Origin of the sequence: Pseudomonas berkeleyensis (genome assembly GCF_014109765.1) — a bacterium.
Lineage (GTDB): Bacteria > Pseudomonadota > Gammaproteobacteria > Pseudomonadales > Pseudomonadaceae > Aquipseudomonas > Aquipseudomonas berkeleyensis.
This window is the reverse complement of the sequence record NZ_CP059139.1, coordinates 3,440,900-3,497,493: the sequence shown is the minus strand read 5'-3', so window position 1 is coordinate 3,497,493 and position 56,594 is coordinate 3,440,900. Positions and strand designations below refer to the sequence as shown.

Below are 56,594 nucleotides of genomic sequence, written 5' to 3'. Positions count from 1 at the left end.
CCCAGGCTGCGCTCGACTATCGGCTCGAACCCCGGCAGATTGCCGATGGCGTGTGGCTGGTGGAAGGCAGCACCGACAATTTCGCAGCGGACAACGGCGGCAACATCGTCAACGTGGGCTTTATCGAAACCGCTGACGGCGTGGTGGTGATCGATACCGGCCCGTCGCGCCGTTACGGCGAGGCACTGCGTCAGAGCATCGAGAAAGCCACTGGAAAACCGGTGGTACGCGTGCTGCTGACTCACCATCATCCAGATCACGTACTGGGCAACCAGGCCTTCGCTGGCGTGCCTATCGCCGCGCTGCCGGGCACCACCAAGCTGCTGGCCGAGCAGGGCGATGCCATGGCGGAGAACATGTACCGTCTGGTGGGCGACTGGATGCGCGGTACCGAGGTGGTGTTGCCCACGGAAGAGCTGCACGAAGGTGCGCTGGAGATTGGCGGCCGGCGCCTGCAGTTGCTGGCGCTACGTGGTCACACTGGCGCCGACCTGGCGATTCTCGATGAGCGCACGGGCGTACTGTTTGCCGGCGACATCCTGTTCTACCAGAGGGCGCTGACCACACCGAACAGCCCGGGGCTGGATGTGTGGTTGGCCGATCTGGATCGCCTCGAAGCGATGCCGTGGAAGCAGATCGTGCCTGGCCATGGCCCGGTGACCACGGATGCTGCGCCTTTCGCGCAGATGCGTGATTACCTGGGCTGGCTCGATGGGCTGCTGCGCCAGGGCGCGGAGCAGGGGGCGGAGATGAACGAGCTGATCCGCGCGCCGATTCCCGAGCGGTTCGCCCAGGTCAATTTGTCGCGTTATGAGTTGATCCGCAGCGTCAGCCATCTCTACCCGAGCTACGAGCGCAGCGCGATGGGGCGGGTGGATCGTTAACCTTCGAGGCTTGAGGGGGGGCCGGTGCGCACGGCGCACCCTACGACGAGTGATCGCCGGCCCGTAGGGTGCGCCGCGCGCACCGAATGTGACGTGATGGCTTGATTTGCTGCGTCAGCCGAGTAGGGCGTACCGGGCTGCGATCCGTTCGCGAAGCAGTACGCCGGGATCTGTGAGCCCCCGAAAATTGGTGGACTGTTCGCTGCGCTCCTGAGTCCACCCTACAGCCTGCATTACGAGCGGTCGGCGTTCCGATCCACCCTACAACCTAGAACTCTTCATCGTCACGAATCAGCACGTAATGGCGGCCGTGCTCGGTTTCTTCGTGGTCGTAGACGTAATACATCACCACTTCGCCCGGGCTCGCCTGCACGGCCACGTAGTCACCGCTGTCGGCCATGAAGAATGCCTTTGTCGCAGGTTTGGCCTCGCACTCGATATGCGCGGTGACGAAATGCTTGGGATCCTCTTCGCCGAAGTAGTCTTCACGCTGGTGCGCATCCCAGTCGATGGGCGGCTCGAAGGCGCCGGTGAAGAGAACCTTGGCGTCACCCAGATCCTGCTCTTCGGCGTCCGGATCCTGCTCGTCGGGGCGATAGACCGTGCAGTCCAGCGCATCGGGATGATTGAGGGTTTCCTGGCGAGGATGGGGCACGGGCGTCTCCGATCAATGTGTACGAGCGGCCAAGTTTCGGGCAAAGCGCTGGCCGCCGCAATCGCCGTAGCATCTGCCCGGCATGGCTGCTGGCGAAGGCTTACCAGGCCGTTGAAAAACTACCTACGTTGCCATCGCGGCGTTAAAAACAGGCTCGTGCGCGAGTCCGATCAAAATGCTCATTTAGAACACCTAAACTGCGCTTTTTCGCCTGTTTTTGCGGGGCCGCCATCGGTATTGCGCTGGCTGCCTCGCCTACGTTTTTCAACGGCCTGCTACTGCAGGCTGAGGACTTCGCCTCTTTCCTGAATCCACTCGTCATGGCTCGGTGCGGCCTGTTCGCCGCTCATGCGGTGGATGATCTCGAAGTAATGTTGCTTGAGCGTGTCACGCATGATCTGTTCGCGCTTGCGCACGCGTACGGCGTAGATGCTCTGCAGGTTCTGGTGGTCGAAGCCGCGCCATTGCTGTTCGTCCTTGAGCAACTGGTAACGGTGATCTTCGAGGGCCGCGATAAGGGCTTCGCTGTCGGTGCTGGCGCTGCGTCGTACGGCATCGGCCCACTGTTGAACGACGGTGTAGGCGGAGGCGGCGGTGGCACCTGGGTATTCCTTGTGCGCGTCGAGGTAACGCTCGACGAATTGCTGGCCTTCGCTGCTGTTTTCCAGTTTGGGCGTATCCCATGTCCAGGTTTCGGTGCCGATCACGTCTTCCATCACTTGCGGGCCGACCTGTTGTACCAGGCTCTTGGTCAGGTTCGGCACGATGATCTGCATGCGCTGCTTGAGGCCCATGTTGTGGGCCATGCGCATGCTGCGCTGCAGGTTGTCGCCGAGCAGGGCCAAGACCAGCACGTCGGCGCCGCTGGCGGCAGCCTTGTCCAGGGCTGCTCGGTATTGCTCGCGGCGCACTGGGCCTTGGGGCAGGGCGCTGCGGCCATGGCGCGCGCGATCAGCGCTGCCGGTGGCCAGGCGCAGGGTCTGCTCGATGCTGCAGCCCCAGGCATCGTCGATGAGGATGTAGTGATAGCGCTGGCGTGGCAGGTGCCAGGACAGGTATTCGCCGAGCACCCGCGCGCTCATCCAGGCACTGCTGGACTCGCGAAACAGATAGCGTTGCCCGGCCTGGCCGGTGACCTCGTTGGCGTAACCCAGCGTGGCGAAGTACAGCAGACCTAGCTCGCGGGCACGTTGCCCGGCAGCGATGGCTTCTTCGCTGGTGGCGCCGCCGAAGACCATGCGTGCGCCCTGGCTGGCGAAGTGCTCGACGTTGCGTGTGGCTTGGGCTGCGTCGGAGTCGGTGTTCTCGCTGAGCAGATCCAGCGGCTGGCCGAGCAGGCCGCCTTGCTGGTTGATCATTTCTACGGCGAGCAGGGCGCCGCGGCGCAGCTCCAGGCCTTCATCCTTGTAGTTGCCGGTACGTGGGTAGTTGAGGCCGATCTTCAGACTTTCGGCTTGCGCCTGGCCCCATAGCGCTGCCAGCAGCAAGGCGATCAGAACACGTCCCATGGGCATTCTCCTTGTAGGTTGGGAGGTGCCTTTCTACGGGGCGGGATGCCCGTTAACCATGGGCTTTTGGTGCCGTCCGGCTGCTACTTGCGGTGCCTGTTCAAGGCTGTTGGGCCGTCGGCAGCAGTGCAGGTATTGCTACCAAGGAACGAGAAAAATCGGCTGGGGGTGCAATTGTTGACGTGACGGGGTGAGCCAAGAATTTGCGGCAGACCGGGAAATTTTCCCGGCAATAACAATGAACCCGCAGAGGTAGCCGCAATGAAACACACCGGTCTTCGCCAGCCCTTATTCCTCACCGCGCTGTGCGCGGCAATGCTGATGCCATCCGCCGCCGCGCTGGCGGTCACCGATGCCGAGATTCTCAAGGACGCCACCACCACCGACCAGATCGTCACCAACGGCCTGGGTCTGCAGGGCCAGCGCTACAGCCCGCTGAGCATCCTCAACGACAAGAACGTCAAGGAGTTGCGCCCGGTCTGGACCATGTCCTTCGGTGGCGAGAAGCAGCGCGGCCAGCAGGCCCAGCCGATGATCAAGGACGGCGTGATGTACGTCACCGCCTCCTACTCGCGGGTGTTCGCCGTCGATGCGCGTACCGGTCGTGAACTGTGGCAGTACGAAGCGCGCCTGCCGGATGACATCCGTCCCTGCTGCGACGTGATCAACCGTGGCGTTGCGCTGTACGACGATCTGGTGATCTTCGGCACCCTCGATGCCAAGCTGGTGGCGCTGAACAAGGACACCGGCAAGGTGGTCTGGCGCAAGAACGTCGCCGACCACAAGGCGGGTTACTCCATCACCGCAGCGCCGCTGGTGGTCAACGGCAAGCTGATCACCGGGGTCTCCGGTGGCGAGTTCGGCGTGGTCGGTAAGGTCGAGGCCTATGATCCGAAGAACGGTGAGCTGCTGTGGAGTCGCCCGACCGTCGAAGGTCACATGGGCTACGTCTACAAGGACGGCAAGGCCATCGAGAACGGCATAAGTGGTGGCGAGGCCGGCAAAACCTGGCCGGGCGACCTGTGGAAGACCGGTGGCGCCGCGCCCTGGCTGGGCGGTTACTACGACGCCGACACCAATCTGCTGTTCTTCGGCACCGGTAACCCGGCACCGTGGAACTCACACCTGCGCCCTGGCGACAACCTCTATTCGTCCTCGCGCCTGGCGCTCAACCCGGATGACGGCACCATCAAGTGGCACTTCCAGACCACGCCGCACGACGGTTGGGACTTCGACGGCGTCAACGAGCTGATCTCCTTCGACTACCAGGAAGGCGGCAAGACCGTGAAGGCGGCGGCCACCGCTGACCGTAACGGCTTCTTCTATGTACTCGATCGCACCAACGGCAAGTTCATTCGTGGCTTCCCCTTCGTCGACAAGATCACCTGGGCCAAGGGCCTGGACAAGAATGGCCGTCCGATCTATGACGACAGCAACCGTCCTGGCTCGCCAAGCGCGGCGGAGAAGGGCAAGAGCGTGTTCTCCGCGCCGGCCTTCCTCGGTGCGAAGAACTGGATGCCGATGGCCTACAGCCAGGACACTGGTCTGTTCTACGTGCCGTCCAACGAGTGGGGCATGGACATCTGGAACGAGGACATCGCCTACAAGAAAGGTGCGGCCTACCTCGGTGCTGGTTTCACCATCAAGCCGCTGAACGAGGAGTACATCGGCGTGCTGCGCGCCATCGATCCGAAGACCGGCAAGGAAGTCTGGCGCCATAAGAACTACGCGCCGCTGTGGGGCGGGGTACTGACCACCAAGGGCAACCTGGTGTTCACCGGCAACCCGGAAGGCTACCTGCAAGCCTTCAACGCCAAGACTGGCGAGAAGGTCTGGGAATTCCAGACCGGTTCCGGTGTGATCGGCTCGCCCGTGACCTGGGAAATGGATGGCGAGCAGTACGTTTCGGTGCTGTCCGGCTGGGGTGGTGCGGTACCGCTGTGGGGTGGCGAAGTGGCCAAGCGCGTCAAGCACCTGAACCAGGGCGGCATGCTGTGGACCTTCAAGCTGCCGAAGGAGCTGGTGGCCAAGCACTGATTGGCTGATGCATCAGACGATGGCCGGACTCTGTCCGGCCATCGTCGTTTCCGGCGCCCGCCAACCTGCAGTGAGCTGCTGCGAAATGCCACGGCGGAAATTTCGTGATTGGGAACGCAAGACGGGACGAACGGGTCTAGCCTTTAGCGTCCATAGCCTCTTATCTCGCTGCCAAAGGCCCGTGCCAGACCGCTCGCCGCTCTACTACCAAATGACGAGACGTTTTGTGCCATGGGCGCATACCGAGGTCGCCAGGGGCTTTCTAAGATCGAACCATGACTCGTTCCACCTATTGGGGGCGGGCTCCGACAACAAGAGAGGTCAGCATCATGATTTACGCGAATCCGGGTTCTGCAGGCGCCGTCATTACCCTCAAGCCGCGCTACGGCAACTACATCGGTGGCGAGTTCGTCGCCCCGCTCAGTGGCCAGTACTTCACCAACACCAGCCCGGTCGACGGCTCGGTGATCGCCGAATTCCCTCGCTCCAACGCCGCCGACATCGACAAGGCGCTGGACGCCGCGCATGCCGCCGCCGATGCCTGGGGCAAGACCTCGGTGCAGGAGCGTTCGCACATCCTGCTGAAGATCGCTGACCGCATCGAAGCCAACCTCGAACTGCTGGCCGTGGCCGAAACCTGGGACAACGGCAAGGCCGTGCGTGAGACGCTGAACGCTGACGTGCCGCTGGCCGCTGACCATTTCCGCTACTTCGCTGGCTGCATCCGCGCCCAGGAAGGCAGCACCGCCGAGATCAACGAAGGCACCGTGGCCTATCACTTCCACGAGCCGCTGGGCGTGGTCGGGCAGATCATCCCGTGGAACTTCCCGCTGCTGATGGCCGCCTGGAAACTGGCTCCGGCCCTGGCTGCCGGCAACGCTATCGTCCTCAAACCGGCCGAGCAGACGCCGCTGTCGATCACGCTCTTCGTCGAGCTGATCGGCGACCTGCTGCCGCCGGGCGTGCTCAACATCGTTCAGGGCTTCGGCCGCGAAGCCGGTGAGTCGCTGGCTACCAGCAAGCGCATCGCCAAGATCGCCTTCACCGGTTCGACTCCGGTGGGCTCGCACATCATGAAGTGCGCCGCCGAGAACATCATCCCGAGCACTGTCGAGCTGGGTGGCAAATCGCCGAACATCTTCTTCGCCGACATCATGAACGCCGAGCCGGCCTTCATCGAGAAAGCGGCCGAAGGCCTGGTGCTGGGCTTCTTCAACCAGGGTGAGGTGTGCACCTGCCCGTCGCGCGCATTGGTGCAGGAGTCGATCTACGATGCCTTCATGGTCGAAGTGCTGAAGAAGGTCAAACAGATCAAGCGTGGCAACCCGCTGGACACCGAGACCATGGTCGGCGCCCAGGCTTCGCAACAGCAGTACGACAAGATCCTCAGCTACCTCGAAATCGCTCAGCAGGAAGGCGCTCAGGTGCTCACCGGCGGTGCTGCCGAGCAGCTGCAAGGTGACCTGGCCAGCGGTTATTACATCCAGCCGACGCTGCTCAAGGGCACCAACAAGATGCGCGTGTTCCAGGAAGAAATCTTCGGCCCGGTGATCGGTGTGACCACCTTCAAGGACGAAGCCGAAGCCCTGGCGATTGCCAACGACACCGAGTTCGGCCTGGGCGCCGGCGTGTGGAGCCGCGACATGAACGTCGCCTACCGCATGGGCCGTGCGATCAAGGCTGGCCGCGTATGGACCAACTGCTACCACCTGTACCCGGCGCACGCCGCGTTCGGTGGCTACAAGAAATCAGGCGTTGGCCGCGAAACCCACAAGATGATGCTCGACCACTACCAGCAGACCAAGAACCTGCTGGTGAGCTACGACATCAATCCGCTGGGCTTCTTCTGATAGCCAGCACACGATCTGCTGCGCGTCGGCCCTACTGCGTTAGAAACAGGCTCGAAATGCTCATGTACAAAAGTACACTCCGCTTTCTCACCTGTTTCTGCCTTGTAGGTCTCTAGCTCGCAAGATCGTGAGCAGGCTCCGTATTAACCGCGGTGCGCTTGCTCCGGCGCGCCGCCTTTTGCCAGGCGAAGAACCCTACTTGGGTGGATCTGTGGGCAGCCATGGGCCTGAACGGCAGCAGATCCTTATCGCGACGCGGCTTCGGCCGCGTTTTTTATTGGTCGCTATCTTTGCTCGCTGGATTCACTCAATCGTTGCTGGAAATGTCATCCGAACCTTTCCGCTTGGTCATGTCCCAATACTAGGGAGGCGTTGCTGCTAGTAGGGTTTCGCGTGGCCGCCCAGGCTCATGCGCTACCTACCAATGCCAGCCAAATCTCCTCCCAAAGTACCATTTGGCCGCCTGCCTGGCGGGGGCTTAATGGAGTTGCCGGAATGCCCCGGCTCAATAAAAAGAGGATCGCACCATGTGGACTAAACCCGCCTACACCGATCTGCGTATTGGCTTCGAAGTGACGATGTATTTCGCCAATCGTTGATCGCTCCTGGCCCCGGCTCGTCCGGGGCATCCCGCTGGTGACTCCCATGCATATCCAGATTCTCGGCTCCGCCGCCGGTGGTGGTTTTCCGCAGTGGAACTGCAACTGCCGCAACTGTCGGGGCGTGCGAGCCGGCACCCTGCGCGCGCAGCCGCGTACGCAATCATCCATTGCCATTTCCGATGACGGTGAGCAGTGGATCCTGTGCAACGCCTCGCCGGACATTCGTGCGCAGATCGAGGCCTTCCCGGCACTGCAACCGGCACGCAAGCTACGCGATACGGCGATTGCCGGCATCGTCCTGCTCGATAGCCAGATCGACCACTGCACCGGCTTGCTGACCCTTCGTGAAGGCTGTCCGCACCAGGTCTGGTGTACTGAGATGGTGCATCAGGATCTGACTACCGGCTTTCCGCTGTTCAACATGCTCAGCCACTGGAATGGTGGCCTGCAGCATCAATTGATCGAACTCGCCGCCGAGCCGTTCAGCATTCCGGCCTGTCCGGCGCTGAGCATCACCGCCATCGCCCTGCGCAGCAGCGCGCCGCCTTATTCGCCACACCGTGGCAATCCGCATCCGGGCGACAACATCGGTCTGTTCATCGAGGATCGGCGCAGCGGCCGCAGCCTGTTCTACGCCCCCGGCCTCGGCCAGGTGGACGAGCACCTGCTGAGCTGGATGCGTCGCGCCGATTGCCTGCTGGTGGACGGCACGCTGTGGCGTGACGATGAGATGCGCGTGTGCGAGGTGGGCGACAAGCTCGGCAGCGAGATGGGGCATCTATGCCAGAGCGGCCCGGGCGGCATGATCGAGGTGCTCGACGCTCTACCGTCGGCACGCAAGATCCTCATTCATATCAACAACACCAACCCGATTCTCGACCTGGATTCGCCCGAGCGCGCCGAGCTGGACGCGCACGGCATCGAGGTCGCGTTCGATGGCATGAGCATCGTTTTGTAGGGTGTGCTGTGCGCACCGGGGAGTCTTGATGAGCCAACCTGCCATGAGCCCTGCCGAATTCGAGCAGGCACTGCGCGCCAAGGGCGCGCTGTACCACATTCATCATCCCTTCCATCGTGCCATGTACGAAGGGCGCGCCACCCGCGAGCAGATCCAGGGCTGGGTGGCCAATCGTTTCTACTACCAGGTCAACATCCCACTGAAGGATGCGGCGATCATGGCCAACTGCCCGGATCGCGAGACGCGCCGCGAGTGGATTCAACGCATCCTCGACCACGACGGTGCGCCAGGTGAGGAGGGCGGTATCGAGGCCTGGCTGCGCCTGGCCGAGTCGGTTGGCCTCAAGCGCGAGCAGGTGATGTCGCAGGAGCTGGTGCTGCCCGGCGTGCGCTTCGCTGTCGACGCCTACGTCAACTTCGCTCGCCGTGCCAGTTGGCAGGAAGCGGCCAGCAGTTCGCTGACCGAACTGTTCGCCCCGCAAATCCACCAGTCGCGCCTGGATGCCTGGCCGCAGCACTATCCGTGGATCGATGCCACCGGCTACGACTACTTCCGCAAGCGTCTGAAAGAAGCGCGCCGCGATGTCGAGCACGGCCTGCGCATCACCCTCGAGCACTACCGCACGCGCGAGTCACAGGAACGCATGCTGCAGATTCTGCAGTTCAAGCTGGACATCCTGTGGAGCATGCTCGACGCGATGAGCATGGCCTACGAGCTGCAACGCCCGCCGTATCACACGGTGACCGCCGAGCGTGTCTGGCATCGGGGGATCGCGCTATGAACCGCGATGTGTCGGTGCGCACGGCGCACCCTACAAAGGGCTCAACCCTAGGGTGCGCCGCGCGCACCAGTTTGGAGTCAGAAGCATGACCGCCGCTATCCTGCCCCATATTCCCGCCATCCGCCGCGGCTTCCGCCTGCAGTTCGAGCCGGCCCAGGGCTGCCACGTACTGCTCTACCCGGAGGGGATGATCAAGCTCAACGACAGTGCCAGCGAGATTCTCCAGCAGGTCGACGGCAAGCGTTCGGTGGCCGAGATCATCGGCAATCTGCACCAGCGCTTCCCTGATGTGCCCGGTATCGACGAAGACATCCTCGCCTTCATGGAGGTGGCCCATGCTCAGTTCTGGATCGAGCTTCGCTAAGGCCGGCCATGAAGCTGGGCCGCCGTTATGGCTCTTGGCTGAGCTGACTTACCGCTGCCCGCTGCAGTGCCCGTACTGCTCCAACCCGCTGGATTTCGCCCAGCAGGGCGCCGAGCTGTCGACCGCCGAGTGGATCGAGGTGTTTCGCCAGGCCCGTGAGCTGGGGGCAGCGCAGCTGGGCTTTTCCGGTGGCGAGCCGCTGGTACGCCAAGATCTGGCCGAGCTGATCGCCGCCGCGCGCGGGCTGGGCTACTACACCAATCTGATCACCTCCGGCATCGGCCTGACCGAGGCGCGTATCGCCGAGTTCGCCGATGCCGGGCTCGATCATATCCAGATCAGCTTCCAGGCCGCCGACGAGGAGGTGAACAACCTGCTGGCCGGTTCGAAGAAGGCCTTCGCGCAGAAGCTGGCCATGGCCCGTGCAGTCAAGGCACACGGTTACCCGATGGTGCTCAACTTCGTCACCCACCGGCATAACATCGACAATATCGAACGCATCATCGAGCTGTGCCTGGAGCTGGAAGCGGACTTCGTCGAGCTCGCCACCTGCCAGTTCTATGGCTGGGCCGAGCTCAACCGCGCAGGGCTCTTGCCGACCCGCGCGCAACTGGAGCGTGCCGAGCGCATCACCAACCAGTGGCGCGACAAGCTGGCGGCCGAGAACCACCCGTGCAAGCTGATCTTCGTCACCCCGGACTACTACGAGGAGCGCCCCAAGGCCTGCATGAACGGCTGGGGCAACCTGTTCCTCGACATCACCCCGGACGGCACGGCGTTACCATGCCACAGCGCGCGACAGCTGCCGGTGCAGTTTCCCAATGTGCGCGAGCACAGCATCGAGCATATCTGGCGGCATTCCTTCGGTTTCAACCGCTTCCGTGGTGACGACTGGATGCCCGAACCGTGCCGCTCCTGCGACGAGAAGCACAAGGACTTTGGCGGCTGCCGCTGCCAGGCCTTCATGCTCACCGGGGATGCCAGCGCGGCTGACCCGGTGTGTAGCAAATCGGCCCATCACGGTGTGATTATCGCGGCACGCCAGCAGGCTGACGACGCTCCGCTGGGCATGGACGCACTGCAATACCGCAACGAGAAGGCCTCACGAATCATATGCAAGGCCTGACCGATCCCGACGCGATCTGGAGTGCCGAGCAGGCTGCCGCGGCCAGCGCCGACTTCGCCGAACTGCACGCTGCCCATGGCGGCGTACTATGGGTAGCGTTCGATCCTGCTCTGGCGCGTTGCGGGCTGTTCTTCTGCCGTGACGGTATTGTCAGTGAACTAACGCCGTCGGGCTTCTCCGTGCGTAGCCGTGTCTATGAGTACGGTGGCGGCGCCTGCTGCGCCACGGAGCAGGGCGTGGCGTTCGTCAATGAGCGTGATCAGCAGGTCTATTGCACCGATATCGGCTTGGACGGCGGTGCGCACGGCGCACCCTACCTGCTCACCAGTCAGTCCCACTGCCGCTATAGCGACCTGGCATTCGTACTCGCCTGGCAGGCATTGCTGGCGGTGGAGGAAAGCCATGAGGGCGGCGCGGTGGTGCATCGTCTGGTGCGCATCGGCCTTACCGGTAAGCGCGATGTTCTGGTGGAGGGGGCCGATTTCTATGCGGCGCCGGTAGCCGACCCAAGCGGCCAGCGTCTGGCTTGGATCGAGTGGGATCGTCCGCATCAACCCTGGGTCGCCACGCGTCTTTGTCAGCGCGAGTCTGGCGAGCGTAGCTGGGTGTTGTCGGGTGAGGCGGGAGATCGATCCCTGCAGCAGCCGCGCTTCGATGCCCAGGGCCGGCTGTGGGTGTTGAGCGACAAGGCTGGTTGGTGGCAACCCGAGTGCGTCGATGGCGACACAACGCTGCACGTCGCGCCCTATGATCACGCGCCGGCGCCCTGGCAGCTGGGCAGTCGAACCTTTCTGCCGCTGGAAAACGGTGAACTGTTGCTGATCCGTTTCGAGGAGGGAGTAGGCCGTCTCGTAGGGTGCGCTGTGCGCACCGATGCTGCTGTCGGAATCAGTGGTGCGCCCAGCCTGGGCGGCCCCGTGACACCCTACTCAAAGGCAGAGCAGCGTTTGGCCGAAGGGTTTACGCGTTTCCGTAGCCTGGCTGCCGACAACGAGCATTTCTACTGCATCGCTGCCGCTCCTGATCGTCTGCCGGCGGTGCTCTCCATTCGCCGCAGCGATGGCGCATTGCAGGTGCTGGCAGGGGGTGAGCAGCCGCTGGCTGAAGCACAGCTATCACGGCCTCAGCCATTCAGCTGCACGGTGGGTGAGGACGAACATTGTCACGGCTTTTTCTACGCCCCCGTGTCGTCCGCAGAGCGCCCACCGCTGGTGATCTTCCTGCACGGCGGCCCGACCTCGGCCTGCTACCCGGTGTTCGATCCGCGTATCGCTTTCTGGACGTTACGCGGCTACGCCGTGCTCGATCTCAACTATCGCGGCAGCAGCGGCTATGGCCGTGCCTATCGTCTGCGCCTGGCAGGGCAGTGGGGCGAGCTGGAAGTGGAAGATATTCGCGCTGCCATCGACTCGCTCGCCAGCAATGGCTGTATCGACCCGCAGCGTGTATTCGTACGCGGTGGCAGCGCGGGTGGCTTCAGCGCGCTACGTGCACTGGTCGAGCTGCCGCAGCTACGCGGTGGTGCAAGCCTCTACGGTGTCAGCGACCCGCTGGCGCTGCGCCGGCTGACCCACAAGTTCGAGGCGGATTATCTCGACTGGTTGATCGGCGACCCCGAGCAGGATGCCGAGCGCTATCGAGAGCGCACGCCCTTGTTGCAGGCCGAACGGATCAAGGTACCGGTGATTTTTTTCCAGGGCGCGCTGGATGCCGTGGTGGTGCCTAGCCAGACCGAGGCCATGGTCGTGGCGCTGCGTCAGCGCGGTTTGCCGGTGGAATATCACCTGTTCGCCGAAGAACGCCATGGTTTCCGTCAAGCCGCCAATCTGGCCGAAGCGTTACGCGCCGAACATGCCTTTTATCAGTGTCTGCGCTGATCTCAGGTCGCATTGCATTAACCGGGTAATGCAGTAGGCTGATCGCCATTCCATAACAAGAAATTTCAGGCCGTTGTATGAGCCACGATTTGAATCAGCTACGCAAATTCGTTTCCCCCGAGATCATCTTCGGCGCCGGCTCCCGGCATAACGTCGGCAACTACGCCAAGACCTTCGGTGCACGCAAGGTGCTGATAGTTTCCGATCCCGGTGTGGTCGCGGCCGGCTGGGCTGGCGATGTCGAGGCCAGCCTGCAGGCTCAGGGCATCGCCTACTGCCTGTACACCAGGGTATCGCCCAACCCGCGCGTGGAAGAGGTGATGGAAGGCGCCGAGCTGTATCGCAGCGAGGGTTGCAACGTCATCGTTGCGGTCGGCGGCGGTAGCCCGATGGACTGCGCCAAGGGTATCGGCATCGTGGTTGCTCACGGCCGCAGCATTCTCGAATTCGAAGGCGTGGACACCATCCGTGTGCCGAGCCCGCCGCTGATTCTGATCCCGACCACCGCCGGCACCTCGGCCGACGTGTCGCAGTTCGTGATCATCTCCAACCAGCAGGAGCGGATGAAGTTCTCCATCGTCAGCAAGGCCGTGGTGCCGGACGTGTCGCTGATCGATCCGGAAACCACCCTGAGCATGGATCCGTTCCTGTCGGCCTGCACCGGTATCGACGCCATGGTGCATGCCATCGAGGCGTTCGTCTCCACCGGTCATGGCCCGCTGACCGACCCGCACGCGCTGGAAGCCATGCGCCTGATCAACGGCAACCTGGTACAGATGATCGCCAACCCAGGTGATATCGCTCTGCGCGAGAAAATCATGCTCGGCAGCATGCAGGCCGGCCTGGCGTTCTCCAACGCGATTCTCGGTGCGGTGCACGCCATGAGCCACAGCCTCGGTGGCTTCCTCGACCTGCCGCACGGCCTGTGCAATGCCGTGCTGGTCGAGCACGTGGTGGCGTTCAACTACAGCGCCGCACCGGAGCGTTTCAAGGTCATTGCCGAGACCCTCGGCATCGACTGCCGCGGGCTCAATCACACGCAAATTCGCCAGCGCCTGGTCGAGCATCTGATCGCCTTCAAACATGCCATGGGGTTCCGCGAGACGCTTGGCCTGCATGGCGTCAGCACCTCGGACATTCCGTTCCTCTCCAGCCACGCGATGGATGATCCATGCATCCTCACCAACCCGCGTGAATCGACCCAGCGTGACGTCGAGGTGGTCTATGGCGAGGCGCTCTGACGAAGCGCTGGCCGGGCTGCTGGGGCTCGGCAGCCAATCGGCGCGCAAGAGCCACTATCCCGAACTGCTGGCGCGTCTGGAGGAGCTGGAAACCGAGCGCAACCGCTATAAATGGCTGTTCGAACACGCCGTGCACGGCATCATCCAGGCCAGCCTGCAGGACGGTGTACTGGCGGCCAATCCGGCGATGGCGCGCATGCTCGGTTACGACGACCCGCAACAGGTGCTGTGGTCGCTGGGCGATCTGGCCCGGCACCTGTTCGTTGGCGGTTTCGACGAACTGGAAGTAATTCGCCAGCGACTGAGCCAGGGCCAGGCATTGCTTGGCTACGAGACGCGTTTGCGCCGGCGTGACGGCAGCACTATCGACGTGCTGATGAACCTGCTGCTCAAGCCCGAAGGCGAGGGCGTCTTCGAAGGCTTCGTCGCCGACATCACCGAGCGCAAGCAGGCGCAGCAGCGCCTGCAACAACTCAATGACGAACTGGAGCGCCGCGTTGCCGCGCGCACCTTCGAGTTGCTCGAGTCCAATCGCAACCTGCAACGACAGATCGAAGAGCGCGAGCGTATCGAGTTGGCTCTGCGCGAAGCACGCGACGCCGCCGAGGCGGCCAACCGCAGCAAGGACAAGTACCTGGCAGCGGCCAGTCACGATCTGCTGCAACCACTCAATGCCGCACGTTTGCTGATTTCCACTTTGCGTGAGCGTGAATTGCCGAGTGCCGAGCAGAACCTGGTCGAGCGCAGTCACCTGGCGCTGGAAGGCGCCGAGGATCTGCTGGCCGACCTGCTGGATATTTCCAAGCTGGATCAGGCCGCGATCAAGCCGGATCTCGATGTCTATCGCCTTGAAGAGCTGCTCGCGCCGCTGGCGTCCGAGTTCGAAAGCGTAGCCTCGGCCAGTGGCTTGCGCCTACGGGCGCGAATTGCCGGTTATGCGGTGCATACCGATTTCCGCCTGCTGACGCGCATCTTGCGCAACTTCCTCAGTAATGCCTGCCGTTACACCGAGCGTGGCGGGGTGCTGTTCGGCGCGCGGCGGCGTGGCGCTTTCGTCGAACTGCAGGTGTGGGATAGCGGGCGAGGGATCGCGGCGGATCAGCTCGACACGATCTTCCTTGAATTCAGCCAACTGGAGGTCGGGCGGGCGGCCGAGCGCAAGGGCGTTGGCCTGGGCCTGGCCATCGTCGAGCGTATCGCGCGCATGCTGGGCTACCCGGTACAGGTGCGCTCGCTGCCGGGGCGCGGTTCGGTCTTCAGCATTCGTGTGCCGTTGGCGCAGGAGGCACCACGACGCCAGGTGCAATCCGTGGCGCAGCCGCTGCTGGGGAATCCCTTGCCGGGTCGGCGCTTGCTGGTGGTCGATAACGAAGTGGACATCCTGCACAGCATGGCCGCACTGCTCGGCCAATGGGGCTGCGAAGTGATCACGGCAGTCGATCTGCCCGAGGCCTTGCAGCGGCTGGAGGGCAGGGCGCCGGAGGTGATCCTGGCCGATTTCCACCTCGACCATGGCGTGCTCGGTTGTCAGGTGATCCAGCAACTGCGTGACGAATTCTCCAGACCGATCCCGGCACTGATCATCAGCGCTGATCGCAGCGATGCCTGCCGTCGTGATCTGCAGGCTTTGGGTGCGACGCTGCTGAACAAGCCGGTCAAGCCAGGCAAGCTGCGTGCGGTGCTCAGCCAGCTTTTGATGGAAACGTGAACGGCTGCGGATCGGTGGAGTGAACCTGAGCGATTTTGATGCTGTCTATCGGCTACCTCGTCCCTCAGGAGATAACCACAATGACAATTTCCATGAACCCCGTTATGCGTCGTCTGGCCGCGATTACCGCGCTGTTTCACCTGTTGCTGGTGGTGCAGATTCCTGCTGCGAATGCGGCGATGGTCGGCACTCACGAGGTGATCGCCGAGCAGCAACACAAGGTGGATCAGGAGCAGTTGATGGCTATGCTCGATGACGAGCAGGTGAAGGAGAAACTGGTATCGATGGGCGTTGACCGTGATCAGGTCGAATCGCGTATCGCCAGCCTGACCCCGGCCGAACTGGCGCAGTTCAACCAGCAACTGGATCAGGCACCAGCCGGTGCGGGTGTGGTCGGCATTATCGTGTTGTTTCTGGTGATCTTCATCATCACTGATATGCTGTGCGCCACCAACATTTTCAGTTTCGTTAAATGCATAAATCGCTGATTCGCCTCTGCTGCATCGCATCGATCGTTCTACTCACAGCCTGCGCTCGCTCTCCGGTGTTATCACCGGTGGGCGAGCGTTTGCCTGAGCGGGTGGAGCTCACCGACGTTCCCTTCTTTCCCCAGGATGCCTACCAGTGCGGACCGGCGGCCTTGGCTACCATGCTCAACCAGCGTGGTGTGCTGACCACGCCTGGTGCGCTCAAGGACAAGGTCTACATCCCCAGCCGTGAAGGCAGTTTGCAGGTGGAGATGGTCGCCGCCGCGCGCAATCACGAAATGCTGGTGTACCCGTTGCAGCCGCGTCTGGAGGCTGTATTGGCCGAAGTGGCCGCCGGCAATCCGGTGCTGGTGCTGCAGAACCTGGCGTTCGACTTCTACCCGCAGTGGCACTTCGCGGTAGTGGTCGGTTACGACCGCCGTGAGCGCACGTTGATTCTGCGTTCGGCGACTACGCGCCGGCTCGAAGACAGCTTCAACAGTTTCGACAGAACCTGGGCGCGCGGTGGGCGCTGGGCGGTGGTGACCCTGCCGCCGGAGCGCCTGCCGGCACAGGCCGACCTGCATGTCTGGATGAAGGCTGCCAACGACCTTGAGCAAACCGGTAATACCCAGCCGGCGCGACGGGCCTATCGCCGTGCCGCCGAGGCCTGGCCGGAGCAGGCGTTGCCCTGGTTCGCCCTGAGCAATAGCCGTTATGCCGATGGTGATCGCAAGGGCGCCGAGCAAGCGTTGCGTGAGAGCCTCAAGCGTGAGCCGGGTTTTGCTGCGGGTTGGTTCAACCTGTCGCAAGTACTGGGTGAGCAGGGTTGTGCTTCTGAGGCGCAGCAGGCGCAGGCCTGTGCGCAACGTCTGGCACCGGAGGATTCACGATTCGCTGAGCCGCTCAAGGCCGGCGGTTCTGGTGGGCAATGTCAGGCCTTGCCGGCCTGTCCGTGATGCAAATGAAAACGGCGCCCTTGGGCGCCGTTTTCATTTAATGCGTCGCGTTAGAGCCTGTTCAAAGTCTCGCGAGCTAGAGCCAGGCAAGGCGAAATCGAGCGAAGACGCGCAGTTTACGAGCTGTAAATGAGCATTCTGAGCTTGATTTCAACGCTGCATGGCCGACGCGCAGCAGACTTTGAACACGCTCTTAGACACCCAGCTTGTCGCGCAGCGTGTAGTACCAGGCGCCAATGGCGCTGAACGGTACCTGGAACAGGCGACCACCAGGGAAGGGGTAGTGCGGCAACCCGGCAAAGGCATCGAAGCGCTCGGCCTGACCGCGTAGCGCTTCGGCCAGCACCTTGCCGGCCAGGTGGGTGTAGGTCACGCCGTGGCCGCTGCAACCCTGGGAGTAGTAGATGTTGTCGCCGATACGGCCCACTTGCGGCAGGCGCGACAGTGTCAGCAGGAAGTTGCCGGTCCAGGCGAAATCGATCTTCACGTCCTTCAACTGCGGGAAGGTCTTGAGCATTTTCGGCCGGATGATCGCCTCGATATTGGCTGGATCGCGCGCGCCGTAGACCACGCCACCGCCGTAGATCAGGCGCTTGTCGCCGGTGAGACGGTAGTAGTCGAGCAGGTAGTTGCAGTCCTCCACGCAGTAGTCCTGCGGCAGCAGGCTGGCTGCGACCTCATCGGACAGCGGCTCGGTGGTGATCACCTGAGTGCCGCATGGCATCGATTTGGACGCCAGCTCCGGTACCAGGTTGCCCAGGTAGGCATTGCCGGCGACCACGACGAACTTGGCCTTGATGCGACCTTCAGGGGTGTGCACCACCGGGTTGGCGCCGCGCTCGATACGAGTTGCCGGGGACTGTTCGTAGATCACGCCACCTAGCGACTCGACAGCGGCGGCTTCACCGAGCGCCAGGTTCAGCGGGTGGATATGGCCGCCGCTCATGTCCAGCATGCCGCCGACATAGTTGTCGGTGGCGACGACTTCACGAATTCGCTTGCTGTCCAGCAGTTCCAGTTGGGTGTGGCCGTAGCGCTCCCACAGTTTTTTCTGCGATTCCAGATGGCCCATCTGCTTGCTGGTCAGTGCGGCGAATACGCCACCGTCCTTCAGGTCGCACTGGATGTCGTACTTGGCGATGCGCTCACGGATGATGCGGCCGCCCTCGAAAGCCATCTGCCCGAGCAATTGCGCCTGCTTGGGGCCGACCGTGCGTTCGATCACGTCGATATCGCGGCTGTAGCTGTTGACGATCTGGCCGCCGTTGCGGCCCGATGCGCCAAACCCGACCTTGGCCGCCTCGACGATGCTGACCTTGAAACCGTTCTCCAGCAGGAACAGTGCAGTGGACAGGCCGGTGTAGCCCGCACCGATGATGCACACATCGGTTTCCACCTCACCTTGCAGGGCAGGGCGTTGCGGGACGGGGTTGGCTGAGGCGGCGTAATAGGATTGTGGATATGCCGTGTGCGCCATCTTGAACCTCTGTTCTTTATTTTTTACGAATGATTCGATGCTACCTGAGTTGAAAATGGCCGGCTAGTGTCCGTGCAAAATATTCAACGATCCGATTTCGATAAAAAATTGGCCTATTTCAGTGAGTTAGCGAAAAAACCTGTTGACGGCCAAAAAGATCTGCGTAGAATGCGCACCCATCGAAGGCACATAGCTCAGTTGGTTAGAGCACCACCTTGACATGGTGGGGGTCGTTGGTTCGAGTCCAATTGTGCCTACCAAATCGATAAAAAGGGGTCGCTGAGCGACCCCTTTTTTATTGCCCGGTTTTGTCGGGTGATGGTTAAGGTTTTTCGTGATTGTTTGTGCGGCCGCTTGTCAGGACTCAGGCTTTCTGAAAGCATCCGCACTCTTTACTTCCAGTGACTCTGGTTCGGACGGGTTGGCCCTCGGGCTCCTGCCATCGTTAGGTGGGTATACCGCTGAATCGCTTCCTGGCTCATCCCAACCCACGTGACCTTTGGTAGGGGTCACCACTAGGAGAGGAGGCGCCATGCCCATCATTACTCTTCCCGACGGCAGTCAACGTTCGTTCGATCATCCGGTATCCGTACTGGAGGTCGCTCAATCCATTGGTGCGGGTCTGGCCAAGGCCACCCTGGCTGGCAAGGTAAACGGCAAGCAGGTCGATGCCTGTGACGTGATCGATACCGATGCCACCTTGCAGATCATCACGCCGAAAGACGAAGAGGGGCTGGAGATCATCCGCCACTCCTGTGCTCACCTAGTTGGGCATGCGGTCAAGCAGTTGTACCCGAACGCCAAGATGGTGATCGGTCCGGTCATTGACGAAGGCTTCTATTACGACATCGCCATCGATCGCCCCTTCACTCCGGAAGACATGGCGGCCATCGAAAAGCGCATGGCTGAGCTGATCGACAAGGACTACGACGTCATCAAGAAGATGACGCCGCGTGCTGAGGTCATCGAGCTGTTCAAGTCGCGTGGCGAGGAATACAAACTGCGCCTGATCGACGACATGCCGGATGAGCAGGCTATGGGTCTGTATTTCCATGAAGAGTACGTCGACATGTGCCGCGGCCCGCACGTGCCGAACACGCGCTTTCTCAAGGCGTTCAAACTCACCCGTATTTCCGGCGCCTACTGGCGCGGGGACTCGAAGAGCGAGCAGCTGCAGCGGGTTTATGGCACTGCCTGGGCTGACAAGAAGCAACTGGCTGCCTATATCCAGCGCATCGAAGAAGCTGAAAAGCGCGATCACCGTCGCATCGGCAAGCAGTTGGATCTCTTCCACCTGCAGGAAGAAGCGCCGGGCATGGTGTTCTGGCACCCCAATGGCTGGACTGTCTATCAGGTGCTGGAGCAATACATGCGCCAGGTGCAGCGTGAGCACGGTTATGTGGAGGTGCGTACGCCGCAGGTGGTCGATCGCATTCTGTGGGAGCGCTCCGGTCACTGGTCCAACTACGCCGAGAACATGTTCACCACGGCCTCGGAGAATCGCGACTACGCCGTCAAGCCGATGAACTGCCCGTGCCACGTACAGATCTTCAATCAGGGCCTGAAGTCCTACCGCGACTTGCCGCTGCGCCTGGCTGAGTTCGGTGCCTGTCACCGTAACGAGCCGTCCGGTGCGCTGCACGGCATCATGCGCGTGCGTGGCTTCGTGCAGGACGACGCGCACATCTTCTGCACCGAAGAGCAGGTGAAGAAGGAGGCGGCCGACTTTATCAGGCTGACCTTGCAGGTATATGCAGACTTCGGTTTCACCGATATCGCCATGAAACTGTCGACTCGCCCGGTCAAGCGTGTGGGTTCCGACGAGTTGTGGGATCGTGCCGAGGGGGCGTTGGCTGAAGCGCTGAACGAATCCGGTTTGGCCTGGGAATATCAGCCGGGCGAGGGTGCCTTCTACGGCCCGAAGATCGAGTTCACCCTGCGCGATTGCCTGGGGCGTAACTGGCAGTGCGGTACGCTGCAGTACGATCCGAACCTGCCTGAGCGTCTGGATGCCAGCTATATCGCCGAAGACAACAACCGCAAGCGCCCGGTCATGCTTCATCGCGCGATCCTCGGTTCCTTCGAGCGCTTCATCGGTATGCTGATCGAGCACTACGCCGGATCTTTCCCGGCTTGGCTCGCTCCGACCCAGGCGGTGATCATGAATATCACCGACAAACAGGCCGATTTTGCTCGTGAAGTCGAGAAAACTCTCAATCAAAGCGGTTTTCGTGCCAAGGTTGACTTGAGAAACGAAAAGATCGGCTTTAAAATCCGCGAGCATACCTTGCTCAAGGTTCCCTATCTCTTGGTTATTGGAGATCGGGAGGTCGAGACTCGATCCGTTGCTGTCCGTACCCGTGAAGGCGTCGATCTGGGCTCTCTGCCCATCGAGCAGTTCGCCGCACAGTTGCAGCAAGCGGTTTCCCGGCGTGGTCGCCAAGATTTGGAGTAATAACTATTAAGCGTGAAATGAGACAGGACAAGCGGGCCGCCCCTAAGGCGCCGATCAACGAGAACATCACCGCTCGTGAAGTCCGCCTAATCGGCGCAGACGGCGAGCAGGTTGGTATTGTTTCGATCGATGAGGCATTGCGCGTGGCTGAAGAAGCCAAGCTGGATCTGGTAGAGATCTCTGCTGATGCGCTGCCACCCGTTTGCCGCATCATGGACTACGGCAAGCACCTGTTCGAAAAGAAAAAGCAGGCTGCTATCGCCAAGAAGAATCAGCACCAGCAGCAGATTAAAGAAATCAAGTTTCGTCCAGGGACGGAAGAAGGAGATTACCAGGTAAAACTACGCAACCTGGTACGTTTCCTTGAAGATGGGGACAAGGCCAAGGTATCGCTTCGATTCCGTGGCCGTGAGATGGCTCACCAGGAGCTGGGTATGGAGCTGTTGAAGCGGGTCGAAGCTGACCTCGCCGAACTCGGCACCGTTGAACAGCATCCTAAGCTGGAAGGACGCCAGCTGATGATGGTCATCGCTCCCAAGAAGCGTAAATAACCTCCCGGGCACTGGCAGGCCTGATGGTTATCAGTTGTTAATGAATGCGGAGTACTAAACATGCCAAAAATGAAAACCAAGAGCGGTGCTGCAAAGCGCTTCCTGAAGACTGCTACAGGCTTCAAGCACAAGCACGCTTTCAAGAGCCACATCCTGACCAAAATGTCCACCAAGCGTAAGCGCCAGCTGCGTGGCAGCTCGCTGATCGGCCCGTCGGACAAAGCTAAAGTCGAGCGCATGCTGCGCGTTCGTTAATCGGTCAAGATACTTAGAGGTAATTACTCATGGCTCGTGTTAAGCGTGGCGTTATCGCTCGTGCTCGTCACAAAAAAATCCTGAAGCTCGCCAAGGGCTACTACGGTGCGCGTTCGCGCGTGTTCCGCGTCGCCAAGCAGGCGGTGATCAAGGCAGGCCAATACGCCTACCGTGACCGTCGTCAGCGCAAGCGTCAGTTCCGTGCACTGTGGATCGCTCGTATCAACGCCGGTGCTCGCGTCAACGGTCTGTCCTACAGCCGTCTGATCGCTGGCCTGAAGAAAGCGTCGATCGAAATCGACCGTAAGGTTCTGGCTGATCTGGCAGTGAACGAAAAAGCGGCGTTTGCTGCGATTGTCGAGAAAGCTAAGGCCGTTCTGGCTTAAGTCCCCCGACAATCACCGGGTTCGCCCGGTGGCAACGTCAAAGATAGGGGAAGAGCCTTAACAGCTCTTCCCCTATTTCGTATCTGGAGTCTGTAAATGGAAAATCTGGATGCATTGGTCTCCCAAGCGCTTGAGGCCGTGCAACAAAGCGAAGATGTCAATGCCCTGGAACAGCTCCGGGTTCAGTACCTTGGCAAGAAAGGCGAACTGACCGCCCTGATGCAGACTCTGGGCAAGCTGTCGGCCGAAGAGCGTCCGCAAGCTGGCGCCCTGATCAACACTGCCAAGAACCAGGTGCAAGACGCACTGAATGCCCGCAAATCCGTGCTTGAGCAGGCCCTGCTCGCCGAGAAGCTGGCCTCCGAGCGCATCGATGTGACTCTGCCGGGCCGTGGCCAGGCCTCTGGTGGTCTGCACCCGGTTACCCGCACGCTGGAGCGTGTCGAGCAATTCTTCACTCATATTGGTTACAGTGTCGCCGAGGGCCCGGAAGTCGAAGACGACTACCACAACTTCGAAGCGCTCAACATCCCCGGCCACCACCCGGCGCGGGCGATGCACGATACCTTCTATTTCAACGCGAACATGTTGCTGCGCACCCACACCTCACCGGTGCAGGTGCGTACCATGGAGTCGCAGCAGCCGCCGATCCGCATCGTTTGCCCTGGCCGTGTCTATCGTTGCGACTCCGATATCACCCACTCGCCGATGTTCCACCAGGTCGAAGGCCTGCTGGTCGACGAGGACATCAGCTTCGCCGACCTCAAGGGCACCATCGAGGAATTCCTGCGGGTGTTCTTCGAGAAGCCCCTGGGCGTGCGCTTCCGTCCGTCCTTCTTCCCGTTCACCGAGCCGTCGGCCGAAGTCGACATGCAGTGCGTGATGTGTAGCGGCAAAGGCTGCCGCGTGTGCAAGCAGACCGGCTGGCTGGAAGTGATGGGCTGCGGCATGGTGCACCCGAACGTGCTGCGCATGAGCGGCATCGATCCGGAAAAATACTCCGGCTTCGCCTTCGGCATGGGCGTCGAACGCCTGGCCATGTTGCGTTATGGCGTCAATGACTTGCGCCTGTTCTTCGATAACGACCTGCGGTTCCTGGCGCAATTTCGCTAGCAACAGCCCCCTCGTGATCGAATTCGTTTAAGGAGAACAGACAACATGAAATTCAGTGAACAGTGGCTGCGCAGCTGGGTGAACCCCGACGTATCTCGCGAGGATCTGGTCGCGCGCCTGTCCATGGTCGGCCTCGAGGTTGATGCAGTGCAGCCGGTTGCCGGCGCCTTCAGTGGCGTGGTGGTCGGTGAGATTGTCAGTGCCGAGCAACATCCGGACGCCGACAAGCTGCGCGTGTGCCAGGTGAGCAATGGTGCCGAGACCCTCCAGGTCGTTTGCGGTGCGCCCAATGCCCGTGTCGGCATCAAGATTCCGTTTGCCATGATCGGTGCCGAGCTGCCGGGCGATTTCAAGATCAAGAAGGCCAAGCTGCGTGGCGTGGAATCCCAGGGCATGCTGTGCTCGGCCTCCGAGCTGCAGATCAGCGAAGACAACAGTGGCCTGATGGAGCTGGCGGCCGATGCGCCAGTGGGCAGCGACATTCGCGCTTACCTGCAACTTGATGACGCCAGCATCGAGATCGGCCTGACCCCTAACCGTGGTGACTGCCTGTCGCTCGCCGGTCTGGCCCGCGAAGTCGGTGCCATGTACAGCGCTGTAGTTTCGTCAGTTGCTATCGATGCCGTTGCGCCTAGTCATGATGAAGTGCGCCCGGTCGAGGTGCTGGCACCCAAGGCTTGCCCGCGTTACCTCGGTCGTGTTGTGCGTAACGTCGATCTGTCTCGTCCGACTCCGCTATGGATGGTCGAGCGCTTGCGACGTTCCGACATCCGCAGCATCGATGCGGCGGTGGACATCACCAACTACGTGATGCTCGAACTGGGTCAGCCAATGCATGCCTTCGACCTCGCCGAGATCAATGGCGGCGTCCGCGTGCGTACGGCGGAAGAGGGCGAGAAGCTGGTGCTGCTCGACGGTCAGGAAGTCAGCCTGCGAGCCGACACACTGGTCATTGCTGATCACAGCCGTGCTCTGGCCATCGCGGGGGTGATGGGTGGCGAGCACAGTGGTGTGAGCGAGAAGACTCGCGACCTGTTCCTGGAGAGCGCCTTCTTCGACAATATCGCTGTTGCCGGCAAGGCCCGCTCCTATGGTTTGCACACCGATGCCTCGCACCGCTTCGAGCGCGGTGTGGACTCGCAACTGGCACGCAAAGCGATGGAGCGCGCTACTGCGTTGCTGTTGGAGATCGTCGGCGGCGAAGCCGGCCCGATCATCGAGGTCAGCAGTGCAGCCGATCTGCCGAACGTGGCGCCGATCACTCTGCGTGCCGAGCGCATCAGCCAGATGCTGGGTATGGATATGGACGGCGCTGAGGTCGAGCGTCTCCTCTCCGCGCTAGGCCTGGATGTAAGTGCTCAAGGCGCAGGTCAGTGGCTGGTCAAGGTGCCGAGTCATCGCTTCGATATCAGCCTGGAAGTGGATCTGATCGAAGAATTGGGGCGACTGTACGGCTACAACCGTCTGCCGGTGCGCTACCCGCAGGCCCGTCTGGCGCCACAGGCCAAATCCGAGGCGCGTGCTGAGCTGCCTGCTCTGCGTCGCCTGTTGGTCGCCCGTGGTTACCAAGAAGCGATCACCTATAGCTTCATCGATCCCAAGCTCTTTGAGCTGTTCACTCCAGGTGTCGAGCCGCTGCAACTGGCCAATCCAATCTCCACCGACATGGCTGCCATGCGTTCCTCGCTGTGGCCGGGTCTGGTCAAGGCGTTGCAGCATAACCTCAACCGTCAGCAGTCACGTGTGCGCCTGTTCGAGAGCGGCCTGCGCTTCGTTGGTCAATTGGACGGCCTGCAGCAGGAAGCCATGCTCGCTGGTGTGATCACCGGTAGCCGTCTGCCCGAAGCCTGGGCCAACAGCCGTGAGAGCGTTGACTTCTATGACCTCAAGGCTGATGTCGAGGCGCTGCTGGGTTATGCCGGTGCGGCCGATGCGTTCAGCTTCGTGCCGAGCGAGCATCCTGCTTTGCACCCGGGCCAGACCGCTCGCATCGAGCGGGAAGGGCGCCTGGTCGGCTTCATCGGTGCTCTGCATCCGGAACTGACCAAGACCCTGGGGCTGGATCAGCCGGTGTTTCTCTTCGAGTTGGTGTTGGCGGAAGTCGCTGCTGGTCGTATGCCCGCTTTCAGCGAGCTCTCGCGTTTTCCCGAAGTGCGCCGTGACCTGGCACTGCTGGTTGATCGCGAGCAGCCGGCCGAGGCTGTGCTGGCGGCAATCCGTGAAACGGCGGGGGAATGGCTGACGGACCTCAAGCTATTTGACGTCTATCACGGTAAAGGTATTGATCCGCTTAGAAAAAGCCTTGCCGTTGGCTTGACCTGGCAACATCCATCGCGCACTCTTAATGATGATGAGGTGAGTACTACTACGCAAAATATCCTCACCTGCCTCGAACAAAGGTTCAACGCCACGTTAAGGAAGTAGCGTATGGGGGCTCTGACGAAAGCTGAAATGGCGGAACGTCTGTATGAAGAGCTCGGCCTGAACAAACGAGAAGCCAAGGAACTGGTGGAGCTGTTTTTTGAAGAGATCCGCCAGGCTCTTGAGCTGAACGAACAGGTCAAGCTGTCCGGGTTCGGCAACTTCGACTTGCGCGACAAGCGCCAGCGACCCGGCCGTAATCCGAAAACAGGGGAAGAGATTCCAATCACGGCTCGCCGTGTGGTCACTTTTCGTCCAGGGCAAAAATTGAAAGCCAGGGTCGAGGCCTATGCTGGAACCAAGTCATAACGACGAACTACCGGCAATTCCCGGCAAGCGCTACTTCACCATTGGTGAGGTGAGCGAACTCTGCGCGGTCAAGCCCCACGTTCTACGTTACTGGGAACAGGAATTCCCACAGCTGAATCCGGTAAAGCGGCGGGGCAACCGTCGCTACTACCAGCGTCAGGATGTGCTGATGATCCGACAGATTCGTGCGCTGCTCTATGATCAGGGCTTCACCATCGGTGGCGCGCGTCAGCGCCTCTCTGGTGATGAAGCCAAAGACGACACTACCCAGTATCGCCAACTGATCAAGCAGATGATTGCTGAACTCGAGGATGTTTTGCACGTGCTGAAGAAGTAAGCTTAAGAAAAAGTTGCCTTATTTCAAAAGCTTAATGTATAGTTCCTCCCGCTTTCGGTCACCCGTAAGCATTGTCGGGGCGTAGCGCAGCCCGGTAGCGCACTTGCATGGGGTGCAAGGGGTCGAGTGTTCGAATCACTCCGTCCCGACCAAAAAACCCTAAAAAATCCAGTCACTTAGCGGTGACTGGATTTTTTTATGCCTAGTGATTTTGCGATGCCTTGGATTTTTGTGCCACTTTTTGTGCCACCGCTGAAGAATGGCGCGGCGGGAAGGCGTAAAGGACCTTAGCTCTCCTACTGTAGGAGATGAGTTTGGTTTAGAGCGCTGGCGGCTAACGGCCAAAATTATAGAGATCAGCTGATAGTGTCAGCAGCTCCAGGCACTCATTTGGTCAGGTCTCCGGTAGCATCTATTGTGTACATTTTGGGCGCTGGGCTTCGTAAACAAGGTGCTGCAAGGATGCGAAATGAATGATTTGGTGGTTTTGCCTACCCCCAGCAATCTCTTTAGGGCATTGCTAACAGCTACTGGTTACCGCCCCTTTCTGGAAAGCAAAGGATTGGGTCGGGATATCGATCATCTAGCCCTCGAAGAACGTCCGGCTGGTAACTTCAACTTATTGGAGAACTGCCAAGCTCAATGGCTACGGGCCATTCGGGATGATGCTGGGGCGGACTGGAGCAATCTGATCGAGTCGGCCTGGATCAGGTACGGCAAACTGCTGCGCTCACTGGCGCGAAAGGTAGATACCACCGGGATGATTCAGGATCGCGCACGGTCTGCCATCTTTAGGATGTTGGTAATCCCTGAGATCTCGGGCTTTGTTCGCCGCATACATCAGGAATTACCGTTACCGGATATGCGGCAGTGGTGGGATTCCCCCTTTGCCTCCTGGCTTATCGCTGCACAGCAAATAAGCTCACTTTCTGCACAACAATTGTTGGCGCGGCTTGCCAATCACGCGGATCTGGACGAGCGCACTCTAGAACGCTGGCAGCAGGGTAACGCTATCGGTAAAAGCCTGTGGCCGTACCGCGATACGGTTATGGCACTCGTCGGCGAGTGCCAATTGCCCCGCCAGCAGATAGAGCGACTATCCGGTTGGCTGATCATGGTGGTCGCAATACAGTCATTGCCCGCCGATCTGCGCGACACAGTCAAACGCGACTTTTTTATGCAAGGCCAGCTGCCTCTAAGGACAGAGGAGCAGTTCATTGTCTTACTGAAGCGTGAGGCAGCAGACTGGCATAGCCTGCCTATACGTGACCAGATTGCTCCTGTACTCAACGCCATCCAACGTCTGTTTGCCAATGCAGTGGAAAACCACAAGGCCATCCGTGATCGCCTTGACTGGCTTCGCTCGCTCTGTGAGCGCACCTCACCTGAGGTCTATACGGCCCATGAGTATCTTTGGCGCTGGTTCTCGGCAAGGTTGGCCGCAAATCTTGGCGAGAAGGACAATGCGCTAAAGCTCTACGCAAGCGCATGCCATGCGGCTTGGTGGCGGGCTGGGTCACACCAGCATCCGCTTATCCATGAAGCTTTGTGCTACGCCGTTGGCGTGGGTGATCAGGTTCAGGCAAACCACTACTGGGACAAATGTTTTTTGCTGGGTTTGAACAACCCACCCAAGCGAGAGCTGGATGAACAGGCAATGCGCCTAATCTCCTTTGAGTTTGAGCGACTGTTTGCGCCACAAAAGGCTACGCAGCGAATCCCGCCGGCCATGCGTTATGTAGTTGGTCCGTTTGTCCTATCACCCAAGGATCTGGCAAACCCAAACCGAAAGCGCGCCCAGTCCGATGGACGCGTCCGCTATACGCCGTTGATGGATGCAGTCCTGATGGGGACGCTTGAAGATGTCAAAGAGCTTGCTCTGGCAGGCGGGGATCCAAATGTTTTCATCCCGGAATCAGGCGAAAACGCCCTGATCATGGCGCTGCGTCGAGGACATGACCGAAAAGATCCCGAAATTCTGCAGTATCTGCTGAGCTTGGATATCGCTCCAGAAACTGCAAACCGGTCAGCTTCCAGCAAGCGGGAGACGCCATTACAGATCGCCATGAATATGGCTGATGCAAAAGTTGTTGGGCGACTCATATCGCTTGGCGCTGATATGGAGCTGCCTTGCTTCAACTCCCCAAGCGCTCTGGTTTATGCCATGGCACTGCTTCATGACAGTGTCCATGTAAATGATCCTGCGCAGTTGAGAGCCTACCTGGAAGGGCGCGTTCCGGCCGATTCTTTCGATGCCAAGAACGGTGCCATTCTGGATTGTGAGCTACCGGCTCAACGCCTTGATGTGCATGCGATGCTCGTTGACCCGCAAAAGAAGCTCATTTTCGAGGCTGTAAAGCAGCATTACAGCCGGACCACCGATGAGCGTCGTGAGGTGGTCATGACATTATTGGACAAGAAAGCAGATCCAAATCGACGCTACCCAGACTTTAACGGCCATCGCCACCTCTGGACGCCTACATTGTTCGCAGCGCAGTTGGGTGATCTTGATGTACTCAAAGCCATGATCGCGGCTGGTGGAAACCCTTGGCTTTCACTGGACGAGGACCGCCCCGGTGATGAGAGGAATGCGCTTTGGGTCGCAGTCAGTTACAAGCGGCAAAGGGTGATCGAGTACTTGCTGACGCTGCTGCCTGAGCACGCCACAAACTGACGATACATTTTTTGATTTTTCTTTCGGCTGGCTGTCGGGCTTCGAAAGTCACCTCTGCTGCATCGTGCGCACAAAGCCACGCACCAGAGGAACCACCATGTACTTCAGTAAGAACAAGGACATCAACAAACTCGTATTGGACCTGCTTCAACTTGGCTGGAGCTATGCAAAAGGCCGGCACTATAAGCTCTTTCCGCCCAATGGCTGCGGCATGGTTATTGTGCCTAGCACGCCCGGAGATTGCCGCGCATTCCAGAACTTCCGCCGTGATGTAAGGCAACGCTTACGTGGCCACGCTGAGCGATACCGGCACGCCAGCCAGGAGTTGACGCCATGAGGCCGGTAATCTTGGTTTCATTGGATTGGCGTCGGCCGCAGGACGGTAAAACCGGATTAGGGATCGCTTCTATCGCTGCGGCTTTGCGCGCAGCCGGTGCGTCATTTCAGATTGTCGACGCACAAGTGAACAGCACTTCCTTCTCACTGGCACAGGTGCAGGCCCGTTTGCTGCAGGCCATTAGACAGGCCGGCCCTGGCTGCCTGGTTGGCTTCGGTACCTTTGTCTGGAACGACGCAGAGGTTCGCGTCCTGGCTCATTCGATTCAGGACACTGGGGCAGAGGTTGTCCTTGGCGGACCGCAAATTTCCTATATGGCCAAGGGCCAATTGGAAAGCAAATATCCGCTAGTAAGGTATTTCGTTCGTGGCCAGGGCGAGATGGCCATGGTTGCACTGGCCAGCGGTACCACACCCGATGACTGTGGCATCCATATCGCCGGCACCACCGATCTGGGCCGCAAAGCAGATCACGATCTGTTGACCTTACCCTCACCGTACCTGCTGGAAACAGCTGATTTACAGAGCAGTATTCGTTGGGAGACTCAGCGCGGCTGCCCGTTCAGGTGCTCGTTCTGCCAGCACCGCGAGCCAGGCATACGCCTCAAGCACCAATGGTTTGATGGCCATCGGCTGGAGAAAGAGCTCGCGATGTTTGCTGCTGCGAAGGTAAAGCGCATCTCGGTGCTGGATCCGATTTTTCACAATGATGCCAAGCGAGCCATTCAGATCCTAAACAGCGCTAAAGCGGCGGGTGTAACTGCGCACCTTTCTCTGCAATGCCGCTTCGAGACCTGTACCCCGGAATTTCTGGATGCGCTTGAGGGACTCAATGTCACCCTGGAGTTCGGTCTGCAGACCACCGTAGAGGCCGAGTACCGGGCGATCAAAAGGCCCAACCGTCTGGATATCATCTGCAGCCGAATCCGTCAGTTACATGAACGGCAAATAGACTTTGAGGTTTCACTGATTTACGGCTTGCCCAATCAAACATTAGACAGCTTCCGTAGCAGTGTTGATTGGTGTGTGCAGCGGCGGGTGCCTCGGATAAGGGCCTGGCCACTGATGTTGCTCAGGGGGACACCACTATACGAGCAGAAACAGCTCTATGGATTCAAGGAAAGCGATGACCAGGCTATTCCCATTGTAGTCGCCAGCAATAGTTTCTCTGAAACGGAATATACCGAAATGGCTCGTATCGCCAAGCTGCTGGAGGAGAACTGAAATGGCTGGGTTTGTTGCTATTGAGGGCCTCGACGGCGTGGGAAAATCTACGATTATGAACAGACTGGCCGAGCGTTTTTCGGGCCACGCAATGAGTACCCCTGGACCCGCATTGCGTAGTGGCCGCCCAGCTATTCTGGAGGCATTTGCCCATGATGAACTTGCCAAGGCGCTGTTCTATGCGGCCAGCGTTTCCAGCGAAGGGAGGCATGCACGCAGCCTGGTTGAACGTGGCGAGTGGGTGTTTATGGATCGCTACTGGGCCTCGACACTGGCCTACGCAAAAGCTCGTGGTGTATCGGCTGATCTGGGGGCGCTGAGCAAGAGCCTGCCCCAGCCAGATATCACTATCCTGCTTGTGCTCGACGAGCCTGAGCGACAACGACGACTAAGCGCTCGCGGCGCAACCGCAGAAGACATGGAAACACTTGATCCAGGCTTTCGTGAGTGCGTGCTTGAAGAGCTAAGGTCGCATGCAGACATTTCCGTTGATGTTACTTCCTTTACTGCGGAAGCTTTGTCCGTCGAGTTGGAACAAAGAATTAGGCAACTGCCGTTCTGCTTATCTGACAGACCTGAATAGCCCCTGCAATTGCCACCCTGCGAAAAGAGCTTGCTCAATCGATACGAATATTGCAGTGCTACGCTAGATCTTGTTGACGCGGTCTCACTCGGAAGTTTTGTTGATGTGGCTGACTTTTGTCACGTGTTTTGTCGATTTCGCTTGAGGGTATCAATTTGCTTTAAAAGCATCTCAATGCTAGCGGCTTGTTTGGATATTATCCCCTGTAATAAGCCAGTGTCGTTTTGTGCGGATAGAAAAATGTCACTTGCGTTTGGTTGGGGTTTGATTTCGACCCTTTCTAATGTTTTGAAGTGATCCAGAAGAGGTGTTGTTTTTGGCTTTATTATATTTGTTGAGATGATTTCAGTTTGTCTGCAGTGGATAAGGGATATCATAACTTCAATGGTGTCTTTCAGCTTGTGCTTTCCCTTTAACTCCATTAGTTTTTCGTGAGAATCATGAGAGATGCTGCATCCGATGCTTTTTGAGTGCTTTCTATTTAAATAGGAAGACCATCGACTTTTTAATTTGCTGAACTCTTTGTTGGTTAAGATTTTAATTTCAAATTCTATCGCAATCCAGGCAGCCTTCTCTTTTTCTTTTAAAGATTTCTTTTTTATATCTAGGTTGAGGTTTGTAAAAGAGGTTCTATTGTTTTTTTCCTTTTTGATCTCTTTAGCAACTGAGTCAATTTCGTCTAGATGAAGTTGCATTTTATAATCACGTAGCAGCCACTCCATTAGCTCGCCTCTCTTTTTTCGTTGGCTGTCGATCCAGGCTAAGCGTTCTGTTTCCTCAAGCATTTGCATCTCCTTAATTTCATAAATCTATTCTATTTATTTTTTTAATTAATTTTTTCTATTGAACGTTTCACTTGAGAATTATAGGTCACAAGTGAAATCACAAGTGATTTTTAGGCAGCGTTTATCCTGATATTAATTGGGGTATAGTTCAAGCTTTTTATAGATGTTAAATCCAGGATAAAGTACTGTCTAAATTGATCCGATTTTCTGCAGGAGAGCAGCATGAACGCTAGGCTTTATCAGGTTTTTTCGGCCTTAAGAGGAGTGGAACCCAAGGCGCGTTACCTTGCCTACCTCATGCTTGAAAGAGGACTGGTTGCCGATGGAGAGGTGTGGGACGGCGGGGTGGCTAAGCTTGCTGAGGCGGTCGGATATAGCAAGACCGGAGTGAGCCAAGGCCTTAAAGCCTTGGTGAGCCATAGGGCCTTTACTAAAGGTAAGAAGAAGACGCTTGGGCGTCCGGTAGAAACTTACCGATTGAACATAAAATTTAAGGCGCCGAAGGGATTGGCTCTAAGTGAGACGGTCTGTCTAAAGATTCTGAGTTCAGAGTCAGGAGTGTTTAGTCAGTTGTCGGTTACAGAACGATGTCTGCTGGCACAGCTGTGGGTTGCATCAGGGGAGACGAAGGGCCGACCTTCAACATTAGTGGGGGCGTCGGTGCTGATACGTGTAAGCGCTGTTACTCTGGCTGAAGATGTTGGCCTTCATGAGTCTACCGTGCGACGATTGCTTTCAATGTTGGATGATGAAGGCTTCATTTCTTGTGTAAATACGGATTTTCCGAAAGGTAAGATTTTATCTAAGGAGAATGTTTATTTTTTACTGGGTCCATCAACAATTAAAGATTTTTCTGTTGAGCATGTTTCAATAATGGATATTCCAGGGGTTTTAGGCTGGTTTGCCGGGAATGGTGGCTCAGGTTTCGATGAGTTGAGGAGAGTGTGTGGATTTAATATGAGTAGTGCTAAACATCGTTATGCTGACTTACAATTGCTGAGGCTAGATGATGCTGCGTTTAGGCGCTATCTCTTTATCTGTCTATGTGTTGCGCTCTCGAGTGAGATAGCTGAAGTAGAGGGGGAGCTGAAAAGAGTTATTGGGGGTGTGCTAAGAGAGTTTTTTCAAATGGATGACATAGACTCTGTTATACCGAGTGAGGGCGGTTTAAAAGATTCTAGTTTGATTGAAGTGCTTTTAGAACGGGTGGCGATTCAATTGCAAGGCGAGGTTTTGCAGCTGTTTTCCACGAAAGGTATTTTTAGGGAGGAGTCACTTCTTGGGGTGAGTTGCTATCCGGTTGGGCGCCCGGGGATGGTAAGGTTACAGGTTAATTCGATATACTCAAGTCACTCCGCTTTAAGGGAGTGACTGTTGGTTTGCTGGGTTGAGTGGTGTTGATAACTTCAGAGTGAAAACTTAGACTTTATTTGTCTGTTTTATACGTCAGGCTTATGCCTGCTCTGTTATGGCGGTCAGGCGTATGATGGGCAACGTTGGTTAGTTAATATTTAGTAGTGACGTATGAGCAAATTAACGCTCTACAGATAAGTCGGTTCTTGTGAGACTAATCACAGGGACACGTCTCATGTTCAAGACACCTCCAAAAAACTCCATCGAATGGCTAGGCCTGCCAATCCAGATGGAGCATGACCAATTGCACTTACACTACCTGAATCGTATCCATCATTTGCTTATGTGGTGCTTAGCTGAGCACCCTAGATGGACTGTCATACGTGTTGACCTACACAGCCCAAAGAGTTGCAGCATTTCAGAAAACGCGATTACACGTTTCATCGAGTCTATAAAGGCCCAGCTTAAGCACGCTCAAGGGGTTAAACAATCTGCTGGTAAGCGAGCTTATGACCCAATGGTGCGTTACGTCTGGGTGCGTGAATGGAACGAAGCTGACCAACCACATTTTCATTTGGCCATATTGCTCAATCATGACGCCTATTTTTCGCTAGGAAATTACGGGCGCTTGGGTGATGGGGATCGGGACTACGACGAGATGTTGTCTGGGCGTATCTGTAAGGCGTGGGGTGTCGCGCTGAGTATCGACTGGAGGCAAGCACGGACGGGTGTTCACTTTCCGGAGTGCCCTACTTCTGCGCTGATGCGCCGTGGGCCGCGATCAAGTCTACAGCTCTATGGTGTCTTCTACCGTCTCAGTTATTTCGCCAAGTTGCAGACTAAACGGTACGGCGATGGAGAGCGGAACTTCGGCATGAGTCAATTACGCCGCATTCAAGTTACACAGGAATGAGCCATCTCATGGGACAAACCAATGGAGTTTCAATCATGAGACTGATTCGACTGAAAGAAGTAATGCAGGTAACGGGGCTGGCTCGCTCGACCGTCTACAAGTACATCGCGGAAGAGGCCTTTCCGAAACCAGTCTCCTTGGGGGAGCGATGTGTCGGCTGGGTAGAAGATGAGGTGCAGGACTGGGTTGTTGCTAAAATCCAAGAGCGCAATTTGGCAAAGAGTGCTGCAGGGCGGCCAGATCGGCTGAGGTTGGCTGGCTAGATACCATTTGACCAATGGACAGATTGCCAAACGGCCGTCGTAATTGAAGAGTCTCTACAGCTTGGCCTCGAAGCTATGCGGTCTGACGCAAAAAAAATCCCTCAGGAGAGCTGAGGGATTTCAGAAGCTTTCAAGTGCTATTGGCTCTTTACGACAATTACATAAACAATCCAAGCCAGTATTGGGTCAATTATCATCCCGAGAATGAACCAGATCCAGAATGACCTTCCGTTTGCTTTGGCGGTAAACCCGAGCACTATGGCCAGGGTGATCCAAAGTATGACTATCAGCATTAGTTACACTCCATTTTTTAATTATGCCGATGTTTTTTCATCTGCATGATTGAGCATTTCGCCTCAGCAAGTGAGGTAAACATCTGGCACTTTCTGTGACGAAAGGGGGGCGGTACTGGGCGGGTTTTTCCAACGAGCAAGCCATTTGAGATGAATGGCAACCCTTAAGGTTGAGTCTCGACTTTATGGGTCCTTCATGTCAACAGGTTGTGACACGACCATCTGGGATGACTGGAGGGTGTGATGTCAAAGACCGAATCGAAAAGGCTGGCTGATGTAGTGGGACGGGCGATTGCTCGGCAGCGCCTGCAATCCGGACTCAGCCAGGAGCAGGTTGCCGAGCGACTGGGGATAGGCAGCGAAGCGGTGTCGCGGATTGAGCGCGGCGTGGTCATGCCCAACATCGAGCGACTGGTGGAGTTGGCTGGTGTCTTCGGCTGCGAAACAGCTGAACTCCTGACAGAAGCGAGTGACCGTCCAGAGGATCAGGCGCGTCGTCTCCATGCTTTGCTTTCCTCCCTGGGTGGAGACGACAGGCAACTGGTGATGGAGGTTGTAGAGCGTTTGGTTGAAAGGCTGGCGCGTAGTTGAGCTAAGCGCTGGATTGGGGGGCATCGAACAATGCTCCGCAGCGCAAGCAAAGACACGTGTGCCCCATGAACTGATACTTCTGCATGTCCTGAATCCAGGTGTTGATACCCTCCCATTCGGACGAGACCGCTGATGTTCCGTCAGTGATCATATTAAGCACTTGCGCCAGTGGCTGAGGGGCTGCTGGGCTGGCGCTGACGGTAGCTCGCTGAGTGCCCCTGATGAAGCTTTCCGCGATTCCAAGAGTGCGTGCAATGGCACTTGCAGCATCTAGGGTCAGAACTACCGAGGAGCTGCATATCAAGCATTTCATGATGGTCTCCTCACAAGTAGCCAGACTCGGCTAGAGATACACAGCCTTCTTTGCCTACCACGACATGATCGAGCGTTCGTACGCCAACCACGTTCAACGCTTCCTGCAGCCTGTGCGTCAGGTTGCGGTCCGCATGGCTTGGCTCGGGATCACCTGAAGGATGGTTGTGGACCAGGATGATCGCTGCCGCGTTGTGCGCCAGTGCCATCTTGACCACCTCTCTCGGGTAAACGCTTGCGCCGTCCAGGGTGCCTCGGAACATTTCGTGAAACGTGATCACCCGGTTCTTGCTGTCGAGCAAAAGCAGAGCAAAGACCTCGTGTTCGTAATCGGCGAGCAGTGCTTGCAAATGGATAAAAACCTCCCGTGGAGAGGTCAGTGCCCGCCCCCGACGAAGGCGTTGATTGGCGAGTTGCCTAGCCATTAGCAGGATGTCAGCTTCAGTGATTGGCGATTCAACCAGGTAGGTTCCGCTTGGCTCACTGGCCTTCAGTTTGTGCAGTTTCATGATGGTGTCCTTAGTTCTGAGGAGAGGGGGCGCTGAGCCGTTGAGCCTTTGATTCCAATTTCTCGCTCAGGCTGGTTCTCGGTGCGGCTTGGCAGGTGCTGGCAGGGCTGCCGCTGTCGGTGGGGTAGAACTCCTCAACAATGGCGCCCGCGTCTTCCTCACTGTCTTCGAAGGCGCCATTGGCAAAGCCTCGACGCGCGGCGTCATCCAGCGCAGCCTGATCGAAGCCAGTTGCTTGTCGTTGTGCATCGAGCTCATGGGTGGCCTGCAGCGTTAGGGTCATGTCCGTGCTGTGGCGTACTGTCAGGTCGACGTAAAAGATCGGTGTGCCGTGGCTCTGGCGAGTGGACTTGCCACGCAGGCGCAGTTCCAGTGGCAGGCAGGCCAGGCGATTGCCCGAGATGGCCTGGAAGTAATGCAGCCGAGCGGCGATGGTGCGGATGCTATTGAAGCCGGTGGTACGGAAGACGAAGCTGCCCAGCGGATCCTCGTCCCCAATCACCACGTTGAGTCGGCCATAGGGCTTGCACGCTCCGCCCTTGGCCAAGGAGCAGGCATCTGGGGAAGGGCAGGGTAGAGATTGCATGCCGTCCTGCGTGACGCGCCTGCAGGTATCACCGTTGCCGACACACAACGGACGCCCAGACTGCCGATCGAACAGGGTGTAGTCGGCGCGGAAATTTAACTCTGGTTCGTTGAACAACAGGCGTATGGGGATGCTGCGTAGCTTGTCGCCATCGCTTTGGCGCAGTTCGTCATTCAGTGGGTGCAGGAGCCAGCCATCCTTGCCCTGCACCTGAGAGGTAATGGTGAACTGATCATCCTTTTCCGGCAGACGCTTGCCGTTCTTCTCGATGACCTTGCCGATGGAAAACCGCCCGAGTACCGGCGGGGTGATAGCCAGACCTTTGAGCATGGTGGTTCTCCTGGAAATAAAAAAGGCCAGCCACGCAGTGCGAACTGCATGGACCGGCCAAGGGGGAAGGGCGTGAGAGGGTGAGGGAGTCAACCGACGAGAAAGCGCCGTGCTCCGGTTTTCAATAGCGGGTACTTGGCCTGCAGGTATGGCTTGTCCTTGAGCAGTTGGGCGACATCGAGCCCTACGCTGTCCTTGGCCTTGCGCCAACTGACATAGCCATTGGAGAACTCCGCCCGGCTGGCGTCGCCAATGGCCTGCTGCAGCATCTGCTTGAGTTCGGCTTCGCGCTTTTCCTTATCAGCAATCGACTGCCGAACGGCTTTCAACTCGATATAGGCCGCGGTCAGGCCGGCATGCTGGCTGAGGTCGACGGTCTGTCCACTGTCCTCTGGGTAGAGGCAGCGCAGGGCAGCTTCAGCGGAGGCCGTACCATCGGCTGGAGGTGGCGTGTCGCTTTCCACGTAATGCCAGAATTGGCGCTCCAACTCGATCAGGCGAGCGATCATCTGCTCGTCCCGCTCGATGCGATGGATCTCCAGCGTCTGGCCACCCAGCAGCACAGCCACATCAGCAGCTTGCTTGCCAGTCACGGCGAGTTGGTGCATCACCTGTAGCTGTACATACTCCGGCACGCCCTCTTTCCAGAGGCGTGCTCCATTTATGCCGGCGGTCTTACATTCGAGGATTTGCACCTCGTCCGTGCCGATCACCTCTCGATCAATGTTGGCCAGCATCCAGGGCAGCTCCGGATTGGGATGCTGCAGCACGGCGTTGATCCGCCGTACCTTGTGCTTCGTGCGCTTGCTGTAGTGCCAGGCCACGATGGGTTCCAGGACGTTACCCCAGTACATCGGGCTTTCCTCATCGTGGGGATCGGTCTTCGGTAGTTTGCTGTCGCGGCCGGTCTTTTCCAGCCACAGCTCCAACTGCGATTTGTACGGGTTCAGACCTACTGCAGCGGCAGCATCGGAGCTGCCAATGCCTTGTTTGCGAATCGCTAGCCAGTCCTCGCGAGGCAGCTCCTTGGTACTCACCAGGCGCAGAGCAGGGCGGGGCTTGCGAGTGTTGCCGTTCAATGAAGTGGCTTTCATGTGCATACCTCACAGACATAAAAAAGCCCGGTCAGCGCGAAGCTGACCGGGCGTGGTTTTAGAGGGTAAGAGGTGGGTGTCTCTAGATGACTTTGCCGTTGTAGACGACGGTTGTTGCCCCTTCTTTCTTAACGCTTAGCTTGTTGTTTTCAGCAAAGGCTTCGACGGTTTCAGAGCAGCCATCAATGCTCGTTTTGCCATCGACAATTTCGCTCTTGGTGTCGTAGCTAAGGACGTATGTGGTTGCCGGGCAGGAGTTGCCGTTTTCGCCGGTTGAGACAACCAGAACGAATTTGTCCGGACCAAAGGCATAGGCTTTTTCGATTTTGACGTAGCCGGTGGATTCGGGGTCTTGCACAACCGACTCCATGAGGTTGACCGCCCCTGCTCTGGATTGGTAGTTGAGTGCAGTGCCGAGATCCATGTAGGCGATGCTGAAGGGGCCTGCTGCATCGTCTGAAATCAGCAGCGCCTCGTAGGCAATGCTGGGGGCAGCTGGTGCAAGTAACTCAGGTTTTGTAGCTGCGGTAGGCTGCGATGTAGGGGACATGCACTGTCCGCTTTCGCAGATGCGGTCGCCTTTGCAATCCGTATCCTTGGCGCACATTGCCGGAGGTTGATTTGTCTGTGCGGTTTCTTCTTTGGGTTTGTCGCATCCGCTGATGGCGAGTGCGAGTAACGCAACGATAGCTATCTGTTTCAACGTGAAGATCCTTCTAGATGGTGGTGTGTGATTATTGACGAACTTCTGTCCGAGGTCGAACAGCCTACCCAGCCCGCTTGGGCTGGGTAGGCTTCAGGGCAGGGGTTAGGCTGCCAACCTCAACGCAGAATCCAGCGCGCGTTGCTTGATTTGCGCACCCTGACCGAACCAGGCCGAGTCCATGCGGTACTCGTTGCTGCGTGCACGGCGCTCGTGGTCGACGTACTCGGTGACGGCATTGAGCAGGCCCCAGGCGGTGCCGCGTGCCGAGTCCAGCTGGCTGCCACGACCACGACCTTCATACAGTTCCTGTACCTTGCGCAGGGCGCGCTCGTTGGGCAGTTGTTCCGGAAGCGCACCGGTCGGGCTGGTCTCGCACATGACGTTCATGAAGAAGCCCAGTGCCTCATGCCATTGCACCTTACGCTCGGCCAGCGCGCGCATGCGGTACATGAAGTCGTCCCATTGCGAGACGGCAATACCGAGTTGCTTCTTCACTACCGTTGGATCGAAGCGGGTGTTATGCGGCACCTTGATCGCTCGGCTGGTGCCGTCCAAGGCGATGGTCAGTGTGTTATTGCAGACCACGCGCACTGTGGTTGGCGTTGCGGTGGTAGCCAGGGTTCCGTCGCAGGAAGTGGCCAGCAGTAGGTAACCGTTGACCTGGTCGTTACCCTTGAGTGCAGCGCCTTGCCCGGTACGCGCCAGCGCCCAGAACTTGCGCCCGCCTTTGAGTACGCCTGCGGTTTCCAGCTCGTAGCCGGAGACCTCGGTCAGGTCCCTGTAGAACTCCAGCACTTCGCTCGGTTGCACGGTGTGGTAGCGCTGGGAGACCACCGACAAAGGAGCTTTGGTATCCGAACGGAACAATACCTTCTGCTCGGGGAACGAGTGGATCGTGCCGAGATGGCCAATCGCGTCTGACTTGAAATGAACAGGGCTTTCCAGGATCTGCCAGTCCATACCGGCTTCGCGCTGCCAGACTTCAAGGGGCTGCTTCTGCGTAAGTTGATTACCCAGGCCGTGCCAAGGGGTGGCTCCGACGTAGGCCATTTGCTCGATGAGGTGAGCCATAAAGATCTCCTTGCCAGAGGAACTGGCTATCGCCCGGCAGTCGAATGCCGAGTCGGTGGGAATGGAAGTGAATGAAGGCGCGTGGCGCGCCTTGTAGGAGGGCTACTGGTCGAGGGAAAAGATGTGGCCGCAGGCATGGCACTCGAAGTTATCGAGTACGTGGGCATCGATTTCTTCACCCATGCGTGCACCGGCGAGGCTGCCAACTGCGCCGCCAGCCAAGCCACCCAGGATCGCACCAGCCAGGCCGCCCAAGGCCGCTCCGATGGGGCCGGCGACCGCGCCCAGAGCAGCACCACTTTGGGCTCCGGCGGCAGCGCTCGCCGCGCCGGTTGCTGCTCCGCCTACAGCACCGGCTGCACCACCGATTTTGCGGGCATGGTTGCGTGCTGTGACGCGAGCAGAGTTACAGGAAGGGCAATTAATCGACATCGTTCAGACTCCTGATAAGGGAAGGGCTGAAGAGGGCAATACGCACCCGTCTTCCCTTAAATGATCCAGGTCTGAAATTCAGTTATATCTGGTCGGTGATGCTGGTCGTGACACCACTACTGCGCTAGGGCAGGAGCCTATCCTGCCGTACCGGAGTCGCATCAGAAGTGGGAGTTTTCGAGGTGAGCGGTAGTCCAGCGCGCTGTGCGGGATCGCCGGTTGGGAGATGTTCTCAGCTCGGGATTATCCATGGACTCTGGGTGGACAAGGTAAGAAAGAATAGATCCAGGATTCTTCTTTTTTAACATCAAATGATGTATAAAAAAAGGAACCCGAAAAGAGAGACTTCCCCATGGCGCCGAGCAACCCGTTTCATCGCATCGCTGACCTTCCTCCCGAACAGGCTGTTGAGCAACTGCTGGGCATAACCGCTGCGGATCTCAAAGCTACGGCGCTACAGTGCTTTCGGTCTGCATCGTTGTCTGGCCCGCTGCAGCCCAAGGGTTCAGATGGCACCTTGGCTTGGATTTTCGGCACGGAAGCGTTTAGACAACAGATGCTGCCCAAGGCGTGGAAACCTGCTGATCCAAGTAATCAGCCACGCGTAGTTTCTCCCGACGGTAAGCATGCTGTAACGGTTGCCTGCGGTGACCACAATACAGGTAACCCGTATGTCAAAAATCCGCAGACTCGGAACAAGCGTGGCAACCGCACGACTAAAAGCGTGTCCTACAACGCCCGGCAGGCCGATCTTTTTCCTGTAGAGCGACGCAGTCGGCAGATTTTCATCGACGATCAACAAAGTGAGCAGACGCTCTGGATCCTTCTGTTCTATGTTGATCTTGAGAATCGCACGGTTCACTACGAACTCTCGCGCCCGATCAACATCGGCGAAAACGGAAAGGTTGACGACTGGAATCCGCGCTTTATCATGCCGGCGCTCGTTCTGGATGCACCAGAAGACAACCACGGATCTGATACAGCTCCCGATATTGACATTCCAGTTACACCGAGATCATGACCGAGACCAGCGATTTCAATCCGGCCCGATTAGTGCTCGCCCGCCAACGCCGTGGATGGACAAAGAAGTCGCTAGCAGACGCCACATCTTTAAGTGGCAAAACGATATCTTTGTACGAGAGCGGTGATTTGATTCCGTCGCACGAGAGCCTGAGCAGCATTGCCCAGGCTCTTAGTTTTCCGCTGTCCTTTTTCAGCGGTGTCGATGTCGACGCCCCTACTGATGAGAACGCCAGTTTCCGTTCGTTCTCTCGTATGACTGCAGGACAGAGAGATGCAGCGCTCGCTGCGGGCGGTATTGCCTATATGCTCAGCGACTGGATTGACAGCAAGTTTCATCTGCCAGAAGCGTTTGTTCCAGACTGTTCTGGCATGGATCCCGAAGCCGCTGCGGAGACTGTGCGTGCGGAGTGGGGGCTGGGACTACTGTCTATAAAGAACATGGTTCACCTTCTTGAGTCGAAAGGTGTACGTGTTTTTTCCCTGGCCGAAGAAACGAGTCAGGTCAACGCGTTCTCTTGCTGGCGTCGAGGCGTAACGCCTTTTGTATTTCTGAATACGCAGAAATCGGCAGAAGCCAGCCGATTCGACGCTGCTCATGAGCTGGGACACTTGGTTCTGCACAGGCATGGCGAGAACAAGGGTAAAGAGATTGAGAACGAAGCAAACGCCTTTGCTTCGGCGTTCTTGATGCCCAAGCAGACCATTTTGGCTCAGGGGTGGAAATGTAGGTCCGTGGTGGATGTCGTCGAGATGAAGAAGATCTGGAACGTCTCCGCTATGGCTCTTGCCTACCGCTTGGGAAAAGTCGGGATTTTGACTGAGTGGGTTTATCGAAGCTTCTGTGTTGAGCTTGCCAGCATGGGTGCAAGAACTAAGGAGCCTGATCCCTCTCCCCGAGAAACATCGCAAGTGCTGCAGAAAGTATTGGGTCTCGCCAGAGACCAAGGCAAATCGCTCAGCGCTATTGCATCAGAGTTGAGTGTTTCATCTGCAGATCTGACGCCGATCTTGTTTGGTATGGCACCTGTAGCTGTCCCTGGTACTGGAGATGCCAGAACTTTGGAGGTTCGCAGTGGAGCAGGGCTACGGTTGGTCAAGTGAGAGTTCGACGCCACTGAGGTAACGGGGTAGAACCGAATTGAAGGGCTAACCGTATTGCGTTTGAACGATAGGCTTACAGATCCCACGCTTGGTCGGTGGCTCTTAGTGTTATGCCAGGGGTGAGCGTTGGTGCTTCCTAGCTTGCGGTGCAAGGACTACTACCAGGCGCAGTTCGCCGGGTATACGCGCAACCTGGCACCCGGCGCTGCGCTTGATGAGTGCCTGCATGACTTCCTCGATCAACGACCAAGCGGAAAGTACACCCAGAGGCATCGTGCTTCTGGGCTGGCTGGCGTCGATTTCTGGTGGCAGCCCGCAAATGTAGATGGAGCTGCTCTGGCCAGTCTGGCGCTTGCGCGTGTACTGCATTTTGACGACGTGATCAGTACTGAGCTGTTGGATCACCTGGCAGTTCATCACCCTGATCAGCTGCGCTGGGCCATTCGCTACTCCAAGCTTTTCACCCGTAGGGATTCGCCTCTCTGGATTCACCTTAAAGAAAACTGCACTAGCGAGCAGTGGCAGACGTTCTTCGGAGTTTGCGAGCGTCTGCTGCTGCAGCTGGAACCCTTTGAAGCCGCGATCAATAGTGCAGAGCGACAGCTGCAGTCTCTGACGCTTTTGGAGCTGCTTTCCTATCTCAGCGTATTGGCCTATGCCCGTCTCGGGGATGCTGGTGACGATCCAGCAGGCATTGATTGGCTTGCTTACGAGCGGATCATCCTGCGTAAGCTGAAGTCTTGTGGCGAGTCTGATTTTCGGCTTTCTACCGATGTGCTCGGCCGTTCGTTGAGGCAGCATCTGTCGCCCATGTTGTTTCCGCAGCCTGGGGAAGGCGCGGAGTGCGCTGTAAACCTAGAAGCAGTCGGCGCGATGATCGATGCAATGCGGGAGCTCATTGACTATGAGCGCTCCATCGATTGGTTTTGTTTCGACAGTGAGTGCGATTACCAGCTCCAGCCTGGGCAGTCAGTCATTTTCAACAAAACAGACGAGGGTACCCTGTGCTGGCAGCGTACTGAGCGAAAAAGCCAGCTGCTATGGTGCTACTGGATGTGCCGCGCGGTCGATGTCTTTGCGGCTTCTGAGCTGGCTGGACAGATCATCGGTAGTGCTGAAAACCATGAGGCCAACCAGCTCGCGTACATCAAAGCGATTCGCAGCCAGCTCTATCTGCAGGTAGTTTTTGGGCTCGGCGAAAGTATCAGGCTCAACAATGGGGCAGAGGTCACGCTGCATCACGCCATGCTTGCCAGTGAGCTGACTAATGCCTTTTTCGAGCAGGCCTATCTGCAACCTTATCGGCGATACCTGGCTGACTCCGGTGATCCCATAGCGGCACTGGGGCGTTTGGCTTTTGAGGGGCTGCTGCAGGGAGAGAATCGCTTTCCCATAACCTGGTCGGAGTTGCCGGAGAAAGTGGCGCGGATCCGTGCGTGGACGGTCAGTGATGAGCATCCCATGGGGGATCCTGAGGCCGCCAAAGCCATTCTGCAGTTTTGGACCAGTGATCTTCAGGCGCTGTCCGAGCAGATCAAGCAAGCGCCTAATCAACCGACGCCAAGGCTATACGAGCGGCCGTTCTACAAAATCGGCCGCTTCAGCTTTCAGTTTCCTTGGGTTGCGGGAAGACAGAACAGCCTCACGGCCGCGGTAAACAATTTGCGTCGCGTAGATCCGCGCAGACCTGAGCTTCGCTCCGAAACAGAACGTGTCGAACACGAACTGGCTGCGTCTCTTCGGCAGCGAGGTTTTCGGGTGGTGGTGGGCTACCAGCCGCCTCGCATGGATGAGGGCGATGTAGGAGAGATTGATGTGCTGGCGTGCCTCGAAGGCGTGTTGCTATTGCTCGAGGTCAAGTCAGGTTTTATCCGTTCCAACGGTCACGAAGTCTGGCTCCACCGCACGAATACGTTACGCAAGGCTGCCAGGCAGCTGAAGCGTAAAAGCCCAGCGGTGCTCCCAGCATTGCTGGCGGACTCTGACTTGCGTGACGCGCTGGGGCTGGCGATTTCCGATCCGTCGCCGGCCTTGCACACCTGGGTTGTAGACACCTCGATTGAGCTGGATGGGGAGGTTGTTGATGGCGCTCTGGTTGTATCCCGAGAAGTCCTGGAAGTCGCGCTACGTGATGAGCAGCATTACCTGAGGGCTTTCGATCAGGACGCGGAGGAAGAGGAGGCGATCGCCACACTTTATCCGGACGGATTCAGCGCTCAGGCGTTTATCCGAGTGATCGAGCGCAGCGAGGTTTGGCGGGGCTTACTTTAAGCGGCGTCTACCTGGCGTAGGCCTTGGCAACCGGACTTGTCCTAGGCACTGACGGCAGCATTGGCCTGAGCATGACCTGCTCATCAATCCAGCGCAGCAAAGCTTGCTATGGTTCTAAAGAATGACCAAAATTAAGGTCTTATTGGAGGGCTTGGATATGCAAAGTATCTTGGCTGACGTCGCTGTCAGTGTTTCTGAGTTGAAGAAAAATCCGTCGGGCATCCTGGCTGGTGCAGGTGGTATGCCCGTCGCCGTGCTCAACCACAATCGCGTCATGGGATACATGGTGCCGGCAGAGCTCTATGAGCAGATGATGGAGCGCCTGGATGATCTGGAGTTGGTCGAAATAGTGAAGGCTCGCTCGGGCGAGGAGTCTGTCCCGGTGCGTTTGGATGACCTATGAGCTGGAGTTCCTGCCCTCAGCCCTGAAGGAGTGGCAGAAGCTCGGCCATACGGTGCGCGAGCAGATCAAAAAGAAACTGCGCGAGCGCCTGGATAATCCCAAGGTTCAGGCCGACGCCCTCAGGGATATGCCGGGGCACTACAAAATCAAGCTGCGTACATCGGGCTATCGCCTGGTATATCGCGTCGAAGATGAACGCCTGGTGGTCGTGGTGGTTGCCGTTGGCAAGCGCGAGCGCGGGGCCGCTTACCAATCTGCCAAGGACCGTTAATGACCGGAGGCTAGTGCAGGTTTGGATGTGCCCGAAAGCTTTACAGGCGGAAAGTTTACGTGTCGCGGCTCGTGGGGATCGTGGTTATGGTCATCTCGTCACTACCGAGGAGGCTTTCCATGATCATTCTGAGCTCACTGAGTGAGTACCTAGTTTTGCTGGGTTCGATGCTGCTGATGATTGGGTTGGCACGGCTCGCTTACGGCGGCCGTGCCATCTGACTGAGCTCGGCCGGATTCAAGTGATGGGGATGGTTAGCTGCCGTCTATCTGGTGATAACGGTCCGTCTAATTTTCAAAGAAGGATCTTGCATGGATGTTCTGACTAGCTACAGCAGCCCGCTGATCATCGCGTCTGTGCAAGGCGTTGCCTGCAATGGAACTGTGGGCATGACTCTTTGCCCTGGCAAGCAGCAACCCAACGCGCTCTCGGGAGCCTCCCAGCGCGACCTTTCTCTTGATCTAGACAGGGTTCAGTCGTGGGGCGCTGCAGCTGTTGTGACCCTAATGTCGCAGGACGAGCTCTCCGCTTTGAAGGTCGCTCAGCTTGGTGATGAAGTCGAAAACCGGGGAATGCTCTGGTTTCAGCTGCCAGTAGCCAATCACCATCTTCCTGATGCAGATTTCGAGCGGCAGTGGGTATATGCCGGTGTTCGGCTGCGCGGCCTACTGAGGGCAGGCAAAAAGGTGCTTGTGCATTGCGGTAGTGGTCTCGGTCGTACGGGAGTCATCGCCGCTCGGTTGCTCGTGGAATTGGGCGACTCAAATCAGCAAGCGATTGCAAAAGTGCGTGAGGCCCGGTCAGGGGCTCTGCAGGAGAGCGCGCACGTGCAGTACCTGGAGCACTGCCAATTGGCCTCCAATGACGCGTGGCTAGATCGGGTGCTTGGCTGTCTGCTGGGTGGTGCTGTGGGCGATGCATTCGGCTACGCAGTTGAATTCGACTCGCTTGCAAAGATCCGCGAGTGCTTCGGCGAGCAAGGACTGACTCGGCCTGTCTTTCAGGACGGCAAACTGGTGGTCAGCGATGACACCCAGATGACCTTGTTCACACTAGAAGGAATCCTGCGCAGTACGGATGTGAACGGTGAGCCCACTTCCTCCGTATTGCTGGATGAGGTTCGCCACGCCTACCTTGACTGGTATGACACCCAGCTAGGTAAGCAATCTGCTTCTTCAGTTTTGCATGGCCGCCTAGCGGCGAGGCCTGCGTTGAGGGTTAAGCGCGCTCCAGGGAACACCTGCCTGTCAGCCCTCAAATCGGGGGGGCAGGGCAGCATCAAGCGCCGAATCAATCAGTCGAAAGGCTGTGGTGGCGTGATGCGCACGGCACCGCTGGGCTTCCTTCAGGACGTTGATTGGTTCGATCTAGGTGCTCGGGTTGCTGCTTTGACGCATGGGCACGTCGAGGGTTGGGCTCCGGCAGGTATTCTTCCGCGCATCGTCGCCAGACTGATCAAGGGCGAAGAAAAGTTTCTGGCGGTAAGAAATGGATTCAGCGACGCCTGCGAGTGGGGGCATGTCTACGGTGAGTCGGCGGGTACTGAGCGATACCTACTGGCTCGAAAGCTTGCACGGAAAATGCGCTTCAACGCTCACGAAGCCATTCGCCAGCTTGGCCAGGGTTGGGTCGGTGACGAGGCTCTGGCCATTGCCATGTACGCTTTCCTCTCGGCTCGTAGTTACACCGATGCGATTGGCAGGGCCACCAATCATGATGGTGATAGCGACTCCACTGCTTCCATAGCGGGCCAGCTATGGGGGACTCAACATGGCGTTAGTGACATCCCGCATGCCTGGATTCGTCGTCTCGATGTGCTTGATGAGGTTCTACTGCTGGTTCAGCAGATGCAGTCCTGGCGGCGTCTTGTCGGAAGCGATAGCTACGGTCAGCCTACAGTGTCTGCCGAAATCGAGCCCTGCATACGCTTGATCGAGATGACTCATGAGCTTCATACGCTGGGCTATCAACAGATTCGCATTTTCCCCTACATGGCACCGTCCGGATGTTCTTGGCGGGTGGAGTGGGCTCCTGCCAGTGCTTTCCGTTCTTCTGTAGAGCCGCCCAGCGTCGAGTCGGAGCGTGAGCTTGTGCGCTATAGCAGCGGCTCTGGCTGGAAGCCCTTTGAGTGGCAAGGTGTGCAGGAGCTGACGGCTCTGAATATGGCGCAGCAGTTCGTGCGGCAGTTTCCCGAACTGGCTCGATCTGGCCAGGGGGATGATTGGTGCTATGCCGGTTGGCTAGCGCGTCTGCTTGGCGAGGTTCGACGCGGACGACTGCCCTACATGTTGGCGGATTGGCCGATAGATCTCGCACGTGGAGTGCCGATGACCTTTGGTGATCCTTTTCCTCTGCCGCCGACCTTGGATCGCGAGCCAGAGTTTGGCCATAACCCCGAGGATGATTTGGCTGATGAGGAGCTTCTTTCGGAAGGGCTTTTTGAGCAAGCTGAGTCCCCGGTAGACCATGTTGACGATGAGCCCACTCCGGATCAGTTCGATTTCACAGATCTGTATGGCCGCACCCATGGACTGGTTGCTTTCTACCATCAGGGCGCACCGTACCTGTTACAGGTCACGCAGTTGATCTGGCAACAGCTCCCTGCGCCTCGCGAAGAGTCATCTAGTCAATTGTGTTTGCTCGCAGGGTGGCCAGATGAAGGCAAACTTGGCGTGCACAACTTGCTTGAAAACTATCTGAAGGTAGCGGACCAAGCGTGCGAAATGGCCGCTGAGGCCACTGATCAAGACTGGAAAAGCGAAAGTGGAGTACTGGACTGGAGCAAGGTTGAGCACACCTTTGCCGAGATGGATAAGGCATTGCTGGCGACTGCATTTCAACTCAGTCAACTGATCGAGCACATAGCCCAAGCAGCAGGTTGATTTCCATATAGGGGCAGCCAGTTTATCCGCATGCAAGCTCGGTCGGTTAGTGATAGAGCCAGGGCTGCAGTTCATCCAGGTTGGCGACCACGATCTGCTGTGCCGTTGCCTTGGCGTGCACCTTGGTCGGGTCGATTTGGTAGCGCTGCAGGATGTACTGCACCAGGGCACCGCGCGTTTCGATGACCAACTGACCCTCGCGCATCCCATAGTCGGTCTCGATGATTACCTTCTGTTCCGGCTTTAGTCGTGAGTCCGGCTCGATCACCACGGTCACCTGAGTGCTCCAGCCTGCATCCTGATCGCGTCCATTGGCTGAAGGGTCATCCATAGGCTCAGGCACGCCGCGGAAGCGACTCAATACGAAGTCCCGGTAATCGCGATTCTTCTCGCAGTACGCGCGCACGTGCCAGCGCATGCCGGTGTAAATCAGCGTATGCGGAGCGATCAAGCGTGTCTCTGCATCCGGCGTAGTAAAGGACACGTACTCACACTCCAGACGTAGCCCCTCGCGGCAGGCGCGCAGAAGCGGGCGCAATAGTTCCGGCCGTACCGTGCGATCCGGCACCTGCAGCACCTCGGTGTGCGCATAGGCTAATGCCAGGCCCTCGATGTGCGGCGCACGGTCGTGATTCTGATTGAGTAGGTGTAGATAGGCGCTGGCGCTGTCATCGATGAACAGCGGCTTGAAGTGCCTGCTGGGTACATACCCCTTTAGATGCTTGTCGTATTCCAGGTTCTTCGGCGCGTAATCGGTGATGTAGGAATTGATGTCCTTCGACGCCTGTTGGCGGCTGATGCCGAAGCTCTGAATCAGGTGATTGGTGGTCAGACGGCCTTCCCACCAGGCCACCGTCTCGATCAGGCGGTAGCGCAATGCCAGATCCCAGCGTACGGACTCGATTGATTGCTTGCGTTTCATGGCCTCTCCATCTGCTCGAAAACTTTACCTGTACGCGTAAACACTCTAGATGCGTCGTCTCAAGTTACATACCTTGAAATTGTCATTCAAGTCGCCCGTTGGGCTGGCGGATAGAGGGAGTCTCGAGCATGAACATGATTGCGTTGTCGTGGATGGTGATTAGCGGCAGTTTGTTGCTGGTTGTGCTGGCGGGTGTTGCAGTCTACTGGCAGGTATTGCGCCGTCGTGAAGCGGTTACAGCCTTGCAGATCTGTCAGTCGCAACTAGAGCAGCACATGGCTGCATCTCACCAGAAAGAGGATGAGCTCCGTGAGCTGAGTGCTGGTCTGCGGGCGGAGAAGGCTCATGTTGAACAGCTTCAGCGGCAGGTCGAGTTCGCTCAGCAAGAAGCTGGGCGCTTGCGTACCGAATATCGCGATCAATCCGCTCAACTGGCCGAGGTGCAGAGCGCTGCCAGCGCCGCTCGTGCTCAATATGGCCAACTGCTTCAGCAGCATGATGAGCTCAAGCATGCGAGTGCCCGGCTGCAGCAAGTTCACGATGTTCTGCAGGATCGCTTCGCGGCCCTGACCAAGGAGCATGCCACGCTGAGCAGTACGCTCGATCAGAAGCAGCAGCACTTTGCCGAACAGCAGCAGCTGCTAAAGGAAAGCCGCGACCAGCTCAAGCTAGAGTTCGAGCAGCTCGCTGGCCAGATCTTCGAAGCCAAAGGCCAGGCGTTCTCGCAGCACAGCCAACAGTCACTGGATGCATTGCTTAAACCCTTCCGCGAGCAGATCGAGGGTTTCCGCACCAAGGTTGAAGATATTCACCACAAGGATGTCCAGCAGCAAGCTGCCTTGACCCAGGAGCTGCATCACCTGAAGGAGCTGAATCGACAGATCACCCAGGAGGCTCAGGACCTCACTACAGCGCTGAAAGGGCAGAAGAAGGCGCAGGGCAATTGGGGCGAGCTGATTCTGGAGAATGTCTTGGAGCGCTCCGGCCTGGTCAACGGCAAGGACTTCAAGCGGGAGGTCAGCTTCACCGGCGAGATCAATCGCCAGCGCCCCGATGTGATCGTTTACCTGCCTCAAGGCAAGCACCTGATCATCGATGCCAAGGTCTCGCTCAACGCGTACACCCGTTACATCAATGCCGAAGACGATACCGAGCGTCGCATGGCGCTTGCCGAACACGTGACGGCCGTTGGGCAACGCATCAAAGAGCTATCTGACCGCAGCTACTTTGACTTGCCGGGGCTGAGTGCGCCCGAGATGGTCTTTATGTTCGTGCCCATCGAGTCGGCTTTCGTCGAGGCGCTGAAGGCGGACGAAACACTGTTCCAGAAGGCCATCGAGCAGAACGTGCTGGTGGCGACGCCAACCACGTTGTTGACCAGCCTGAACATCGTGCGCCAGTTGTGGCGTTTCGAGGATCAGAACAAGCACACAGCCGAGTTAGCCGAGCGTGCCGGCAAGGTATACGACAAGCTGCGCACCTTTCTCAGCAGTATGGATGCCATCGGCCACAGCTTGGACAGAGCGCAGGATGCCTACAAGAAAGCCTGCGATCAGTTGGTCAGTGGCAAGGCTAACCTGGTCAAACAGGTCAGCGACTTCCGTCAGTTGGGCGTAGCGGTCAAAGGCGAGCTGAATGAGGTCTGGGTCGAGCGGGCGGATTTGGAACTCAACCTGATCTCTCAGATGCCCGCTGAGCAGCAGGCCTGAACCCTGCCGCAGCACGCAAGTGAATTGCAAGGAGCAAAACAGGATGAAGAAACCAGCAACGGTACAGGCGCTCGAGGACCTGGGGCGCGTCCGGCTATCCAAGCACTTTTTCATGCGGGATTTCCTCTACTCGGAAATCAGCCAGATCGAGGGCATCCCTAATATTCCGGATTATCCGGACCGCGCCATCGAGGCCGGGCGAGGACTGTGCGAACAGTTGTTGGAGCCTCTGCAGGAGCGCTTTGGGCGGATTGTCATTCGCTCGGCTTACCGAGCGCCGGCAGTCAACGCTAAGGGCGCCGAGAACAACAACCAGTACAGCTGTGCCGCCAACGAAAAAAACTACGCAGAGCACATTTGGGATTATCCGGACGCCGAAGGACATCTGGGCGCGACTGCCTGCATCATGGTGCCGGCATTGTTGCCCTGGTATGAGGAGCGCAAGGACTGGACGCCGCTGGCCTGGTGGATTCACGACAACCTGCCGTATGCCAGCCAGTTCTGGTTTCCCAGACTTGCGGCATTTAACCTTCGGTGGAGCGCAAACCCGAACACGTTACCCAGCATCAGCACCTACGTTACCAACCCCCATACCGGTGACAAGACAGCGTTGGTGAAGGGCGGGGTGGCCACGCTGAGCTTGGATGAGCGCAAGGCGATCGTTCGCCCATGGTTGGCGAGTCTCAACTAGGTTGCAGAAAAATCGACCGATCAAGTAAGCGATCATGTAGCCGATCAAGTGACGTTGTTAAGACATGTGCTTGAAAACTTTACCTGTACAGGTAAACACGCTAGATGTATCTCGAAAGGCTACATATTTTTCGGAGTATCCGCTGCGGCAGCGGCTTTGGGGCAGCAATCATCTGGAGTGTGAATGCAATCTGTTACCTACCGTCTTGATCAGAGTCCCGTGACACCATTTCAGTACCAGCAGGATGTCGAGAAGTACGCGGGCAATATCGAGTGCTCAGAGTGCGAGGCTAGTGCCTGGTTTGTAAGAAGTTCGGTCAGTGGCGGTCGGGAGCGTGTTGCTTGCTTCGCCGCGCACCACCAAGACGGTTGCCAGATCAAGACGGTGGTACTGGTTGTTGACGATGAAGGGGTTGAGCCAGATGAGGGTACAGACACGACGCGCATCAATGTCGATCTAGATAAGCGCAAACCCCAGGAAATCCTGGTTCCAGAGCCCAAAGAACGGCAGCCCGTCGATTCTCCATGGGGCGTGTTACAGCGGAAATACGCAAACGCTGCAGACTACCCGATCAACAAATCACTCCGGCAGATCCTGTCGTGCCTGATCAAGAACCCGGACTACCCAGAGGATGATGTTTCGATCCGGATCACGACCGACGGTGGTCGTGTCGCTTTGGAAGGGGAAGTCCGTAAGTTGCTCTCCCATCAGCGACAGCTTGCTGGCATCGAACTCGGTACGGTTCGCTTGTTCTGGGGGCTGGTCACCAACGTCAACCGGAAGGATGGCGAGGTCTGGCTCAACTGTGGGGATTACCGCACCGAACCAAGCCTGCTAGTCAGAGATGAGAACCTTGAGGAGGAAATGCTGAAGGCGTTCCGCCTCAAAAGTTTGGATGAGCTTGAGGGGGCCTATTTCCTTGTCATGGGGTGGCTCGCCGGCTCGGAGCGCAAGCCCATTATCAACTTCGGCTTTGCGAAGTACATCGCCTTCGTTAAGTACCGCGTCAAGCATGACGAAGAGGCTTGAGCCCTCACAGGCCAGCTTCTCCGGCTTTGTGCACCAGTGATTCTCTGCAAATGGCAGAGCCTGTACTGGGCCGTACTCTGCACCACTCCCCCATCAGATCACAGGTGGTGCTGCGCCAGCACGCCACGCAACGACAATTTCTTTATTCGAAAGCTGGAGAGACTCAACACCTCTACCGGGTTGAGCTGAACGCGTCATCAATCCGGACGGGTTCCCCGGAGGTCTGCCCCGTTTTTGATCGGAAGCATCCCCTGGAGCTGTCAACCTGCCTGAATACTTGACCTGTATGAAAGCCCATTATTGGTGCGTCCAGTTGGGCGACATATCCTGCCGCTATGCCCACTGGATGGGCTGGATGGAGTCACTGGCAGGGATGCCTAACTGAAACAGGATGGGTTGTCACAGTGCAGAGGAGACGGGCAATGGAGTACACCACACATGCCATACAACGATGCAGTCAACGCGGTATTCGGCAGCAGCAGGTCCAGTGGCTTGTCGATTTTGGATGCCATACCTGGAATCGTGGAGCGCAGGTGTACTTCTTCGACCGAGCGCGCTTGAAGCGGCTGTTGCTCAAGCTCTCCTCGGCTGAACGGCAGTTGGCCGAGAAGGCCCAGAACGTCTATGTGGTTGTGGTAGATGGCGCAGTGGTGACTGTTGGGCACAGAAGCCCTGACTTCTGCGTCAGCAAGCCTGGCGTTCACCACCATCGACGTCGACCGCAGCACCAAGCAGCTTGAGCCGCGGCAGATGACAATTCCTGGCTGATTAGGCAGGATACAGGTTAATGTCGAACTGATATCAAGCTTGACGATTAACGGATTGAAGCAAGACCAACATTGGATAGTCAGAGATAATGGCAGCTTTGCAGATCATTCCTTCCCTCAACACCCGTTCAGCGGGTGCTGTGAGTTGGGAACCCACAAGTGATGCCATGACTAATCAGCAGTCTTTGATCAATTTCGGCTTCAAGTTCGGTAGAAGTGGAGCACATGACTCCCGCACCATGATGTTGCCGGAGCTGCGCAGCCTTTTCGCGTGCACTCAGTCCAGCGATGGCCGCCCGCGGTATCGTGAGCAAATCACGGAGTTGAACTGCCTGGGCAAGCCCACCAGTCGAGCGCGCAAGCTGACGGCTGAGCACCTGGTTGATCTCTACGGCCTGTCGCCCGATACCCCATTGTTTCGCGTTTTTCGTCAGCTTTGGGACGTGCGCGTAGAGGCGCAGCCATTGCTCGCACTTCAACTCGCTGCAGCTCGTGATCCTCTGTTCCGTGTGTCTGTTCCGCTGATGTTAGAGCTACAGCCTGGTGAGCCTCTGCAGCGAGAACACACTGAGGCGGTATTGGCTGCTCAAGATCCCAATCGTTTCAGTCCCGCGTCGCTCAAGTCCTATGCCCAAAACATCAACGGCAGCTGGACTCAGGCCGGATTTCTGCGTGGGCGTGTCAAGAAGAGTAGGGCGCAGCCACAGGTAACCGAGGTGAACGTCGCCTATGCCCTGTTTCAGGCTTATCTCAACGGTTTGAGCGGACAGCGCCTGTTCTCCAGTGAGTGGTGCAAGCTGCTGGATTGCCGAGTTGAACGCCTGATAGAGCTTGCACGTACGGCATCCTTGCGTGGGCTGATCACATTCAAACAATCGGGTGAGGTCATTGAAGTTGGGTTCCCCGACTTCCTCACCGCCACTGAAAAGGCCTGGCTCCATGAGTAGTCGCCTCAATAAGCTCATCAAAAACTACGCTCGCCATATCAGCCTGCCTTGGCAAGCGGGCCTGGCAGATGAGCAGCGCGTTCTGTTTGCCGTTTATCACAAGGAAGACGAGCTCAAGCTGCGTGCGCGAATCGAAGAATTCAAAGTGGCCACTGAAGGCGCAGGCCACACCTGGCTGGCGCTGGATATCACCAATGCATTTCCCGAGTGGATGGCCGCAGAAGAGTACCGGGATGCCTATTTCACTGACCCTAGTGATCTGATCGGTAACTACCCCGATTTCATTCAGGACCTGCTAGAGCGACTGGAGCAGCAGCTGGGTGACCACGCGAACGAGAACACCCTCGTAGCGCTGATTGGCGCTGGTGCCTTGTTTGGTTTTGGCTCAGTCGCGGGCTTCGTCAAAGCGCTCTCTGCGCATGTGCCCGGTAGGCTGCTGGTGCTCTTCCCGGGCGAGTACATCGACAACACCTATCGCTTATTGGACGCCCGTGACGGCTGGGGCTACCACGCCACGCCGCTTACGGCTGACAACTGACTGTTTTGCTTTAAGGGACTGACATGCTTAACCGCGAAATCTACCTGAACGACCCGCTGGAAAACCGCCTGGCCAACAACGGGGTCGCCGAAGTGAAGGATGATCTGTCCGAGCAGGCGCTCAACACCCTTCGTTATGAGCTCAAGACGTTCGTCTGTGAAGGTGAGTACCAGGCCGGTATGGACAAGATCCTGTCCACCTACCTGCGCAACCTGGGCAGCAATCATGAGCAGCCGGGTGTGTGGATCAGCGGCTTCTTCGGCTCGGGTAAGTCGCACATGGCCAAGATGCTGCGCACCCTGTGGGTCGACCAGGCTTTCCCGGACGGCCTGACGGCGCGCCATATTGCCAACCTACCGCAGAACGTTGCAGACGCATTCAAAGAGCTGAGCATTCAGTCGCGTCGCTATGGCGGCCTGCATGCTGCATCCGGCACGCTTGGTGCTGGTGCCAACAACAACGTGCGTCTCGCATTGTTGGGCATCATCTTCAAGTCGGCGGGGCTGCCGGAGCAGTACCACCAGGCTCGTTTTGTCCTCTGGCTGAAAGAGCAAGGCTACTTCGATGCCGTTAAACAGGCAGTAGAAGATGCCGGCAAACCCTGGGAGCGTGAGCTGAGCAAGCTGTACGTCTCGCCACTAATTGCTAATGCTTTGCTCCGGGCCTACCCGGACATGGCCAGCGATACGCAAGGCGTGCATCAACTGCTCAAAGGTCAATTCCCCACGGTCACCGATGTGACCAATGACCAAATGGTCCAGGCTATCTCCGATGCGCTGGACCGCGAAGGCCAGTTCCCACTTACCCTGGTTGTGCTCGACGAAGTCCAGCAATACGTGGGTAACGATGCAGACCGTGCGCACATGATCCAGGAGGTTGTCGAGACCTGCTGTAAACACTCTGCTTTCGGTCATCGTCTGTTGTTCATTGCAACCGGTCAGAACGCTCTGTCCGGTATGACTAACTTGCAGCGTTTAATGGGACGCTTTCAGATTCCCATCATGCTCAGCGATACTGATGTCGAGTCGGTGATCCGTAAAGTCATTCTGCAGAAGTTTGAAACAGCGCGAGCGCCAGTTCAGGCGCTTCTGACCAAGCATCTGGGCGAGATTTCTCGTCATCTGCGGGGCACCAAGGTGGAGTATCACCAGGATGACGAGAAGGTCATGCTGGCCGACTACCCGCTGTTGCCCGTGCGCCGCCGCTTCTGGGAGAAGGTGCTGCGTATTGTCGATACCACCGGCACTGTTTCGCAGTTGCGCAACCAGCTCAAAGTCATCCATGAGGCCGCCAAGGCCACGGCCGAGAAAGAGCTGGGCAATATCGTACCCGGCGACTTTATCTATCAGCAGATCGCGCCCAATCTGTTGCAGACCGGTGTCATCTCTAAGGAGGACTACGAACGTATCGCTGAGCTGTCCGCTGGAGATAACGACCAGCAACTGCAGTCGCGTCTGCTCTCGCTGATTCTGCTGATTGGCAAGCTGCCGACAGACTCGATTTCCGACTGTGGTGTACGCGCCACCGCCGACATGCTGGCTGACCTTCTGGTAGATAACCTCAACCAGGGCAAAGACGAACTGCGCGCGCGCATCCCGGTTCAACTGGAGGCCATGGCCAAGAATGGTCAACTGATGGCCATGGAGACCAGTGCAGGTGTCGAG

At 57.9% G+C, this 56,594-nt stretch carries 53 protein-coding genes and 2 tRNA genes (2 of these 55 running past the window's edge); 44 read left to right on the top strand and 11 right to left on the bottom strand.

Annotated elements, in window-relative coordinates; genetic code table 11:
• Positions 1 to 884, top strand: partial view of a quinoprotein relay system zinc metallohydrolase 1 gene (locus tag HS968_RS16215; RefSeq protein WP_182367161.1) — the 3' portion only. Its footprint begins 43 nt before the window's first position; the window shows 884 of its 927 coding nt (coding positions 44-927); its start codon lies beyond the left edge, outside the window; the stop codon is at positions 882 to 884.
• 268 nt (positions 885 to 1,152) lie between these two features.
• On the opposite strand, the gene HS968_RS16210 is transcribed toward HS968_RS16215, so the two are convergent.
• Together HS968_RS16210 and HS968_RS16205 are read right to left on the bottom strand one after the other, a co-directional pair.
• Positions 1,153 to 1,539, bottom strand: a complete 387-nt coding sequence (locus HS968_RS16210; protein WP_182367159.1) for a hypothetical protein — start codon at positions 1,537 to 1,539, stop codon at positions 1,153 to 1,155.
• Positions 1,540 to 1,814: 275 nt separating this feature from the next.
• Positions 1,815 to 3,047, bottom strand: a complete 1,233-nt coding sequence (locus HS968_RS16205; protein ID WP_182367157.1) for an ABC transporter substrate-binding protein — start codon at positions 3,045 to 3,047, stop codon at positions 1,815 to 1,817.
• A gap of 261 nt (positions 3,048 to 3,308) precedes the next feature.
• Here HS968_RS16205 and HS968_RS16200 point away from each other — a divergent pair, with 261 nt between their 5' ends.
• From HS968_RS16200 to HS968_RS16145, 12 genes are all read left to right on the top strand, one after another.
• Entirely contained in the window at positions 3,309 to 5,084 is a 1,776-nt protein-coding gene (locus HS968_RS16200) for a methanol/ethanol family PQQ-dependent dehydrogenase (protein WP_179621809.1), read from the top strand.
• Between the two features lie 329 nt (positions 5,085 to 5,413).
• A complete protein-coding gene (gene exaC / locus HS968_RS16195) occupies positions 5,414 to 6,934 on the top strand; it encodes an acetaldehyde dehydrogenase ExaC (RefSeq protein ID WP_182367155.1) in 1,521 nt (506 codons plus the stop codon).
• 527 nt (positions 6,935 to 7,461) lie between these two features.
• Positions 7,462 to 7,533, top strand: coding sequence for a pyrroloquinoline quinone precursor peptide PqqA (gene pqqA / locus HS968_RS16190; protein ID WP_003243383.1), 72 nt, complete (start codon positions 7,462 to 7,464; stop codon positions 7,531 to 7,533).
• Positions 7,534 to 7,579: 46 nt separating this feature from the next.
• The gene (pqqB, locus tag HS968_RS16185) at positions 7,580 to 8,494 is read left to right on the top strand and encodes a pyrroloquinoline quinone biosynthesis protein PqqB (RefSeq protein ID WP_182367153.1); all 915 of its coding nucleotides are present in this window, start codon (positions 7,580 to 7,582) and stop codon (positions 8,492 to 8,494) included.
• A 28-nt stretch (positions 8,495 to 8,522) separates the two neighbouring features.
• Positions 8,523 to 9,275: a pyrroloquinoline-quinone synthase PqqC gene (gene pqqC / locus HS968_RS16180; RefSeq protein ID WP_182367151.1), complete on the top strand. Its 753-nt coding sequence runs from the start codon at positions 8,523 to 8,525 to the stop codon at positions 9,273 to 9,275.
• An 85-nt stretch (positions 9,276 to 9,360) separates the two neighbouring features.
• Positions 9,361 to 9,639 carry a pyrroloquinoline quinone biosynthesis peptide chaperone PqqD gene (gene pqqD, locus HS968_RS16175; RefSeq protein ID WP_106742490.1) on the top strand — a complete coding sequence of 93 codons (279 nt, stop codon included), beginning with the start codon at positions 9,361 to 9,363 and terminating at the stop codon, positions 9,637 to 9,639.
• Complete coding sequence (pqqE, locus tag HS968_RS16170) at positions 9,611 to 10,765, top strand: pyrroloquinoline quinone biosynthesis protein PqqE (protein ID WP_179621806.1); 1,155 nt, start codon at positions 9,611 to 9,613, stop codon at positions 10,763 to 10,765. The genes pqqD and pqqE overlap by 29 nt, the downstream gene beginning before the upstream one ends.
• A complete protein-coding gene (locus HS968_RS16165) occupies positions 10,753 to 12,642 on the top strand; it encodes an alpha/beta hydrolase family protein (protein ID WP_182367149.1) in 1,890 nt (629 codons plus the stop codon). Before pqqE ends, HS968_RS16165 begins: the two co-directional genes overlap by 13 nt.
• Positions 12,643 to 12,719: 77 nt before the next feature.
• Positions 12,720 to 13,883 (top strand): alcohol dehydrogenase-like regulatory protein ErcA, encoded by a 1,164-nt coding sequence (ercA, locus tag HS968_RS16160; RefSeq protein ID WP_106742482.1) that lies wholly within the window; start codon positions 12,720 to 12,722, stop codon positions 13,881 to 13,883.
• Entirely contained in the window at positions 13,867 to 15,591 is a 1,725-nt protein-coding gene (locus HS968_RS16155; protein WP_182367147.1) for a hybrid sensor histidine kinase/response regulator, read from the top strand. Before ercA ends, HS968_RS16155 begins: the two co-directional genes overlap by 17 nt.
• A gap of 80 nt (positions 15,592 to 15,671) precedes the next feature.
• Complete coding sequence (locus HS968_RS16150; RefSeq protein WP_036998373.1) at positions 15,672 to 16,079, top strand: PA2779 family protein; 408 nt, start codon at positions 15,672 to 15,674, stop codon at positions 16,077 to 16,079.
• Positions 16,064 to 17,017, top strand: a complete 954-nt coding sequence (locus tag HS968_RS16145; RefSeq protein WP_407681634.1) for a PA2778 family cysteine peptidase — start codon at positions 16,064 to 16,066, stop codon at positions 17,015 to 17,017. The genes HS968_RS16150 and HS968_RS16145 overlap by 16 nt, the downstream gene beginning before the upstream one ends.
• 193 nt (positions 17,018 to 17,210) lie before the next feature.
• On the opposite strand, the gene HS968_RS16140 is transcribed toward HS968_RS16145, so the two are convergent.
• Positions 17,211 to 18,494, bottom strand: a complete 1,284-nt coding sequence (locus tag HS968_RS16140) for an NAD(P)/FAD-dependent oxidoreductase (protein WP_182367145.1) — start codon at positions 18,492 to 18,494, stop codon at positions 17,211 to 17,213.
• A gap of 183 nt (positions 18,495 to 18,677) precedes the next feature.
• On the opposite strand from HS968_RS16140, the gene HS968_RS16135 reads away from it, so the two are divergent.
• The 14 genes from HS968_RS16135 to HS968_RS16070 all read left to right on the top strand — a co-directional run bounded on the left by HS968_RS16135 (position 18,678) and on the right by HS968_RS16070 (position 31,138).
• Positions 18,678 to 18,754: transfer RNA gene (locus HS968_RS16135), tRNA-Val, on the top strand.
• Positions 18,755 to 19,026: 272 nt separating this feature from the next.
• On the top strand, positions 19,027 to 20,949 hold the full coding sequence (gene thrS / locus HS968_RS16130; protein WP_182367143.1) for a threonine--tRNA ligase: 1,923 nt from the start codon (positions 19,027 to 19,029) through the stop codon (positions 20,947 to 20,949).
• Positions 20,949 to 21,500: a translation initiation factor IF-3 gene (gene infC, locus HS968_RS16125; protein WP_170965280.1), complete on the top strand. Its 552-nt coding sequence runs from the start codon at positions 20,949 to 20,951 to the stop codon at positions 21,498 to 21,500. The genes thrS and infC overlap by 1 nt, the downstream gene beginning before the upstream one ends.
• A 60-nt stretch (positions 21,501 to 21,560) precedes the next feature.
• On the top strand, positions 21,561 to 21,755 hold the full coding sequence (gene rpmI / locus HS968_RS16120) for a 50S ribosomal protein L35 (protein WP_003461222.1): 195 nt from the start codon (positions 21,561 to 21,563) through the stop codon (positions 21,753 to 21,755).
• Positions 21,756 to 21,784: 29 nt separating this feature from the next.
• Complete coding sequence (gene rplT, locus HS968_RS16115) at positions 21,785 to 22,141, top strand: 50S ribosomal protein L20 (protein WP_003243409.1); 357 nt, start codon at positions 21,785 to 21,787, stop codon at positions 22,139 to 22,141.
• Positions 22,142 to 22,237: 96 nt separating this feature from the next.
• Entirely contained in the window at positions 22,238 to 23,254 is a 1,017-nt protein-coding gene (pheS, locus tag HS968_RS16110; RefSeq protein WP_104730333.1) for a phenylalanine--tRNA ligase subunit alpha, read from the top strand.
• A gap of 45 nt (positions 23,255 to 23,299) precedes the next feature.
• Complete coding sequence (gene pheT, locus HS968_RS16105; RefSeq protein WP_182367142.1) at positions 23,300 to 25,678, top strand: phenylalanine--tRNA ligase subunit beta; 2,379 nt, start codon at positions 23,300 to 23,302, stop codon at positions 25,676 to 25,678.
• Positions 25,679 to 25,681: 3 nt separating this feature from the next.
• Complete coding sequence (ihfA, locus tag HS968_RS16100; RefSeq protein WP_003243414.1) at positions 25,682 to 25,984, top strand: integration host factor subunit alpha; 303 nt, start codon at positions 25,682 to 25,684, stop codon at positions 25,982 to 25,984.
• Positions 25,965 to 26,321 (top strand): MerR family transcriptional regulator, encoded by a 357-nt coding sequence (locus HS968_RS16095; RefSeq protein WP_013716019.1) that lies wholly within the window; start codon positions 25,965 to 25,967, stop codon positions 26,319 to 26,321. Before ihfA ends, HS968_RS16095 begins: the two co-directional genes overlap by 20 nt.
• 75 nt (positions 26,322 to 26,396) lie before the next feature.
• Positions 26,397 to 26,473, top strand: a tRNA-Pro gene (locus HS968_RS16090).
• A 317-nt stretch (positions 26,474 to 26,790) separates the two neighbouring features.
• Positions 26,791 to 28,995 carry an ankyrin repeat domain-containing protein gene (locus tag HS968_RS16085; RefSeq protein WP_182367140.1) on the top strand — a complete coding sequence of 735 codons (2,205 nt, stop codon included), beginning with the start codon at positions 26,791 to 26,793 and terminating at the stop codon, positions 28,993 to 28,995.
• 97 nt (positions 28,996 to 29,092) lie between these two features.
• Entirely contained in the window at positions 29,093 to 29,332 is a 240-nt protein-coding gene (locus tag HS968_RS16080; protein WP_182367138.1) for a phosphoribosylglycinamide formyltransferase, read from the top strand.
• Entirely contained in the window at positions 29,329 to 30,555 is a 1,227-nt protein-coding gene (locus HS968_RS16075; protein ID WP_182367136.1) for a B12-binding domain-containing radical SAM protein, read from the top strand. The genes HS968_RS16080 and HS968_RS16075 overlap by 4 nt, the downstream gene beginning before the upstream one ends.
• A 1-nt stretch (position 30,556) precedes the next feature.
• Positions 30,557 to 31,138 (top strand): dTMP kinase, encoded by a 582-nt coding sequence (locus HS968_RS16070; RefSeq protein ID WP_182367134.1) that lies wholly within the window; start codon positions 30,557 to 30,559, stop codon positions 31,136 to 31,138.
• Between the two features lie 119 nt (positions 31,139 to 31,257).
• Here HS968_RS16070 and HS968_RS16065 read toward each other — a convergent pair whose 3' ends face one another.
• Positions 31,258 to 31,923, bottom strand: a complete 666-nt coding sequence (locus HS968_RS16065; RefSeq protein ID WP_182367133.1) for a hypothetical protein — start codon at positions 31,921 to 31,923, stop codon at positions 31,258 to 31,260.
• Between the two features lie 222 nt (positions 31,924 to 32,145).
• Between HS968_RS16065 and HS968_RS16060 the strand changes: the two genes are divergently transcribed.
• The 4 genes from HS968_RS16060 to HS968_RS16045 all read left to right on the top strand — a co-directional run bounded on the left by HS968_RS16060 (position 32,146) and on the right by HS968_RS16045 (position 35,336).
• Entirely contained in the window at positions 32,146 to 33,294 is a 1,149-nt protein-coding gene (locus HS968_RS16060; RefSeq protein WP_182367131.1) for a hypothetical protein, read from the top strand.
• Positions 33,295 to 33,511: 217 nt separating this feature from the next.
• Entirely contained in the window at positions 33,512 to 34,189 is a 678-nt protein-coding gene (locus HS968_RS16055) for an inovirus Gp2 family protein (RefSeq protein ID WP_182367129.1), read from the top strand.
• Between the two features lie 35 nt (positions 34,190 to 34,224).
• Positions 34,225 to 34,452 (top strand): helix-turn-helix transcriptional regulator, encoded by a 228-nt coding sequence (locus HS968_RS16050; protein WP_061242393.1) that lies wholly within the window; start codon positions 34,225 to 34,227, stop codon positions 34,450 to 34,452.
• A gap of 536 nt (positions 34,453 to 34,988) precedes the next feature.
• Positions 34,989 to 35,336 (top strand): helix-turn-helix domain-containing protein, encoded by a 348-nt coding sequence (locus tag HS968_RS16045; protein ID WP_061242395.1) that lies wholly within the window; start codon positions 34,989 to 34,991, stop codon positions 35,334 to 35,336.
• 323 nt (positions 35,337 to 35,659) lie between these two features.
• On the opposite strand, the gene radC is transcribed toward HS968_RS16045, so the two are convergent.
• The 6 genes from radC to HS968_RS16015 form a co-directional block, all read right to left on the bottom strand.
• Positions 35,660 to 36,157 carry a RadC family protein gene (radC, locus tag HS968_RS16040; protein WP_182367127.1) on the bottom strand — a complete coding sequence of 166 codons (498 nt, stop codon included), beginning with the start codon at positions 36,155 to 36,157 and terminating at the stop codon, positions 35,660 to 35,662.
• Between the two features lie 10 nt (positions 36,158 to 36,167).
• A complete protein-coding gene (locus tag HS968_RS16035; protein WP_182367125.1) occupies positions 36,168 to 37,073 on the bottom strand; it encodes a recombination directionality factor in 906 nt (301 codons plus the stop codon).
• An 89-nt stretch (positions 37,074 to 37,162) separates the two neighbouring features.
• Entirely contained in the window at positions 37,163 to 38,167 is a 1,005-nt protein-coding gene (locus tag HS968_RS16030) for a YqaJ viral recombinase family nuclease (protein ID WP_182367123.1), read from the bottom strand.
• 82 nt (positions 38,168 to 38,249) lie between these two features.
• Entirely contained in the window at positions 38,250 to 38,870 is a 621-nt protein-coding gene (locus HS968_RS16025; RefSeq protein WP_182367121.1) for a hypothetical protein, read from the bottom strand.
• A gap of 105 nt (positions 38,871 to 38,975) precedes the next feature.
• Positions 38,976 to 39,944, bottom strand: coding sequence for a DUF932 domain-containing protein (locus tag HS968_RS16020; RefSeq protein ID WP_182367119.1), 969 nt, complete (start codon positions 39,942 to 39,944; stop codon positions 38,976 to 38,978).
• A 102-nt stretch (positions 39,945 to 40,046) separates the two neighbouring features.
• The gene (locus tag HS968_RS16015) at positions 40,047 to 40,376 is read right to left on the bottom strand and encodes a hypothetical protein (RefSeq protein ID WP_061242412.1); all 330 of its coding nucleotides are present in this window, start codon (positions 40,374 to 40,376) and stop codon (positions 40,047 to 40,049) included.
• Between the two features lie 352 nt (positions 40,377 to 40,728).
• Here HS968_RS16015 and HS968_RS16010 point away from each other — a divergent pair, with 352 nt between their 5' ends.
• The 6 genes from HS968_RS16010 (at position 40,729) to HS968_RS15985 (ending at position 48,327) form a co-directional block, all read left to right on the top strand.
• Entirely contained in the window at positions 40,729 to 41,397 is a 669-nt protein-coding gene (locus tag HS968_RS16010) for a hypothetical protein (protein ID WP_124187498.1), read from the top strand.
• Positions 41,394 to 42,500, top strand: a complete 1,107-nt coding sequence (locus HS968_RS16005) for a helix-turn-helix domain-containing protein (RefSeq protein WP_182367117.1) — start codon at positions 41,394 to 41,396, stop codon at positions 42,498 to 42,500. The genes HS968_RS16010 and HS968_RS16005 overlap by 4 nt, the downstream gene beginning before the upstream one ends.
• Positions 42,501 to 42,629: 129 nt before the next feature.
• The gene (locus HS968_RS16000; RefSeq protein WP_182367115.1) at positions 42,630 to 44,771 is read left to right on the top strand and encodes an NERD domain-containing protein; all 2,142 of its coding nucleotides are present in this window, start codon (positions 42,630 to 42,632) and stop codon (positions 44,769 to 44,771) included.
• A gap of 157 nt (positions 44,772 to 44,928) precedes the next feature.
• Entirely contained in the window at positions 44,929 to 45,174 is a 246-nt protein-coding gene (locus HS968_RS15995) for a type II toxin-antitoxin system prevent-host-death family antitoxin (protein WP_025297454.1), read from the top strand.
• Positions 45,164 to 45,445, top strand: coding sequence for a type II toxin-antitoxin system RelE family toxin (locus tag HS968_RS15990; protein ID WP_121333491.1), 282 nt, complete (start codon positions 45,164 to 45,166; stop codon positions 45,443 to 45,445). Before HS968_RS15995 ends, HS968_RS15990 begins: the two co-directional genes overlap by 11 nt.
• A 311-nt stretch (positions 45,446 to 45,756) precedes the next feature.
• Positions 45,757 to 48,327, top strand: a complete 2,571-nt coding sequence (locus HS968_RS15985; RefSeq protein ID WP_182367113.1) for an ADP-ribosylglycohydrolase family protein — start codon at positions 45,757 to 45,759, stop codon at positions 48,325 to 48,327.
• Positions 48,328 to 48,373: 46 nt separating this feature from the next.
• Here the strand turns inward: HS968_RS15985 and HS968_RS15980 are convergent, their stop codons facing one another.
• A complete protein-coding gene (locus tag HS968_RS15980) occupies positions 48,374 to 49,249 on the bottom strand; it encodes a helix-turn-helix transcriptional regulator (RefSeq protein ID WP_182367111.1) in 876 nt (291 codons plus the stop codon).
• 128 nt (positions 49,250 to 49,377) lie between these two features.
• Here HS968_RS15980 and rmuC point away from each other — a divergent pair, with 128 nt between their 5' ends.
• From rmuC to brxC, 7 genes are all read left to right on the top strand, one after another.
• Positions 49,378 to 50,958, top strand: a complete 1,581-nt coding sequence (gene rmuC / locus HS968_RS15975) for a DNA recombination protein RmuC (RefSeq protein ID WP_238338848.1) — start codon at positions 49,378 to 49,380, stop codon at positions 50,956 to 50,958.
• Between the two features lie 43 nt (positions 50,959 to 51,001).
• Positions 51,002 to 51,649 carry a peptidase M15 gene (locus HS968_RS15970; protein WP_182367109.1) on the top strand — a complete coding sequence of 216 codons (648 nt, stop codon included), beginning with the start codon at positions 51,002 to 51,004 and terminating at the stop codon, positions 51,647 to 51,649.
• Positions 51,650 to 51,832: 183 nt separating this feature from the next.
• Entirely contained in the window at positions 51,833 to 52,678 is an 846-nt protein-coding gene (locus HS968_RS15965; RefSeq protein ID WP_182367107.1) for a hypothetical protein, read from the top strand.
• A gap of 422 nt (positions 52,679 to 53,100) precedes the next feature.
• Positions 53,101 to 53,418, top strand: a complete 318-nt coding sequence (locus HS968_RS15960) for a hypothetical protein (protein ID WP_182367105.1) — start codon at positions 53,101 to 53,103, stop codon at positions 53,416 to 53,418.
• 194 nt (positions 53,419 to 53,612) lie between these two features.
• Positions 53,613 to 54,392: a hypothetical protein gene (locus tag HS968_RS15955; RefSeq protein WP_182367103.1), complete on the top strand. Its 780-nt coding sequence runs from the start codon at positions 53,613 to 53,615 to the stop codon at positions 54,390 to 54,392.
• On the top strand, positions 54,385 to 54,930 hold the full coding sequence (locus HS968_RS15950) for a hypothetical protein (protein ID WP_033991201.1): 546 nt from the start codon (positions 54,385 to 54,387) through the stop codon (positions 54,928 to 54,930). The genes HS968_RS15955 and HS968_RS15950 overlap by 8 nt, the downstream gene beginning before the upstream one ends.
• 23 nt (positions 54,931 to 54,953) lie before the next feature.
• Positions 54,954 to 56,594: the start of a BREX system P-loop protein BrxC gene (gene brxC, locus HS968_RS15945; protein ID WP_182367101.1), read on the top strand. It continues 1,824 nt past the right edge of the window; the window shows 1,641 of its 3,465 coding nt (coding positions 1-1,641); it begins with the start codon at positions 54,954 to 54,956; its stop codon lies off the right edge, out of view.

What these genes read in the sequence shown, in the direction of transcription:
- HS968_RS16055 (WP_182367129.1), top strand. Translation starts at nt 33,512, where the DNA reads ATGTTCAAGACACCTCCAAAAAACTCCATCGAATGGCTAGGCCTGCCA.
- pqqD (WP_106742490.1), top strand. Translation starts at nt 9,361, where the DNA reads ATGACCGCCGCTATCCTGCCCCATATTCCCGCCATCCGCCGCGGCTTC.
- HS968_RS16065 (WP_182367133.1), bottom strand. Translation starts at nt 31,923, where the DNA reads ATGCTTGAGGAAACAGAACGCTTAGCCTGGATCGACAGCCAACGAAAA.
- pqqC (WP_182367151.1), top strand. Translation starts at nt 8,523, where the DNA reads ATGAGCCAACCTGCCATGAGCCCTGCCGAATTCGAGCAGGCACTGCGC.
- rmuC (WP_238338848.1), top strand. Translation starts at nt 49,378, where the DNA reads ATGAACATGATTGCGTTGTCGTGGATGGTGATTAGCGGCAGTTTGTTG.
- HS968_RS16060 (WP_182367131.1), top strand. Translation starts at nt 32,146, where the DNA reads ATGAACGCTAGGCTTTATCAGGTTTTTTCGGCCTTAAGAGGAGTGGAA.
- pheS (WP_104730333.1), top strand. Translation starts at nt 22,238, where the DNA reads ATGGAAAATCTGGATGCATTGGTCTCCCAAGCGCTTGAGGCCGTGCAA.
- HS968_RS16015 (WP_061242412.1), bottom strand. Translation starts at nt 40,376, where the DNA reads ATGTCGATTAATTGCCCTTCCTGTAACTCTGCTCGCGTCACAGCACGC.
- HS968_RS16005 (WP_182367117.1), top strand. Translation starts at nt 41,394, where the DNA reads ATGACCGAGACCAGCGATTTCAATCCGGCCCGATTAGTGCTCGCCCGC.
- HS968_RS16030 (WP_182367123.1), bottom strand. Translation starts at nt 38,167, where the DNA reads ATGAAAGCCACTTCATTGAACGGCAACACTCGCAAGCCCCGCCCTGCT.
- HS968_RS16045 (WP_061242395.1), top strand. Translation starts at nt 34,989, where the DNA reads ATGTCAAAGACCGAATCGAAAAGGCTGGCTGATGTAGTGGGACGGGCG.
- HS968_RS16070 (WP_182367134.1), top strand. Translation starts at nt 30,557, where the DNA reads ATGGCTGGGTTTGTTGCTATTGAGGGCCTCGACGGCGTGGGAAAATCT.
- pqqE (WP_179621806.1), top strand. Translation starts at nt 9,611, where the DNA reads ATGCTCAGTTCTGGATCGAGCTTCGCTAAGGCCGGCCATGAAGCTGGG.
- exaC (WP_182367155.1), top strand. Translation starts at nt 5,414, where the DNA reads ATGATTTACGCGAATCCGGGTTCTGCAGGCGCCGTCATTACCCTCAAG.
- HS968_RS16050 (WP_061242393.1), top strand. Translation starts at nt 34,225, where the DNA reads ATGAGACTGATTCGACTGAAAGAAGTAATGCAGGTAACGGGGCTGGCT.
- HS968_RS16150 (WP_036998373.1), top strand. Translation starts at nt 15,672, where the DNA reads ATGACAATTTCCATGAACCCCGTTATGCGTCGTCTGGCCGCGATTACC.
- pheT (WP_182367142.1), top strand. Translation starts at nt 23,300, where the DNA reads ATGAAATTCAGTGAACAGTGGCTGCGCAGCTGGGTGAACCCCGACGTA.
- HS968_RS16205 (WP_182367157.1), bottom strand. Translation starts at nt 3,047, where the DNA reads ATGGGACGTGTTCTGATCGCCTTGCTGCTGGCAGCGCTATGGGGCCAG.
- HS968_RS16080 (WP_182367138.1), top strand. Translation starts at nt 29,093, where the DNA reads ATGTACTTCAGTAAGAACAAGGACATCAACAAACTCGTATTGGACCTG.
- HS968_RS16155 (WP_182367147.1), top strand. Translation starts at nt 13,867, where the DNA reads ATGGCGAGGCGCTCTGACGAAGCGCTGGCCGGGCTGCTGGGGCTCGGC.
- HS968_RS15965 (WP_182367107.1), top strand. Translation starts at nt 51,833, where the DNA reads ATGCAATCTGTTACCTACCGTCTTGATCAGAGTCCCGTGACACCATTT.
- HS968_RS15960 (WP_182367105.1), top strand. Translation starts at nt 53,101, where the DNA reads ATGGAGTACACCACACATGCCATACAACGATGCAGTCAACGCGGTATT.
- thrS (WP_182367143.1), top strand. Translation starts at nt 19,027, where the DNA reads ATGCCCATCATTACTCTTCCCGACGGCAGTCAACGTTCGTTCGATCAT.
- HS968_RS15990 (WP_121333491.1), top strand. Translation starts at nt 45,164, where the DNA reads ATGACCTATGAGCTGGAGTTCCTGCCCTCAGCCCTGAAGGAGTGGCAG.
- ercA (WP_106742482.1), top strand. Translation starts at nt 12,720, where the DNA reads ATGAGCCACGATTTGAATCAGCTACGCAAATTCGTTTCCCCCGAGATC.
- HS968_RS16145 (WP_407681634.1), top strand. Translation starts at nt 16,064, where the DNA reads ATGCATAAATCGCTGATTCGCCTCTGCTGCATCGCATCGATCGTTCTA.
- radC (WP_182367127.1), bottom strand. Translation starts at nt 36,157, where the DNA reads ATGAAACTGCACAAACTGAAGGCCAGTGAGCCAAGCGGAACCTACCTG.
- HS968_RS16165 (WP_182367149.1), top strand. Translation starts at nt 10,753, where the DNA reads ATGCAAGGCCTGACCGATCCCGACGCGATCTGGAGTGCCGAGCAGGCT.
- HS968_RS15950 (WP_033991201.1), top strand. Translation starts at nt 54,385, where the DNA reads ATGAGTAGTCGCCTCAATAAGCTCATCAAAAACTACGCTCGCCATATC.
- HS968_RS15985 (WP_182367113.1), top strand. Translation starts at nt 45,757, where the DNA reads ATGGATGTTCTGACTAGCTACAGCAGCCCGCTGATCATCGCGTCTGTG.
- HS968_RS16200 (WP_179621809.1), top strand. Translation starts at nt 3,309, where the DNA reads ATGAAACACACCGGTCTTCGCCAGCCCTTATTCCTCACCGCGCTGTGC.
- pqqB (WP_182367153.1), top strand. Translation starts at nt 7,580, where the DNA reads ATGCATATCCAGATTCTCGGCTCCGCCGCCGGTGGTGGTTTTCCGCAG.
- HS968_RS15980 (WP_182367111.1), bottom strand. Translation starts at nt 49,249, where the DNA reads ATGAAACGCAAGCAATCAATCGAGTCCGTACGCTGGGATCTGGCATTG.
- HS968_RS16035 (WP_182367125.1), bottom strand. Translation starts at nt 37,073, where the DNA reads ATGCTCAAAGGTCTGGCTATCACCCCGCCGGTACTCGGGCGGTTTTCC.
- HS968_RS16095 (WP_013716019.1), top strand. Translation starts at nt 25,965, where the DNA reads ATGCTGGAACCAAGTCATAACGACGAACTACCGGCAATTCCCGGCAAG.
- HS968_RS16075 (WP_182367136.1), top strand. Translation starts at nt 29,329, where the DNA reads ATGAGGCCGGTAATCTTGGTTTCATTGGATTGGCGTCGGCCGCAGGAC.
- HS968_RS16085 (WP_182367140.1), top strand. Translation starts at nt 26,791, where the DNA reads ATGAATGATTTGGTGGTTTTGCCTACCCCCAGCAATCTCTTTAGGGCA.
- HS968_RS15995 (WP_025297454.1), top strand. Translation starts at nt 44,929, where the DNA reads ATGCAAAGTATCTTGGCTGACGTCGCTGTCAGTGTTTCTGAGTTGAAG.
- ihfA (WP_003243414.1), top strand. Translation starts at nt 25,682, where the DNA reads ATGGGGGCTCTGACGAAAGCTGAAATGGCGGAACGTCTGTATGAAGAG.
- HS968_RS16020 (WP_182367119.1), bottom strand. Translation starts at nt 39,944, where the DNA reads ATGGCTCACCTCATCGAGCAAATGGCCTACGTCGGAGCCACCCCTTGG.
- HS968_RS15970 (WP_182367109.1), top strand. Translation starts at nt 51,002, where the DNA reads ATGAAGAAACCAGCAACGGTACAGGCGCTCGAGGACCTGGGGCGCGTC.
- HS968_RS16140 (WP_182367145.1), bottom strand. Translation starts at nt 18,494, where the DNA reads ATGGCGCACACGGCATATCCACAATCCTATTACGCCGCCTCAGCCAAC.
- rpmI (WP_003461222.1), top strand. Translation starts at nt 21,561, where the DNA reads ATGCCAAAAATGAAAACCAAGAGCGGTGCTGCAAAGCGCTTCCTGAAG.
- rplT (WP_003243409.1), top strand. Translation starts at nt 21,785, where the DNA reads ATGGCTCGTGTTAAGCGTGGCGTTATCGCTCGTGCTCGTCACAAAAAA.
- HS968_RS16010 (WP_124187498.1), top strand. Translation starts at nt 40,729, where the DNA reads ATGGCGCCGAGCAACCCGTTTCATCGCATCGCTGACCTTCCTCCCGAA.
- HS968_RS15955 (WP_182367103.1), top strand. Translation starts at nt 53,613, where the DNA reads ATGACTAATCAGCAGTCTTTGATCAATTTCGGCTTCAAGTTCGGTAGA.